At 68.4% G+C, this 55,860-nt stretch carries 51 protein-coding genes and 3 pseudogenes (2 of these 54 only partly in view); 23 read left to right on the top strand and 31 right to left on the bottom strand.

Annotated features, from left to right (window positions below; all coding sequences use genetic code 11):
- The 7 genes from sfnG to ABNQ38_RS34845 form a co-directional block, all read left to right on the top strand.
- Positions 1-1,001, top strand: the 3' portion of a protein-coding gene (gene sfnG / locus ABNQ38_RS34875; RefSeq protein ID WP_377811444.1) for a dimethylsulfone monooxygenase SfnG. It extends 109 nt beyond the left edge of the window; 1,001 of the gene's 1,110 nt are visible here — the last part of the coding sequence; its start codon lies beyond the left edge, outside the window; it ends in the stop codon at positions 999-1,001.
- A gap of 63 nt (positions 1,002-1,064) precedes the next feature.
- Positions 1,065-1,904 carry an ABC transporter ATP-binding protein gene (locus tag ABNQ38_RS34870; RefSeq protein ID WP_377811443.1) on the top strand — a complete coding sequence of 280 codons (840 nt, stop codon included), beginning with the start codon at positions 1,065-1,067 and terminating at the stop codon, positions 1,902-1,904.
- 3 nt (positions 1,905-1,907) lie between these two features.
- Positions 1,908-2,795, top strand: coding sequence for a branched-chain amino acid ABC transporter permease (locus ABNQ38_RS34865; protein ID WP_377811442.1), 888 nt, complete (start codon positions 1,908-1,910; stop codon positions 2,793-2,795).
- Between the two features lie 3 nt (positions 2,796-2,798).
- On the top strand, positions 2,799-3,866 hold the full coding sequence (locus ABNQ38_RS34860) for a branched-chain amino acid ABC transporter permease (protein ID WP_377811441.1): 1,068 nt from the start codon (positions 2,799-2,801) through the stop codon (positions 3,864-3,866).
- Positions 3,867-3,938: 72 nt separating this feature from the next.
- A complete protein-coding gene (locus ABNQ38_RS34855) occupies positions 3,939-5,285 on the top strand; it encodes an ABC transporter substrate-binding protein (protein WP_377811440.1) in 1,347 nt (448 codons plus the stop codon).
- 21 nt (positions 5,286-5,306) lie between these two features.
- On the top strand, positions 5,307-6,098 hold the full coding sequence (locus ABNQ38_RS34850) for an ABC transporter ATP-binding protein (protein WP_377811439.1): 792 nt from the start codon (positions 5,307-5,309) through the stop codon (positions 6,096-6,098).
- Between the two features lie 36 nt (positions 6,099-6,134).
- On the top strand, positions 6,135-7,397 hold the full coding sequence (locus ABNQ38_RS34845) for an SfnB family sulfur acquisition oxidoreductase (protein ID WP_377811438.1): 1,263 nt from the start codon (positions 6,135-6,137) through the stop codon (positions 7,395-7,397).
- Between the two features lie 65 nt (positions 7,398-7,462).
- Here the strand turns inward: ABNQ38_RS34845 and ABNQ38_RS34840 are convergent, their stop codons facing one another.
- The 5 genes from ABNQ38_RS34840 to ABNQ38_RS34820 form a co-directional block, all read right to left on the bottom strand.
- On the bottom strand, positions 7,463-8,869 hold the full coding sequence (locus ABNQ38_RS34840; RefSeq protein WP_377811437.1) for an MmgE/PrpD family protein: 1,407 nt from the start codon (positions 8,867-8,869) through the stop codon (positions 7,463-7,465).
- 42 nt (positions 8,870-8,911) lie between these two features.
- Positions 8,912-9,694 carry an amino acid ABC transporter ATP-binding protein gene (locus tag ABNQ38_RS34835; RefSeq protein WP_377811436.1) on the bottom strand — a complete coding sequence of 261 codons (783 nt, stop codon included), beginning with the start codon at positions 9,692-9,694 and terminating at the stop codon, positions 8,912-8,914.
- A complete protein-coding gene (locus tag ABNQ38_RS34830; protein ID WP_377811435.1) occupies positions 9,691-10,371 on the bottom strand; it encodes an amino acid ABC transporter permease in 681 nt (226 codons plus the stop codon). Before ABNQ38_RS34830 ends, ABNQ38_RS34835 begins: the two co-directional genes overlap by 4 nt.
- Before the next feature lie 2 nt (positions 10,372-10,373).
- A complete protein-coding gene (locus tag ABNQ38_RS34825; RefSeq protein ID WP_377811434.1) occupies positions 10,374-11,045 on the bottom strand; it encodes an amino acid ABC transporter permease in 672 nt (223 codons plus the stop codon).
- 70 nt (positions 11,046-11,115) lie between these two features.
- A complete protein-coding gene (locus ABNQ38_RS34820; RefSeq protein WP_377811433.1) occupies positions 11,116-11,991 on the bottom strand; it encodes a transporter substrate-binding domain-containing protein in 876 nt (291 codons plus the stop codon).
- Positions 11,992-12,240: 249 nt separating this feature from the next.
- Between ABNQ38_RS34820 and ABNQ38_RS34815 the strand changes: the two genes are divergently transcribed.
- On the top strand, positions 12,241-13,170 hold the full coding sequence (locus ABNQ38_RS34815) for a fatty acid desaturase (protein ID WP_377811432.1): 930 nt from the start codon (positions 12,241-12,243) through the stop codon (positions 13,168-13,170).
- 33 nt (positions 13,171-13,203) lie between these two features.
- On the opposite strand, the gene ABNQ38_RS34810 is transcribed toward ABNQ38_RS34815, so the two are convergent.
- Genes ABNQ38_RS34810 through ABNQ38_RS34780 form a run of 7 tightly spaced genes read right to left on the bottom strand, consistent with a single transcriptional unit; the run spans position 13,204 to position 20,460 of the window.
- Positions 13,204-14,208, bottom strand: a complete 1,005-nt coding sequence (locus tag ABNQ38_RS34810) for an ornithine cyclodeaminase family protein (protein ID WP_377811431.1) — start codon at positions 14,206-14,208, stop codon at positions 13,204-13,206.
- Between the two features lie 14 nt (positions 14,209-14,222).
- Entirely contained in the window at positions 14,223-15,176 is a 954-nt protein-coding gene (locus ABNQ38_RS34805; protein WP_377811430.1) for an ABC transporter ATP-binding protein, read from the bottom strand.
- Between the two features lie 10 nt (positions 15,177-15,186).
- Positions 15,187-16,173 (bottom strand): ABC transporter ATP-binding protein, encoded by a 987-nt coding sequence (locus ABNQ38_RS34800; protein WP_377811429.1) that lies wholly within the window; start codon positions 16,171-16,173, stop codon positions 15,187-15,189.
- Positions 16,170-17,006: an ABC transporter permease gene (locus tag ABNQ38_RS34795; protein WP_377811428.1), complete on the bottom strand. Its 837-nt coding sequence runs from the start codon at positions 17,004-17,006 to the stop codon at positions 16,170-16,172. The genes ABNQ38_RS34800 and ABNQ38_RS34795 overlap by 4 nt, the downstream gene beginning before the upstream one ends.
- Positions 17,006-17,965 carry an ABC transporter permease gene (locus ABNQ38_RS34790; RefSeq protein WP_377811427.1) on the bottom strand — a complete coding sequence of 320 codons (960 nt, stop codon included), beginning with the start codon at positions 17,963-17,965 and terminating at the stop codon, positions 17,006-17,008. The genes ABNQ38_RS34795 and ABNQ38_RS34790 overlap by 1 nt, the downstream gene beginning before the upstream one ends.
- A 14-nt stretch (positions 17,966-17,979) precedes the next feature.
- On the bottom strand, positions 17,980-19,557 hold the full coding sequence (locus tag ABNQ38_RS34785) for an ABC transporter substrate-binding protein (RefSeq protein ID WP_377811426.1): 1,578 nt from the start codon (positions 19,555-19,557) through the stop codon (positions 17,980-17,982).
- 60 nt (positions 19,558-19,617) lie between these two features.
- A complete protein-coding gene (locus ABNQ38_RS34780) occupies positions 19,618-20,460 on the bottom strand; it encodes a phosphate/phosphite/phosphonate ABC transporter substrate-binding protein (RefSeq protein WP_377811425.1) in 843 nt (280 codons plus the stop codon).
- Positions 20,461-20,568: 108 nt separating this feature from the next.
- Between ABNQ38_RS34780 and hutH the strand changes: the two genes are divergently transcribed.
- Positions 20,569-22,113, top strand: a complete 1,545-nt coding sequence (gene hutH / locus ABNQ38_RS34775) for a histidine ammonia-lyase (RefSeq protein ID WP_377811424.1) — start codon at positions 20,569-20,571, stop codon at positions 22,111-22,113.
- A gap of 209 nt (positions 22,114-22,322) precedes the next feature.
- On the opposite strand, the gene ABNQ38_RS34770 is transcribed toward hutH, so the two are convergent.
- The gene (locus tag ABNQ38_RS34770; RefSeq protein ID WP_377811423.1) at positions 22,323-22,763 is read right to left on the bottom strand and encodes a transposase; all 441 of its coding nucleotides are present in this window, start codon (positions 22,761-22,763) and stop codon (positions 22,323-22,325) included.
- Positions 22,764-23,361: 598 nt separating this feature from the next.
- Between ABNQ38_RS34770 and ABNQ38_RS34765 the strand changes: the two genes are divergently transcribed.
- Both ABNQ38_RS34765 and ABNQ38_RS34760 read left to right on the top strand, forming a co-directional pair.
- A complete protein-coding gene (locus tag ABNQ38_RS34765) occupies positions 23,362-24,588 on the top strand; it encodes an efflux RND transporter periplasmic adaptor subunit (protein ID WP_377811422.1) in 1,227 nt (408 codons plus the stop codon).
- A 12-nt stretch (positions 24,589-24,600) separates the two neighbouring features.
- Entirely contained in the window at positions 24,601-27,798 is a 3,198-nt protein-coding gene (locus ABNQ38_RS34760) for an efflux RND transporter permease subunit (RefSeq protein WP_377811421.1), read from the top strand.
- Positions 27,799-27,884: 86 nt separating this feature from the next.
- Here ABNQ38_RS34760 and ABNQ38_RS34755 read toward each other — a convergent pair whose 3' ends face one another.
- Positions 27,885-28,388, bottom strand: coding sequence for a hypothetical protein (locus tag ABNQ38_RS34755; RefSeq protein ID WP_377811420.1), 504 nt, complete (start codon positions 28,386-28,388; stop codon positions 27,885-27,887).
- Positions 28,389-28,443: 55 nt separating this feature from the next.
- On the opposite strand from ABNQ38_RS34755, the gene ABNQ38_RS34750 reads away from it, so the two are divergent.
- Positions 28,444-28,932: a tyrosine-type recombinase/integrase gene (locus ABNQ38_RS34750; protein ID WP_377811419.1), complete on the top strand. Its 489-nt coding sequence runs from the start codon at positions 28,444-28,446 to the stop codon at positions 28,930-28,932.
- A 195-nt stretch (positions 28,933-29,127) separates the two neighbouring features.
- On the opposite strand, the gene ABNQ38_RS34745 is transcribed toward ABNQ38_RS34750, so the two are convergent.
- Positions 29,128-29,358 carry a hypothetical protein gene (locus ABNQ38_RS34745; RefSeq protein WP_377811418.1) on the bottom strand — a complete coding sequence of 77 codons (231 nt, stop codon included), beginning with the start codon at positions 29,356-29,358 and terminating at the stop codon, positions 29,128-29,130.
- Between the two features lie 272 nt (positions 29,359-29,630).
- Here ABNQ38_RS34745 and ABNQ38_RS34740 point away from each other — a divergent pair.
- Positions 29,631-30,597, top strand: a pseudogene (locus ABNQ38_RS34740) (IS5 family transposase).
- 312 nt (positions 30,598-30,909) lie between these two features.
- Here the strand turns inward: ABNQ38_RS34740 and ABNQ38_RS34735 are convergent.
- A pseudogene (locus tag ABNQ38_RS34735) lies at positions 30,910-31,521 on the bottom strand (recombinase family protein).
- A gap of 333 nt (positions 31,522-31,854) precedes the next feature.
- Here ABNQ38_RS34735 and ABNQ38_RS34730 point away from each other — a divergent pair.
- Positions 31,855-32,253: a hypothetical protein gene (locus ABNQ38_RS34730; RefSeq protein ID WP_377811417.1), complete on the top strand. Its 399-nt coding sequence runs from the start codon at positions 31,855-31,857 to the stop codon at positions 32,251-32,253.
- Between the two features lie 32 nt (positions 32,254-32,285).
- Positions 32,286-32,787 (top strand): annotated as a pseudogene (locus ABNQ38_RS34725) (IS6 family transposase); the annotation flags it as partial.
- A gap of 107 nt (positions 32,788-32,894) precedes the next feature.
- Here ABNQ38_RS34725 and ABNQ38_RS34720 read toward each other — a convergent pair.
- The 4 genes from ABNQ38_RS34720 to ABNQ38_RS34705 all read right to left on the bottom strand — a co-directional run bounded on the left by ABNQ38_RS34720 (position 32,895) and on the right by ABNQ38_RS34705 (position 35,389).
- The gene (locus tag ABNQ38_RS34720; RefSeq protein ID WP_377811416.1) at positions 32,895-33,455 is read right to left on the bottom strand and encodes an ATP-binding cassette domain-containing protein; all 561 of its coding nucleotides are present in this window, start codon (positions 33,453-33,455) and stop codon (positions 32,895-32,897) included.
- 66 nt (positions 33,456-33,521) lie between these two features.
- Positions 33,522-33,854 (bottom strand): YciI family protein, encoded by a 333-nt coding sequence (locus tag ABNQ38_RS34715; protein ID WP_377811415.1) that lies wholly within the window; start codon positions 33,852-33,854, stop codon positions 33,522-33,524.
- Positions 33,855-33,880: 26 nt separating this feature from the next.
- Positions 33,881-34,513, bottom strand: a complete 633-nt coding sequence (locus ABNQ38_RS34710) for an FMN-dependent NADH-azoreductase (protein WP_377811414.1) — start codon at positions 34,511-34,513, stop codon at positions 33,881-33,883.
- Positions 34,514-34,555: 42 nt separating this feature from the next.
- Positions 34,556-35,389 carry an alpha/beta fold hydrolase gene (locus tag ABNQ38_RS34705; RefSeq protein WP_377811413.1) on the bottom strand — a complete coding sequence of 278 codons (834 nt, stop codon included), beginning with the start codon at positions 35,387-35,389 and terminating at the stop codon, positions 34,556-34,558.
- A gap of 134 nt (positions 35,390-35,523) precedes the next feature.
- Between ABNQ38_RS34705 and ABNQ38_RS34700 the strand changes: the two genes are divergently transcribed.
- On the top strand, positions 35,524-36,558 hold the full coding sequence (locus ABNQ38_RS34700; RefSeq protein ID WP_377811412.1) for a GlxA family transcriptional regulator: 1,035 nt from the start codon (positions 35,524-35,526) through the stop codon (positions 36,556-36,558).
- A gap of 103 nt (positions 36,559-36,661) precedes the next feature.
- On the opposite strand, the gene ABNQ38_RS34695 is transcribed toward ABNQ38_RS34700, so the two are convergent.
- Together ABNQ38_RS34695 and ABNQ38_RS34690 are read right to left on the bottom strand one after the other, a co-directional pair.
- Entirely contained in the window at positions 36,662-37,015 is a 354-nt protein-coding gene (locus ABNQ38_RS34695; RefSeq protein ID WP_377811411.1) for a response regulator, read from the bottom strand.
- A 280-nt stretch (positions 37,016-37,295) separates the two neighbouring features.
- Entirely contained in the window at positions 37,296-37,922 is a 627-nt protein-coding gene (locus ABNQ38_RS34690; RefSeq protein WP_377811410.1) for a response regulator, read from the bottom strand.
- A 323-nt stretch (positions 37,923-38,245) separates the two neighbouring features.
- Between ABNQ38_RS34690 and ABNQ38_RS34685 the strand changes: the two genes are divergently transcribed.
- The 5 genes from ABNQ38_RS34685 to ABNQ38_RS34665 all read left to right on the top strand — a co-directional run bounded on the left by ABNQ38_RS34685 (position 38,246) and on the right by ABNQ38_RS34665 (position 42,205).
- Positions 38,246-38,923 (top strand): DUF1826 domain-containing protein, encoded by a 678-nt coding sequence (locus ABNQ38_RS34685; RefSeq protein ID WP_377811409.1) that lies wholly within the window; start codon positions 38,246-38,248, stop codon positions 38,921-38,923.
- A gap of 137 nt (positions 38,924-39,060) precedes the next feature.
- Positions 39,061-39,831 carry a metal ABC transporter ATP-binding protein gene (locus ABNQ38_RS34680; protein ID WP_377811408.1) on the top strand — a complete coding sequence of 257 codons (771 nt, stop codon included), beginning with the start codon at positions 39,061-39,063 and terminating at the stop codon, positions 39,829-39,831.
- Entirely contained in the window at positions 39,828-40,712 is an 885-nt protein-coding gene (locus ABNQ38_RS34675) for a metal ABC transporter permease (RefSeq protein ID WP_377811407.1), read from the top strand. Before ABNQ38_RS34680 ends, ABNQ38_RS34675 begins: the two co-directional genes overlap by 4 nt.
- Positions 40,713-40,743: 31 nt before the next feature.
- Positions 40,744-41,679, top strand: a complete 936-nt coding sequence (locus ABNQ38_RS34670) for a metal ABC transporter solute-binding protein, Zn/Mn family (RefSeq protein ID WP_377811406.1) — start codon at positions 40,744-40,746, stop codon at positions 41,677-41,679.
- Positions 41,680-41,788: 109 nt separating this feature from the next.
- Complete coding sequence (locus ABNQ38_RS34665) at positions 41,789-42,205, top strand: hypothetical protein (RefSeq protein ID WP_377811457.1); 417 nt, start codon at positions 41,789-41,791, stop codon at positions 42,203-42,205.
- Positions 42,206-42,291: 86 nt separating this feature from the next.
- Here the strand turns inward: ABNQ38_RS34665 and ABNQ38_RS34660 are convergent, their stop codons facing one another.
- The 7 genes from ABNQ38_RS34660 to ABNQ38_RS34630 form a co-directional block, all read right to left on the bottom strand.
- On the bottom strand, positions 42,292-43,737 hold the full coding sequence (locus ABNQ38_RS34660) for an NAD-dependent succinate-semialdehyde dehydrogenase (protein ID WP_377811405.1): 1,446 nt from the start codon (positions 43,735-43,737) through the stop codon (positions 42,292-42,294).
- Positions 43,738-43,768: 31 nt separating this feature from the next.
- Complete coding sequence (locus ABNQ38_RS34655) at positions 43,769-45,859, bottom strand: 3-hydroxyacyl-CoA dehydrogenase NAD-binding domain-containing protein (protein WP_377811456.1); 2,091 nt, start codon at positions 45,857-45,859, stop codon at positions 43,769-43,771.
- 17 nt (positions 45,860-45,876) lie between these two features.
- Positions 45,877-47,118: an ABC transporter substrate-binding protein gene (locus tag ABNQ38_RS34650; protein ID WP_377811404.1), complete on the bottom strand. Its 1,242-nt coding sequence runs from the start codon at positions 47,116-47,118 to the stop codon at positions 45,877-45,879.
- A gap of 127 nt (positions 47,119-47,245) precedes the next feature.
- Positions 47,246-48,094, bottom strand: coding sequence for an alpha/beta fold hydrolase (locus ABNQ38_RS34645; RefSeq protein ID WP_109049251.1), 849 nt, complete (start codon positions 48,092-48,094; stop codon positions 47,246-47,248).
- A complete protein-coding gene (locus tag ABNQ38_RS34640; RefSeq protein ID WP_377811403.1) occupies positions 48,094-48,477 on the bottom strand; it encodes a hypothetical protein in 384 nt (127 codons plus the stop codon). Before ABNQ38_RS34640 ends, ABNQ38_RS34645 begins: the two co-directional genes overlap by 1 nt.
- Positions 48,474-50,639 carry an acetate--CoA ligase family protein gene (locus ABNQ38_RS34635; RefSeq protein ID WP_377811455.1) on the bottom strand — a complete coding sequence of 722 codons (2,166 nt, stop codon included), beginning with the start codon at positions 50,637-50,639 and terminating at the stop codon, positions 48,474-48,476. Before ABNQ38_RS34635 ends, ABNQ38_RS34640 begins: the two co-directional genes overlap by 4 nt.
- A gap of 5 nt (positions 50,640-50,644) precedes the next feature.
- On the bottom strand, positions 50,645-51,808 hold the full coding sequence (locus ABNQ38_RS34630; protein WP_377811402.1) for an acyl-CoA dehydrogenase family protein: 1,164 nt from the start codon (positions 51,806-51,808) through the stop codon (positions 50,645-50,647).
- A 109-nt stretch (positions 51,809-51,917) separates the two neighbouring features.
- Here ABNQ38_RS34630 and gcvA point away from each other — a divergent pair, with 109 nt between their 5' ends.
- Positions 51,918-52,805, top strand: a complete 888-nt coding sequence (gcvA, locus tag ABNQ38_RS34625) for a transcriptional regulator GcvA (RefSeq protein WP_377811401.1) — start codon at positions 51,918-51,920, stop codon at positions 52,803-52,805.
- A 191-nt stretch (positions 52,806-52,996) separates the two neighbouring features.
- Positions 52,997-54,202 carry a 3-oxoadipyl-CoA thiolase gene (gene pcaF / locus ABNQ38_RS34620; RefSeq protein ID WP_377811400.1) on the top strand — a complete coding sequence of 402 codons (1,206 nt, stop codon included), beginning with the start codon at positions 52,997-52,999 and terminating at the stop codon, positions 54,200-54,202.
- A 74-nt stretch (positions 54,203-54,276) separates the two neighbouring features.
- On the opposite strand, the gene ABNQ38_RS34615 is transcribed toward pcaF, so the two are convergent.
- Together ABNQ38_RS34615 and ABNQ38_RS34610 are read right to left on the bottom strand one after the other, a co-directional pair.
- A complete protein-coding gene (locus tag ABNQ38_RS34615) occupies positions 54,277-55,215 on the bottom strand; it encodes an electron transfer flavoprotein subunit alpha/FixB family protein (RefSeq protein WP_377811399.1) in 939 nt (312 codons plus the stop codon).
- Positions 55,216-55,231: 16 nt separating this feature from the next.
- On the bottom strand, positions 55,232-55,860 hold the 3' portion of the coding sequence (locus tag ABNQ38_RS34610) for an electron transfer flavoprotein subunit beta/FixA family protein (RefSeq protein ID WP_377811398.1). 121 nt of this gene lie beyond the right edge of the window; 629 of the gene's 750 nt are visible here — the last part of the coding sequence; the start codon falls outside the window, past its right edge; its stop codon occupies positions 55,232-55,234.

Here is a 55,860-nt window from a genome sequence, read left to right as displayed (position 1 = left end):
ACATCGACTACAACCGCAAGCTGGCGCAGATCGCCGAGCGGGCCGGATTCGAATACGCGCTGAGCCAGATCCGCTTCACCGCCGGCTACGGCGCCGACAACCAGCATGAATCGGTGTCCTTCACCCATGCCCTGCTGGCGGCGACCGAGAGACTGAACGTCATCGCCGCGGTGCTGCCCGGCCCCTGGCACCCGGCCGTGCTGGCCAAGCAGGTCGCCACCATCAGCCATCTGACCGGAGGCCGCATCGCCGTCAACATCGTCAGCGGCTGGTTCCGCGGCGAGTTCCAGGCCATCGGCGAACCGTGGCTGGACCATGACGAGCGCTACCGCCGGTCGGAGGAGTTCATCCGCGTCATCCGCGGCGTCTGGTCGGAGGACAATTTCTCCTTCAACGGCGCCCATTACCGCTTCGAGAACTACACGCTGAAGCCGAAGCCGCTGGCCCCGCTGCCGGAGGTCTTCCAGGGCGGCAGCTCGCGCGCCGCCCGCGACATGGCGGCCCGCGTGTCCGACTGGTATTTCACCAACGGCAACACGCCCGACGGCATCGAGGCGCAGATCGCCGACATCCGCGCCAAGGAGGCCGGCACCGGCCACCGCGCGAAGATCGGCGTCAACGCCTTCGCCATCGTCCGCGAGACCGAGGAGGAGGCCCGCGCCGTCCTGAACGAGATCCTGGAGAAGGCCGATCCCGACGCGGTGAAGGGCTTCCACCACGAGGTCCAGAATGCCGGCAACGCCTCGCCGGAGCGCGAGGGCAATTGGGCCAAATCCACCTTCGAGGATCTCGTCCAGTACAATGACGGCTTCAAGACCAACCTGATCGGCACGCCGCGTCAGGTGGCGGAGCGCATCGTCGAGCTGAAAGCCATCGGCGTCGATCTGGTCCTGCTCGGCTTCCTGCATTTCCAGGAGGAGGTCGAGTATTTCGGCCGCCACGTCATCCCGCTGGTCCGCGAACTGGAAGCGGCCAAGGAGCGGGAAGCGGTCGCCGCCTGATCCATCCCGCGGGGGAGATCCCCTCCCCCACCCCACCACCACGCTGTTCAGCGGAGCGCGCCCATGCCGGCCGTCCTTTCCGAACCCCTTGTCTCGCCCGCGGCGGGGAGCGTTCCGTCCGCCCTGGCGGTCGAGGCGGTGTCGCTGTCCTTCGGCGGCGTCACGGCGCTGAGCGACATCTCCATCGCCGTCGTGCCGGGGGAAATCCGGGCGGTCATCGGTCCGAACGGCGCCGGCAAAAGCTCGCTGCTCAACGTCGTCAGCGGCCTGTACCGGCCGGACCGCGGCCGGGTCTGGCTCGGCGGGCACAGCTTCGCGGCCGTGCCGACCGACCGGCTGGCCTCCCTCGGCGTGTCCCGCACCTTCCAGAATCTGGCGCTGTTCAAGGGGTTGTCGGTGCTGGACAACGTCGCCGCCGGCCTGTCGCACCGGCTGCGCGCCGGGGTGCTGGCCCAGGTAATCGGCCTGCCGGCCGCCCGGCGGGAACGGGCGGAGGCGTACGGCAAGGCGGAGGAGCTGCTGGCCTTCCTGCATCTGGAGGATTTTCGCGACCGGCCGGCCGGCAGCCTGCCCTACGGGATCCAGAAACGGGTCGAGCTTGCCCGCGCCCTGGTGGCGCGGCCCCGCCTGCTGCTGCTGGACGAGCCGATGGCCGGCATGACCTTGACCGAAAAGCGGGATCTCAGCGGTCACATCCGCGCCGCCCGCGACGATCTCGGCACCACCATCGTGCTGATCGAACATGACGTCGGCGTCGTGATGGGATTGTCCGACCGCATCGCCGTGCTGGATTACGGCCGGCTGATCGCCGACGGCACACCCGATCAGATCCGCAACGACCCGGTGGTGATCGACGCCTATCTCGGCGTCGCCCACGACGTTGAAGCCGGAGAGGGCATCTGAGCCATGGAGTGGCAATTCTTCACCGAGGTGCTGGTCGGCGGCCTGCTGTCGGGGGTGATGTACTCCCTGGTCGCCATCGGCTTCGTCCTGATCTACAAGACCAGCGGCGTGCTGAACTTCGCCCAGGGCGCGCTGCTGCTGTTCGCGGCGCTGACCTTCGTCAGCCTGACGGAGCGCGGCCTGCCCGTCTGGGCGGCGATCCTGCTGACGCTGGCGGCGATGACCGCCATCGGCGCGCTGATCGAGCGCACGGTGCTGCGCCCGCTGGTCAACCAGCCGCCGATCACCCTGTTCATGGCGACGCTCGGCGTGTCCTACGTCATCGAAGGGGCGGCACAACTGCTGTGGGGCACCCAGGTCCATGGGCTGGATCTGGGCATCGACGACCTGCCGCTGGAGATCGTCGGCGTGCTGATCAGCAGTTTCGACCTGTTTGCCGCGGCGGTGGCCGGGGCGATGGTGGCGGCGCTGACCCTGTTCTTCCGCTACACCCGCATCGGTCTCGGCTTCCGCGCCGTCGCCGACGACCAGCTCGCCGCGCTGGCGGTGGGGCTGAGCCTGGACCGCATCTGGACCGCGGTGTGGACCGCCGCCGGGGTGGTGGCGCTGGTCGCCGGCCTGCTATGGGGCGCACGTCTGGGCGTGCAGTTCTCGCTGTCGCTTGTGGTGCTGAAGGCGCTGCCGGTCCTCGTCCTGGGAGGGTTCGATTCCATCGCCGGAGCCATCGTCGGCGGCCTGATCGTCGGCGCGGTGGAGAAGCTGGCGGAAGTCTATGTCGGCCCCTTCGTCGGCGGTGGCATCGAGGGGTGGATCGCCTATGTCGCCGCCCTCGGCTTCCTGCTGATCCGCCCGTCCGGCCTGTTCGGCGCCAAGCCGGTGGAAAGGGTCTGAGCCATGACCGATCTCGCGCTTGAGAAGACCGCAGCAGCAGCCCCGCACCGTGCCTCCCCTCCCCTGCTGGGCATCGGTGCCCTGCTGATCGTCGCCTACGGCGTCCTGCCGCTGGTCGCCAGCGAGTATCTGTTCGACGCCATCCTGACGCCCTTCCTGGCGCTGGCGCTGGCCGGGCTGGGGCTGAACATCCTGACCGGCTATGCCGGGCAGGTGTCGCTGGGATCCTCCGCATTCATGGCGGTGGGCGCCTATGCCGCCTACAATCTGGCGCTCCGCCTGCCGGGGCTGCCCTTCCTAGTCGACGTCCTGCTGGCCGGCGTGGTCGCCGCCGCGGTCGGGCTGCTGTTCGGCCTGCCCAGCCTGCGGCTGCGCGGCTTCTACCTCGCCGTCTCGACGCTGGCCGCCCAGTTCTTCGTGCAGTGGGTGTTCAACAAGGTCGGCTGGTTTTCCAACCACAGCCCGTCCGGCATCGTCAGCGTGCCGCAGCTGTCGGTCGCCGGCCTGCCGCTCGACAGCTCCGCCGGCCGCTACCTGTTCGCGCTCGGCGTGGTGACGGCGGTGACGCTGGCGGTGTGGCGGCTGGTGGAAAGCCCGACCGGCCGCGCCCTGGTGGCCCTGCGCGACCACGAGACGGCGGCGCGGGTGATCGGCATCCCGGTTTTGCGGATCAAGCTGCTGGCCTTCGCCGTCTCCTCCTTCATCATCGGGGTCGCCGGGGTGCTGTGGGCCTTCGCCTATCTGCGCACGGTGGAGCCGGCCGGCTTCAACCTCGACCGCTCCTTTCAAATCCTGTTCATCGTCATCATCGGCGGGCTGGCCTCGCTGCGCGGGGCCTTCCTGGGGGCGGCGCTGATCGTCGTCTTCCCGCTGCTGCTATCCCGGCTGGGCGAGGCGCTGCTGGGCGGGCTGTTCGACAGCGGCGTGCTGGAGATGAGCCAGCGCATCGTGCTCGGCCTGCTGATCGTCACCTTCCTGATCGCCGAACCGGCGGGCCTGACCGCCCTGCTCGACCGGGCCTGGAGCCGGGCCTGGAACCGGACCGCCGGGCGCTGCCGCCGGACCGGCTGAGCGGCCCTTCCAAAAAATCCGGGGCATCCCGCCCCTTTTCAAAAACCAGCCATCCCAACGGAGACACACCAGATGTCGCGTCCGAACACCCGAAGCTTGTCCCTGAAGGCCGCCCTGCTCGGCGCGCTGCTGGGCACCGCCGCCCTGCTGCCCGGCGTGGCACAGGCCGACGAACAATACTTCCCGCTGCAAAGCTACCGCGTCGGCCCCTATGCCGCCGGCGGCACCGGCTTCTTCGGCGGTTTCATCGACTATCTGACGCTGGTCAACAACCGGGACGGCGGCGTCAACGGCGTCAAGCTGACCTGGGACGAGTGCGAGACCCAGTATGAGGTCGAACGCGGCGTCGAATGCTACAAGCGGCAGAAGAACCGGCCCGGCGTCGCCGCCTGGAACCCGCTGTCGGTCGGCATCGCCTATGCCATGATCGACGATGTCGGCCGCGACAGGGTTCCGCTGATCACCGTCAACCACGGCCGCACCGACAGCACCGACGGCCGCGTCTTCAAATACGTCTTCCCGCTGCTGCTGAACCCCTACAGCGAAAGCTCGGGCATCGTGAACTACATCGGCACGCGGGAAGGCGGGCTGGAGAAGCTGAAGGGCAAGAAGATCGTGGTGCTGTACCACGGCTCCCCCTACGGCAAGGAGACCATCCCGATCTACCAGCTGCTGGCCGAGAAATACGGCTTCTCGGTCGAACAGGTCGAGGTGCCGCATCCCGGCAACGAACAGCAGTCGCAATGGCTGTCTATCCGCCGAACCAAGCCCGATTACGTGGTGTTGCGCGGCTGGGGCGTGATGAACCCGGTGGCGCTGAAGACGGCGCAGAAGGTCGGCTTCCCGGCCGACCGCATCATCGGCAATGTCTGGTCCAACTCCGAGGAGGATGTGATCCCGGCCGGCGACGCCGCCAGGGGCTACACCGCCATCACCACCCAGGCGTCGGGTGTCGACTATCCGGTGCTCCAAGAGATCGCGAAGACGGTCTACGGCGCCGGCAAGGGCAACCTCGACGACAAGAAGCGGATCGGCAGCGTCTATCACAATCTCGGCATCGTCAACGGCATCCTGAACGTCGAGGCGGTGCGCATCGCCCAGGACAAGTTCGGCAAACGGCCCCTGACCGGCGACGAGGTGCGCTGGGGCTTCGAGCATCTGCGGCTCGATCCCGCACGGGTCGAGGCGCTGGGGGCCAAGGGCCTGTTCCATTCCATCAACGTCAGCGTCGCCAACCACGAGGGCGAGGGGCGCGTGACCTTCCAGCAGTGGGACGGCGCTAGGTGGAAGGTGGTATCCGACTGGATCGCCCCGGACTGGGCCCTGCTGCGCCCGATCATCGAGAAGTCGTCGCTGGCCTATGCCGCCGAGCACGGCATCCAGGTCCGCGACCCCGCCGCCGAGGACGCCAGCAACTGAGCCCGGAGGAGTCGCGTCGCCATGACAATTCACGAGGTGCTGCTATCGCTGCACGGGGTCGAGGCGACCTACAACCACGCCATCCGCGCGCTGTCCGGCGTCAGCCTGACCGTGCGGACGGGGGAGATCGTCGCCCTGCTCGGCGCCAACGGTGCCGGCAAGACCACCGCCCTGAAGGCGCTGTCCGGCCTGCTGCCGGCGGAACGCGGCCAGATCGCCGCCGGCAGCATCGTCTATGACGGCGAGGACGTCACCCGCCGCAGCCCGGCCGAGCTGGTGCGCGCCGGGCTGGTGCAGGTGCTGGAGGGCCGGCACTGCTTCCGCTCCCTGACCGTCGAGGACAACCTCATCGTCGGCGGTCAGGTGCGCGGCCTGGGTCGAACCGCCCTGCGCTCCGAGCTGGAGCGCATCTACGCCCTGTTCCCCCGGCTGCGCGACCGGCGCAGGACCCCCGCCGGCCTGACCTCCGGCGGGGAACAGCAGATGACGGCGATCGGCCGGGCGCTGATGGCGCGGCCCCGCCTGCTGGTTCTGGACGAGCCGTCGATGGGCCTCGCCCCGCTGGTGGTCGAGGGCATCTTCGCCGCGCTGAAGCGCCTGAACCGCGAGGAGGGGCTGTCGATCCTGGTGGCCGAACAGAACTCCACCGTCGCCCTGCGCCACGCCGACCGCGCCAGCGTGCTGGAGACCGGCCGCACCGTGCTGGACGGCCCCGCCACCGATCTGCGCGACCGCGACGACATCAAGGCCTTCTATCTGGGCTTCGGCGTCGGCAGCCCCGCCGCCGCCGCAACCACCCATACCGCCGCCTGAGCGGACCAACCCGAAACCGATAAAGGATACGAGACGATGAGCACTGCCGTTCTCGACACAGCCCCCAAAACCGCCGATCCCGCGCCGCAGGGCGTGCCGGGCCTGCCGCGCCCGGCCAAACCCGCCCACATCGTCAAGGACGATGCCGAAGCCATCGCCGTGGCGGAGGCGCTGGCCCGCGAGGTCGCCGGCAGCGCGTCGAAACGCGACCGCGAGCGCATCCTGCCTGTGGCCGAACTCGACGCCTTCTCGCAGAGCGGCCTGTGGTCGATCAACGTGCCGAAGGCCTTCGGTGGGCCGGACGTGTCCTATGCGACGCTGGCCAGGGTGGTGCAGATCGTGGCGGCGGCCGATCCGTCGCTGTCGCAGATCTCGCAGAATCATCTGGGCGTGGTCGCCGCCATCCGCACCGTCTCGGACGAGGCGCAGCAGCGCCTGCTGTTCGGCGAGGTGCTGAAGGGCATCCGCTTCGGCAACGCCTTTTCGGAGTTCGGCACAAAGCGCGCCGCCGACTTCGCCACACGCTTCACCGACGAGGGCGACCATGTGCTGGTGACCGGCCGGAAATTCTATTCGACCGGCGCCCTGCTGGCCCATCTGGTTCCCATCGTCGCGGTGGACGACCAGGGCCGCGCCTGGTACGCCATCGCCAACCGCAACGCCCCCGGCCTGACGGTGATCGACGACTGGTCGGGCTTCGGCCAGCGCACCACGGCCAGCGGCACGGTGATCCTCGACCGGGTGAAGGTGCCGAAGACCCATCTGGTGCCCGGCTACAAGGGCTACGAGACGCCGACCGCCGACGGCGCCATCTTCCAGATCATCCAGGTCGCGGTCGACAACGGCATCGCCGAGGCGGCGATCCGCGACACGCTGGAGTTCGTGCGCAGCCGCAGCCGCCCGTGGGTGGACAGCGGGCAGGACCGCGCCTCGGACGATCCCTACACCATCCAGGCGGTCGGCCGCCTGACCCTGCGGCTGCACGCCGCCGAAGCCTTGCAGGAGAAGGCCGGCCTCGCGGTGGACGCCGCCGTCGCCGCCCCCGGCGCCGAGACGGTCGCCAGGGCCCAGCTCGCGGTGGCGGAGGCCAAGATCCTCAGCACCGAAATCGCGCTGGAGGCAAGCAGCACCCTGTTCGAGCTGGCCGGCACCCGCTCCGTCCTGGCCGAGCACAATTTCGACCGGCATTGGCGCAACGCCCGCACCCACACGCTGCACGATCCGGTGCGCTGGAAATACGCCATCCTCGGCAACCATGCCCTGAACGGCGTCAACCCGCCGCTCCATGCCTGGAGTTGATGGCTGGGGTTGAGTTGACCGGACGGGATCGGCGCGGCGGCCGCCACCGGGGATCGTCCCGACGGTCAGGCCGCCGCCATATCCCCGAAGAGGCAGCGGGCGTCGCCGGCGGTTCCGATGGTCAGCACGGTGGCTTGCAGGCGGTCGACCGCCGGTTCGGCCAGCACCCGCGCCGCGTTGGCGCGGAACTTTGCGATCACGGCCGCATCGTCCATCGGACGTTCGCGGCAGCCGCGCGGATGGGACAGCCGCGGCCCCTCCAACCAGCGCCCGCGCGCCCGCACCCGCACCTGTCCGGCGGGCCGGCGCGTCTCCCCGCTCATCGCCCCGTCGATCCCGGGATCGACGGTCGCGGTCACACGGGCGGCCAAGGGGGCGGCCACAGCCGCGCGCTCATCGTCGGCGAGGGCTCCGGCGGCATGCCAGTCCACCGGCGGCAGCCCCAGCGCGAGGCAGGCGAGACAGTAAGGCAGGCTGAACTGGGCATCGACCATGGTGGCGGGGGCCGCATCCATGAAGTCGCGCGCCAGACCGGCGGAGGTCAGAACCTCGATCCGCTCGATCTCGCCGGCCGCCAGCCCGTGGCTGTCGCGCAGCGTCTCGAAGGATTCGAGCGCCGTGTGCATCCAGCGGCAGGCCGGATAGGGCTTGAAGCTGGCATTGCGCGCCCACCAGACCTCTCCCAGCCCGTCGCAGAGGATGTCGGGATCGAAGCGGTCGGACCCGATCATCCGCCAGAACCCGGTCGGCCCGTCGAGCACATCGGCGGCACCGACCAGCCCCGCCATCGCATAGCGGACGGCACGCAGGCCAGCCTCCGTGGCCGGGGCGTTGAAATCCTTGAAGGACACCAGCGGGCGGGCATCCCAATTGTAGCGCCGCAGGCTCGGCACCGGCGCCAGCGTGCCGGCGAAGCCGAAGGCATTGGCGAGAGCGGCACCATCAAGCCCGAGAAGGCGGCCGTAGACCGCCGCCGCCGCGAGCGACTGGTGCTGGCACACGCCATAGACCTGCCGGAACCGCTCCTGGCTCGGCTGGATCGACAGGATGATGCGGGCGTTGATCTCGTAGGCGGCGACGAGCGCCGCCAGCAGCGTGGCGCCGTCGGCACCGGACACGGCCACGCCGCTCAGCGCGGCGGCGACCAGCGTCGCCCCCGGATGCCCCATGCCCTTGCCGTCGACCTCGAAGCCGTCGTCGTGGTCGAGCGCGTTCATCGCCGTGGAATTGACGAAGGCCGCACCGGCCGGCGCGAGCGACACCCCCATGCCCGGCACCGGACAGGGACCGTCGGCACAGTCCGCCCGCACGGCGGCCAGCACGCGTCGGGTCAGATCGGTGTCCGCACCGGCGAGGCCGCAGCCGAGCGCATCGAGCAGATGCAGGTTGATCTTGGCGAGGACGTCGGCGGGGATGTCCGCCAATTCCAGCCCCGCCGCGAAATCGGCCAGACGCCGCGTCAGCGAGGTCATGGCGCGCGCATCGGCATGGAAACGGGTTGCATGGGCGAACCGTCAGAATCGGAATGCGGTGAAACGGTCGAGGAAACGCCGCGTGCGCTCCTCGCGCGGGGACTTCAGCACCTGCTCGGGCGGGCCGTCCTCCAGGATGCGGCCCTCGTGCAGGAGCAGGATGCGGGTGGCGAAGTGATAGGCGAAGCCAAGCTCATGCGTCACCAGCAGCATGGTCCGCCCGTCCTCCGACAGGTCGTTGATGACGCCGAGCACCTCCCCCACCAGCTCCGGGTCGAGCGACGAGGTCGGCTCGTCGAACAGCAGCACTTCGGGGTCCATCGCCAGGGCGCGGGCGATGGCGACGCGCTGCTGCTGGCCACCGGACAGACGGGCCGGATGGGCCTCCGCCTTCCCGCCGAGGCCGACCCGCTCCAGATGCCGCTGCGCCGTCCGCCGCGCCTCGGCCTTCGGCCGGCCGAGCACCGACAGCGGCCCCTCCATCACATTCTCCAGCGCGGTCATGTGGGGGAACAGGTTGAACTGCTGGAAGACCATGCCGACCCGCGCCCGCAGGCGGTTCAGCTCGGCCTCGCGGTAGCGGGTGCCGCCGTCGGCCGCCGGCCTGCCCACCGCTTCGCCGTCGAGGATCAGGCGGCCCCTGGTCGGCATCTCCAGAACGTTCAGGCAGCGCAGAAGCGTGCTCTTGCCCGACCCGCTGGAACCGAGGATCGCGATGCGCTCGCCCCGGCGCACCGAAAGGTCGATGCCCTTCAGCACCTCGGTGGAGCCGAAGCTCTTGTGCAGATCCTCGACCTGCAACACGACGTCGCCGGCCACGGTCATGCCCGTCCCGCCGCGAAGCGCCGTTCCAGCGCGTAGGATGCCAGCGTGAAGGGGTAGATCAGCAGGAAATAGATCATGGCCACGACGGTGAAGGTTTCCATGGGGATGTAGTTCTGGCTGCTGAACAGCCGGGCCGTGTACATCAGTTCGTGCACGGTGATGATCGAGGCGACCGAGGTGTTCTTGGCAAGTTCGACCGCGCGGTTGGTGAAGGCCGGCACCATGCGCCGCACCGCCAGGGGCAGGATGATCCGGCGCAGCAGCCGCAGCCGCCCCATGCCGAGCGCCCGCCCCGCCTCCCATTGTCCGGCCGCAACCGACTGAATGCCGCCGCGGTAGATCTCGGCGCAATAGGCCGATGCGTTCAGGCTCAGGGCCAGCGCCGCGGCGGCGAAGGCCGGCAGCTGGATGCCGCTCAGCACCGGCAGCGCATAGTAGAACCAGATCAGCTGCACCAGCACCGGGGTGTTGCGGAACAGCTCGACATAGCCGCGCGCCGGCCAGGCGATCCAGCGCCGCGGCGAGATGCGGGCGAGGCCGACGAGCAGGCCACCGGACAGGCCGGCGGCGAGCGCCACCGCCCACAGCGCCAGCGTCAGGCCGCAGGCTTCGAAAAGCAGGTCGATGTTGGCGAAGACCTCGCCGAACTGAAGCTCCGGCATCGTGATCGTCGGCATCGTCATCGCGCTCCCGCCCGGCGGCCGCGGGCCTCCAGCCACTCGGCCAGCTGGCTGGCGGAGAACAGGACGACGAAGAACAGTCCGGCGACTACCGTGTAGACCTCAAGAGGGCGATAGGTCTGGGTCACGATCACCATGGCGCTGTAGATCGTCTCGTGGAAGGCCAGCGCTGCCGCCAGCGTTGTGGTCTTCACCAGTTCGAAGCTGCGTTCGACGAAGGGCGCCGCCATCCGGCGGGCGGCCTGGGGCAGGATGATCCGCCGCATCAGCCGCGCCCGCCCCATGCCGAGCGCCCGCCCGGCCTCCCACTGTCCGGTCTCGACCGACAGGATGCCGCCGCGGAACACTTCGGCGAAGAAGGCGGCGGACTGCACGCCCAGCGCCGCCAGGGCGGCGGCGAAAGGCGGCAGCGTCAGCCCGAACGCCATCGGCAGGCCGTAGAAGAACCAGAAGAAATGCACCAGCGGCGGCGTGTTGCGGTAGAATTCGGTGAAGGCCAGCGCCGGCCAGGCCAGCGTCCGCCGGCCCGACAGGCGCATCGCCGCCAGCACGCCGCCGATCGCCACCCCCACCGCGATGCCGCAGACCGACAGCAGCAGCGTCTGGCCCAGACCGGCCAGCAGGATGTCGGCGTTGCGGGCGACGGCGAAGAAATCCCAGACATAGCCCATCAGGCGTTCCTGCGCTCCCGTTCCTGCGCTGCGAGACCGCCCCCGGACCGGCCGGGGGCGGATGACCGGGTCAGGTCCGGGACCATTGCTCGCGCACGAGCGCCGGAGCGTCCTTGGGATCGATCCCGCGGAAGGCGAGGAACTCCTCGTAGATCTTCTGGATCCGGCCCGACTCATAGAGCGACTGGATGGCGATGCCGACCCAGTCGCGCCACGATTTGTCCACGTCGCGGCGCACGCCGGCGCTGGTGGAGGCGGCACGGATCGGGTCGGGCAGCAGCACGGTGCCGCGCTTCACGCGGCTGCGCAGCATGACCAGCGCCGGATGGAACAGCGAGACCGCGTCGACGCGGCCGGAGACGAAAGCGGCCCCGACCTCGTCGATGTTGGGGAAACGCTCCAGCTTGGCATTGGTCAGGCGGACGGTCAGTTCGCGGTCCGGCGAGGTGCCGAGCACGACGCCGATGCGCACGTCGGGCTTGTCGAGGTCGCTCCAGCTCTTCGCCGCCAGACCGTCGCGGGCCAGGATGCCGAGCGCGTAATAGAACATCGGCTGGACCGGGAAATCGACGGCGAGCGCACGCTGGGGGGTCGCGTCCATGGCGAACAGCACGTCGAACTGCCCCGCCTGGAGCCCAGCGACCGCGGTTCCCCAGGTCGTCTCGACGGCGACCGGCTTGACGCCGAGCTCCTCGGCCAGGGCAACGCCGGCACCCCAGCCGATCCCCTTCCACTCGCCTGACCGCTGATCCTTGAAGAACCAGGGCTCGCCCGGCGGCGTTCCGATCCGCAGTTCGCCGCGGTTGCGAACCTGCTGGAGCGTATCGGCGGACTGCTGCGCCGCCGCCGGCGCGGGCGTGGCCGCGACCAGCGAGGCCCCGGCCCCCGCGCCGGTCAGCATGATCGCACCGAGCGCCCTGCGCCGCTGAATTCCAACTTCATCCATGGTCTGCAACTCCCTTTTCCCAAAGGGTTATCGATGGATCTGTTGTTTCGCAACATAAAAGCGTATGCAAAATGTGAATTTATGGATCGAACAATTTTTTAGTGTGTTTTTCCTGCCGTTTCGAGAGCGCCGGATCGCCACACAACGCCGATGGATGCGGCTCCATGGCTCAGTTCACGCTCCATTGCGTTATTTCCTATTAGTGAGATATAGTTTAAAAATGAACAACCAATTCATATGGTGAATTCTATGATCGACGTGGCCGTGCCTTCCTCCAGCCGATGGGCACGCTTGCGCGGCCTGCCGGAAGCGCCGACCTGGATTCTGGCGCTGGTCATTTACGGAGGTTGGGGGCTGCTGACATGGTTCGATCATGCCCTGCCCTGGTGGGTGGTATTGCCGCTCGGGTCCTGGCTGATCGCCTGGCACATGTCGTTGCAGCACGAGGTCATCCACGGCCACCCGACCCGCTCGGCGAGGGTCAATGCGGCGCTGGGATTCGCCCCGCTCAGCCTCTGGCTTCCCTATGAGCGCTACCGCCAGTCGCACACAACCCATCACCGTGAAGAGTGGCTGACCGATCCGGTCGAGGATCCCGAATCCCGCTATGTCACCACGGCGCAGTGGGCGGCGCGCGGTCCGCTGACGCGGGCCCTTCTGCGGGTCGACAACACGCTGGCCGGCCGTCTGACGATCGGACCGGCCCTCGCCATCGCCGGCTTCCTGCGCGGCGAGGCCGTCCTGCTGGCGCGCGGCGACCGCGAAGCCTGGACCATCTGGCTGACGCATGGCGCGGCGGCAGGAGCGGTCGCCGCCTGGGTGATTCTGGTCTGCGGAATTCCGCTGTGGGCCTATGCGCTGCTCTATGTCTATCCCGGTTTCGCCCTGGCCCTGGTCCGGTCCTTCGCTGAGCACCGCGCCGCCGGGGACAGCGACCACCGCACCGCCATCGTCGAGCGCGCGCCGCTGTTCGGGCTGCTGTTCCTCCACAACAACCTGCATGTCGTCCATCATCTGCGGCCGGATCTGCCCTGGTACGCCATCCCCGCCTATTACCGTGCGAACCGGAGCGCGCTGATCGCCCGCAACGGCGGTCTGGTCTACCGGGGGTACGGCGAGGTGGCCCGGCGCTATCTGTTCACCCCACACCACCAGCCGCCCCACCCCTTCACCCACTGACGCGGACAAGGGGTCGATTGCGCCAAGCGCCCCTCATGCGAAGCGGAGAGTCTGTCCGACGCCCAGCCGGGCAGCCTTCTCCAGCAGCGCATGGCCGAGCGCGATGTCGCTGAGGCTGAGGCCGCGATGCCAGAACAGGATGGTCTCGCCGTCGTTCTCGCGGCCCGGCCGCAGACCCGCGACGATCTGGCCGAGTTCGGCATGCAGGTTTTCCTCGCTCAGCCGGCCGCTGTCGACATGGGCGCGGAGCGCGCCGAAGGGCAGCCCCTTGCGGCACTGGCCCCAATCGTCCACCACCATCTTGTCCATGATGTCGGTCAGCGACAGCTCGACCGCGCTCATGGTGCCGTAGGGCACGACCAGCGCCCCCTTGGCGATCCAGCCGGTCTTCAGCAGCGGCGCAGGCTCCGGCAGGCGCGAGGCCTCGACCACGATGTCGGCGCCGCGCACGCAGCTCTCCCAGTCCTCCGTCGCCACCACCGGCTTGCCGAGATCGCGCGACAGCCGTTCGGCGAAGCCGTTGCGGCTCTCGGGACGGCGCGAATGGACGCGTATCTCGTCGAAATCGAACAGCCGGTCGAGCAGCCGGACATTCCAATAGGCGGTGCCGCGCGCGCCGATATGGCCGAGGATGCGGCTGTCCTTGCGCGCCAGATGCTTGGCGCCCAGCGCGGTGACGGCGCCGGTGCGCATCTCGGTGATGCCGGTGGCGTCGATGAAGGCCTTCGGCATCCCGGTTTCCGGATCGAACAGGTTCAGCACCGCCATCTCCGACGGCAGGCCGCGCCTGTAATTGTCGACGAAGTCGCCGACCACCTTGACCCCGGCGACGCCGAGCGGCTTGACCACGCCGCGCAGCACGTTGAAATGCCCCTTGGTGGAGCTTTCGGGGATCAGGTGGACGCGCGGCTCGATCACCGTCTGCCCGCTGCCCTGGGCGTGGAGCGCCTGCTCCACCGCCGCCAGGATCTCGTCTTCGGTCAGCGCCAGCCGTTCGACATCCGGGCCGTTCAGATAGGAAATATTGATGTCCGCCATCGCGGGGTCTCCGTTCATGCTGCCGCCGGGACGGCATGCAGGGGGTGGTGGCAGGCGACGCGGCGCCCGTCGCTCAGGCTGCGTTCCGCCGGCTCCTCGGCGCGGCAGCGCGCATCGGCCTGCGGGCAGCGCGGATGGAAGGCGCAGCCGGACGGGGGGTTGCGCGGACTGGGCACCTCGCCGGGCAGGGGCGGCGCGCGGCGCCGGGTGCCGGGATCGAAGCGGGGAACCGCCGCCAGCAGCGCCCGCGTGTAGGGGTGCGCGGGGGCGTTCAGCACATGCTCCGCCGGCCCGACCTCCACCGCACGGCCGAGATAGAGCACCAGCACCCGGTCGGACATGGCACGAACCACGTCGAGATTGTGCGACACCATCAGGATGGTCAGGCCGAAATCGCGCTGCAGGCCGACCAGCAGGTTGACGATGTCGCCCTGCACCGACAGGTCGAGGCCGGCGGTCGGCTCGTCGGCGACCAGCAGGCGCGGTCGCAGCACCAGCGCGCGGGCGATGCCGACCCGGCGCGCCTGCCCGCCGCTGATCTGGTGCGGATGCTTGTCCAGCACCGTCTCCGGCAGCCCGACCCGGCGCAGCAGATCGAGCACGCCCGGCCAGGCCGCCCGCTCCGCCACGCCATGGATGCGCAGCGGTTCGGCCAGCAGGCTGCGGACGGTCATGCGCGGCGACAAGGCGGCGGCCGGATCCTGGAAGATCATCTGGGCGTCGCGGCGGAACGCCTTGGTCTCGCGCCCGCGCAGGCCTTTGACCTCGCGCCCGTCGAAGCGCACCGTTCCCGCCGTCGTCGGCACCAGCCCCAGCGCGGTGCGGATCAGCGAGGATTTGCCGGAGCCGCTCTCTCCCACCACGCTCAGGGTTTCTCCGGGATGGAGGTCGAACGACACCGCGCGCACCGCCGGGACGGTGCCGTAATTCAACGACAGAGCATCGAGCGACAGCAGGGGATGGCTCACGGCAAGTTCCTCAGACCAGGGCGCAGGCGACGGATCGGCCGCCGCCGAGCACGCGCAACGGCGGCACAGCGGCACGGCAGGCCTCCGCCGCCTGCGGGCAGCGCGGGGCGAAGACGCAGCCTTGCGGCAGGCGCGTCGCGTCCGGCACCTCGCCGGGGATCGAGGCCAGCGTGGCGCGCCGGGTGACGCCGGGGCCGATCTCGCAGGCCAGCAGCGCACGGGTGTAGGGGTGGCGGGGATCGCCCAGCACGGTGGCGGCCGGTCCGCTCTCCACCAGCGTCCCGGCATAGAGCACCGCCACGTCGTCGCACAACTGCGACACCAGCCCCAGGCTGTGGGCGATCAACAGGATCGTGCCGCGATAGTCCTGCCGAAGCTCCTCGATCAGGGCGACGATCTGCCCTTCGATGGTGGGGTCCAGCGCGGTCGTCGGCTCGTCCGCGATCAGCAGGTCGGGTTCGGCCAGCAGGGCGGCGGCGATCATGATGCGCTGGCGCATGCCGCCGCTGAACTGGTGCGGGTAGTCGGACAGCCGCCGTTCGGCATCGGGGATGCCGACACGGGCCAGCATCGCCGCCGCCCGCGTCAGCAGGGCACGGCGCCTTTCCTTCGGGCGCCTGGCGCGCTGCAGATCGACCAGCTGGGTGCCGATGCGGAAGACCGGGTTCAGCGCCGCCATCGGGTCCTGGAAGATCATCCCGAAGCGGGTGCCGCGCAATGCCGCCAGTTCGCGGTCGGGCAAGGCCAGCAGGTCGCGCCCGTCGTAGCGGATCGTGCCCTCCAGCCGCGACAGGTTGCGCGGCAGCAGGCGCGGAATAGCCGAGGCCAGGGTCGATTTGCCCGAGCCGGATTCCCCGACCAGCCCGACCACCCGCCCGCGCCCGAGGTCCAGCGACACGTTGCGCAGCACGTCGGCCGGGCCGGCGCCGGTCGCGAAGGAAACCGACAGGTTGCGGATGGCGATCAGCGGCTCCGCTTCTTGCGGGGAAGCGGTCACGGTTCCGTCCTCGATTTAGGATCCAGGGCATCGCGCAGCGCTTCGCCGAACAGGGTGAAGCCCAGCGTCGCCAGCGTCAGCACCGCACCGGCGGCGATCACCGGCCAGGGCGATTGCGACAGGGTGATGTAGCCGTCATGCAGCAGCGTTCCCCAACTCGCCCGCGGCGGCGGCACCCCGACGCCGAGGAAGCTCAGGCCCGCCTCGATGGTGATGACGACGGGCACGTCCATGCTGGCCAGCACCACCAGCGGCCCCAGGATGTTGGGCACCAGATGATGGAGCGTGATGCGCAGAGGCGAGGCGCCCAGCACGCGCTCGGCCTCCAGGAAGGGGCTGTTGCGCAGGCTCAGCGTCTGAGCCCGCGCCACCCGGCCGAAATGCGGGACGAGCGTCACGGCGACGATCAGGATCACCTTGTCCAGCCCCGGCCCCATCAGCGCCACCACCGCCAGCGCGAAGACGAGGCTGGGAAAGGCGCTGACGATGTCGAAGACGGCGAGGATCGCCCGCTCCGCCGGCGGCGGCGCATAGGCGGCGGCGATGCCGAGCAGGGTGCCGGCGGCGAGCGCCACGGCGATGGTCGAGAGCGCCACCAGCAGCGCCACCCGCCCGCCGTCGGCGATCCGGCTCAGCAGATCCCGGCCGAGATGGTCGGTGCCCAGCCAATGCGCCGCCGACGGCCCACCGAAGCGGGCCAGGATGTTGAGCCTGTTGGGATCATGGGGAACCAGCGATGGCCCGGCCAGCCCGAGCAGCAGCACCGCCACGACCAACAGTAGCCCGGCGCGTCCGCCCGGGTCGCGCCAGATGCGGTCCAGAACAAGACGCATCAGCGGCTCTCCACCTTGCGGATGCGCGGGTCGAGCCACGCGTAGCTGAGATCGACAGCCAGATTGGTCAGGGTGAACAGCGCCACAACGACCAGCACGCAGGCCTGAACCACCGGGTAGTTGCGCGAGGAGATCGCGTCGTAGACCAGCGTGCCGATGCCCGGCCGGGCGAAGACGATCTCGGCGAAGATGGCGCCGCCGAGCAGCCGGCCGACGCCCAGGCCGAGGATCGCCACCGTCGGGATCGCCGCCGGCTTCAGGGCGTATTTGTAGACGATCACCCGGTCCAGCACGCCATAGGCGCGCAGCGTGCGGATGTGCGGCTCGCCCAGCACCTCCAGCAGCGAGGCGCGCAGCAGGCGGGCGATGTAGCCGATCCAGCCGAGCGCCAGCGACACCGCCGGCAGGGCCAGCCGCGCCAGCTGGTCGCCGATGTCCCCCGACCGGCTGACGCCCAGGACCGGGAACCAGTCGAGCCAGATGGAGAAGACCATCAGCAGCAGGATCGCCACCACGAAGTTCGGGATGGCGATGAAGCCGATGCTGACCGCCGCCGCCGCGCGGTCCAGTGCGCTGCCGGGGTGGGTCGCCGCATAGCAACCGAGCGGCACGCCGAACAGCACGGCGATGCCGATGGCCGACAGGGTCAGGGTGACGGTGTAGGGCAGCACCTCCGCCACCAGCGACGCCACCGGGCGGCCCGACACCACGTCGGTGCCGAGGTCGCCATGCAGGACGTTCCAGACGAACAGGGCGAAGCGCTCGTGCACCGGACGGTCGAGCCCCATCGCCTGGGCGAAGGCCTGCACCGCCTCCGGTGTGGCGCGGGGGCCGAGCAGCACCTGCGCAGGGTTGCCGGAGATGAACAGGGTCAGCACGAACAGCAGGGCGACCGCCCCCGCCAGCACCAGCAGGGTGGAGGCGAGACGCTGCCCGGCATGCCGCAAAAGGACCGGCATGGCTCCCGCCACGATCAGGCCGCGCCGAAACGGTTGAACAGCTGGTCGTCGCCGTTGGGCAGGATGCCCGGCACCAGCCAGTCCTTCAGCGCATAGACGTTGACCTCGTGGGTCAGCCAGATGAAGGCGGCGGACTCGTCGATCAGCTTCTGCGCCTCGATGTAGAGCCGGGCGCGCTCGGCCGCGTCGGTAATGGCGCCGGCCTTGGCGAACAGCGCGTCATAGTCCGGGTTGTTCCAGCGCTGCCAGTTCCAGCTGCCGATCTGCGCGGCGGTGAACCATTGCAGCTGGAAGGACGGGTCGGCCTTGCCGCCGAAGCGCTGGAGCGACAGCTCCAGGGTCTTGCCGGCCTCGCCGTTGCCGGCCGACCAGTAGCTGCCGCCCTCCTGCACGTCGAGGTCCAGCGTGATCCCGGCCTCGGCAAGCTGGGCCTGGATGATGATGCCGGCATTCTGGTAGGCCGGCTTGTTCAGCAGCGTCAGCCGGGTGCGCAGGCCGGAGACGCCGGCCTCGGCCAGGAGTTTCCTGGCGGCGGCGACATCGCGGGCTCGGCGCGGCGCGTCCTTCCAGTAGCCGAGCAGCCCCGGCGCCACCGGGGCGTAGGCCCGGCCGACCGCGCCGTTGTAGGCGCCTTCGATCACCTGATCGACATCGATGGCAAGCCGGATCGCCTGACGGACGCGCAGGTCGGTGAAGGGCGCCTTCTCGACATTGATGCCGATCCACACGAAGTTGATCGAATCCTGCTTGAGGATCTTCGTGCCGGGAATCTTCGCAACGTCGGCGACGTTGGCCGGCTCGATGGCGGTGAATTGCAGCTCGTCGGCGCGGAAGGCCAGCTCGGCGGTCTTGGGATCGCGCACCGGGCGCAGGACGATCTCCTCGAAGCCGGGCTTCGGCCCCTGGAAGTCCGGGTTGGCGCGCAGGACGACGCGCTCGTTGGGCCGCCATTCGGCCAGCCGGTAGGGGCCGGTGCCGATCACCTTCGTCGGCTGGTCGGCACGGTAGGCCCCGGCCTCGAACGCCTTGCGCGAGACGATCAGGCCGGAATTGTCGGGCAGCACCACCTGCCACAGCGCCGGGGCCGGGGTCTTCAATTTGATCCGGCCGGTGTATGTGCCGGTGACCTCGACCTCCTCCAGCGCCGCCAGATCCTTGCCGTGCAGCGGAAGCTTGCCGTCGGGTCCGGGCTTGATCGCCCGCTCGAACGAGAACTTCACGTCGTCGGCGGTCAGCTCGCCGAAACCGTCGTGGAATTGCAGGCCGGGCTTCAGCTCGAACTCGATGACGGTGTCCGACACCTGTTCGATGCGCTTGGCCGCCGACAGCTCCCACTCGAAGCTGCCGGGCTTGAAGGCGATCAGCCCCTGGAGGACGGAGCGCAGGATGTTGCCCTCCGGATAGCTCAGCCGGTTCAGCGGATCGAAGGGCGGCTGCACGTCGCGCGGCAAGGCCAGCGTGATGCTCTTGCGCTCCGCCCCTTTGCCCGCCCCTTTGCCCGATTGGGCGAGAACCGGCAGGGAGAAGCCGGTTCCGGCAACCCCGAACGCCGCCCCGGCGGCCAGAAGGCGGCGTCTCGTCACATCGGCCATGGTGATGTCCTCTTCATGATGTTCTTTGCGGTGATCGCGCGTTTCGAATGGATGAGGGGGTCAGCCCGGCGCGGGATAGCCGGCGGCCAGCGCCTCGGCGGCCCAGCGTTCGGTCACGGCGTAGTCCGCCGGAGCGGTGACGGCGAATCCGGCCAGCACCAGCGCGTCGCGGACCGTCGCCAGGGCGGGCGCCTCGCCGCTGGCCAGGAAGGCGGCGCGCAGGGCCTCCACCGCCTCGTCCCGGACCGACGGGCTGGCGACCAGCGGCGGCATCGGCACCGGATCGGTGCTGGCGACGATGCGGATGCGCGGCCCGAGTTCGGGATCGTGCCGCAGCATCAGGTCGAGCGTGTAGCCGTCGAGCGGCGCCACATCCGCACTGCCGTCCAGCACGGCGTCGAGCACCCGTTTCGGCGTCACGCAGGGGCCGACCGTGGCGGCGTAGAGGGTCGGGCGGTCCGCCTTGCGGAAGCGCAGCAGATGGTGGCGCGGGGCGTTGTAGCCGGAATGGGAATGATCGACCGTGTAGGCCAGCCGCCCGCCGAAACTGTCCTCCAGCCGGTGGATGGCGGACTCCGCCCGAACCACGAAGTCGGTCCGGTATTCCGCCCGCCCGCCATAGCGGACCGCTGCCGGCACCGGGGCGGCGACGATCCGGTGCCGGGACCCGGCGCGCACGAAGGGCCAGCCGCACATGAAGGCGGCGCCGAGATCGTCACGGCTCCACAGATCCTCCAGCCGGGCCGGGAAGCCATGGTCGAGCACCACGAGCGGCACGCCGGACCGCACGGACACCCAGTCGAACAGCATCCGCCATGCGGCGGCGGCCGCAGCGTTCGGCGCGTACATCCGCGCATTGGCAGCCAGCGCCCCACCCTTTCCGCTTTCCTCCGCGACCGCCATATTTCACCATCGACCTGTGTTTTTCACATTTTAGCCGATTAAATTGATAGACAAATAGCGCGGCGATCAATAGGAAAATGATTAGGAAACTACAGATGTGAACTGGAAATGCCGCAGGATCCTCTGGCGCTCGGCGCCGGCCCGTTGACGATCGAGGCGGTGGTCGCGGTGGCGCGGCAGCGGCGGACCGTCACACTCGCTCCCCTGGTGGCGCCGCGCATCGCCGCCGCCCGTGCAGTGGTCGAACGGCTGGCCGGGGCCGAGGTCCCGGTCTATGGCCTGACCACCGGGCTCGGGGCCGGTGTGGACACCCGGCTGACCGCCGACGATCTCGTCGCCTTCCAGCACCGGGCGGTTCCGGCCCGCGCCGTCGGAGTGGGGCCACGCCTGCCGACCGACATCCTGCGCGCGCTGATGCTGGTCCGCGCCGCCGGCTATGCCGCGGGCGGCAGCGGGGCATCGCCGTCGATGCTGCACGCGCTGGTCGCCGCGCTGAATGCCGGCTTCCATCCGCTGGTGCCGTCCAAGGGCTCCATCGGCGCCGACGACCTTGCCCCGCTCGCCCATCTCGGCCGCGCCCTGCTCGGCGATCCGGAGGCCGAGGCGGAGGTCGGCGGAGACATCCTGCCCGCCGACGCGGCACTGGCCCGCGCCGGGTTGGCGCCGCCGGTCCTCGGCCTCAAGGACGGCCACGCCGTCGTCGTCGCCAACGCCCTGTCGGTCGGCCGGGGCTGTCTGGTGCTGGAGGATGCCCGCGTGGCGCTGGACGCGCTGGATGCGGCCGCGGTGCTGAGCTGCGAAGGGTTCCGGGCACAGCTGGAGCCGCTCGACCCGCGCGTCCAGCAGGCACGGCCCGCCCCTGGACAGGCGGAGGCCGCGGCCCGGCTGCGGGCCCTGCTCGCCGGCAGCGCCCTGGAGACGCCAGGGGCCGCGAGGCGCCTTCAGGATCCGCTGAGCTTCCGCTGTCTGGCCCCGGTCCACGGCGCCGTCCGCGTGACGCTGGAGGCCGCGCGCGAACCGGTCGCCATCGAACTGAACGCCGCCGCCGACAACCCGCTGGTGGCGGCCGAAGCAGGAATTGGCGAGGATGCCGGGGGCGGGATGCTGCACAACGGCAATTTCGACATGACCGCCCTGGTCCTGCGTTTCGAGGCGCTGGGACAGGCGCTGGCCCAGGCGGCGACCATGGCGGCCCACCGCACGATGAAACTGATGTCGCCCACGGTTTCCGATCTGCCGCGCTTCCTCACCCCGCAGGGCCAGAGCCGCACCGGCTTCGCCACCGTCCAGAAGACGATTGCGGCGCTGGAGGCGGAAATCCGCCACCTCGCCCTGCCGGCCTCGCTCGGTGTCCTGCCGGTGGCCGACGGCATCGAGGACCATGCCTCGATGGCGCCCGCCGTCGTCGCCAAGACCGGCGAGATCGTCGAGCGGCTGCGCTGGCTGATCGCTATCGAATTGGCGGCGGCGGCCCAGGCGGTGGATTTGCGCGGCCCCCTCGTTCTCGGCACCGGCACCCGCGCGGTGCACGGCTTCGTCCGCAGCCTTGTGGCACCGCTGGATGACGACCGCTCGCAAGGACCGGACTTCGAACGGCTGGCCCAGGCGATTGCCGCCGGCAAGCTTCAGAAGGCCGTTGCGGCCATTGCCTGATTGCCGGACCATGCCCTCAGGGCGATGCCCCTTCGTCCATGCGGCCGGCAAGGCCAGACTCCGCGAAGGCGCCGGACGGCATCGCAAAGAAGTCGGCCAGACCGATTGGAAAGCTGTCGAGAATTTTCTCCAGGGAGGAGACGGACGGACTGATCTTGTCCTTTTCGATCGATGAAATCAGTCCATTGCTGAGTGTCTGTTCGTGGATTTCATGCGGGGATTGCCTGGGTGACGAGCCGCTTCAGGCGGCGTGAGAGGATCGAGATGAAGGCGATCTCGATGAAAGCGACGAGGTGCTCCTTCGTCCGCTCGACAATGGTGTTCAATCGTCGGTAGCGGCTCAGCCATCCAAACGAGCGCTCTACGACCCAGGCGATTTTGGTGGGAATAAACACGCCATCGCGCCCTCGGGCGATCGGCTGAATGGTGATGCCAAGCGCCTCCCCGGCTTTGGCTAGGCGCTGGCCGGGATAACCAAGGTCACCAATGGCTGGGCCCTGGAAACCGCGGCCGGCGATCTCCCGCAGGACCGGGACGATGCCCTTGGAGTCGTGTACGTTGGCTGGCGCTGCATCGATCGCCAGCGGAATGCCGTACTTCTCGACGGCAATATGGACCTTCACGCCGCGGATCTTCTTGCCGCTGTCCACGCCACTCGCGAAGCAGCTCGGGGGCCGAAGGGCAGGTGCGGCTGTCGATCACCACCGTGCTCGGCTCGGCCGTATCTCCATGCACCAACACTGGGGTAATCCGAACGCCGCATTAAACAAATACGTAAGATGGGATCGCGAAATTCCGATGGACGATGACAAATACTTAATCTTAAAGTTATGCGCGATGTCAGCGTTCATCATTTCAACCGCCATGCGCACATACTCATTAAACGGTTCATCTATGTTTGGCATGACCTGAACAAGTATTCGTTTCTGCATGTCTGGCGTGTTTCCCACCGCACACAAAATACGCTTTCAACATATAGGCGGACAGATCGTCTAGATTCGTTTCAGTAGTGCCGTTATGGAACAAATTGCAGTTCTTGCGTGCCTGATTCCTCGAGGGAGGGACGGCACCAGCAAACAGAGCACGTCCAACTGGAAAGGATTCATGATGATGAACGTCATCACCACCAAGGACGGGACAAAGATTGCAGACTGTGTTTGGGGCAAGGGCCGTCCAATTCTTTTCTCTCGCGGCCAATCACTGTCATTACGACCTCAGGATCAGCCTCCCGATGGACGGGGGAGCACCATGATTGCAGCAATGGCTGCCGATGCCGCCCTGGTCAGGCTGCTGGCGGCCAGGATCGGCAAACTGCTTCCAACCGTCCTTGCGATTGCCTGCCTGTGGTTGACCGGCGCAAATGCCGAGGGGCCAAGCCAAGCCCAGGCCCAGGCGGCCGGGGCTGGCGCACCGCCGGTGACGGTCAGCCGACCGCTGCGCAAGGACATCGTCGAGTGGGATGAATTCACCGGCCAGTTCCAGGCCGTGGATTCCGTGGCAATCCGCGCTCGAGTGAGTGGCTATCTCGACAGCGTCAACTTCCGGGACGGCCAGATGGTCAAGGCCGGCGACCTGCTGTTCGTCATCGATCCACGCCCCTTCGAGGCGACGCTCGCCTCGGTAAAGGCCGAGTTGCAGCAGGCCGAAGCCAAGCTGGACCTGTCGAACCGCCAGCTGGCCCGTGCGGCCGAACTGCGGCGCAGCGACAATGTCGCCGCTAGCGTCTACGACGAGCGGCAGCAGCAGGTCCGCGTCGATGCCGCCGGGGTCGAGGTCGCCAAGGCCGCCGTCCGCACCGCCGAACTGAACCTCAGCTTCACCCGCATCCTGGCGCCGCTTGCCGGCCGCATCAGCCGGCGCGAGGTCAGCGTCGGCAACCTGATCGCCGGCGGCGAGGCCGGGGCGGCGACGCCGCTGACCACCATCGTTTCCCTCGACCCGATCTACTTCGCCTTCGACATGAGCGAGGCCGACTTCCTGGCCTATGTCCGTGCCGCTCAGAAAGGGACCCTGCGCTCGCAGCGTGACGGCGGCATCGAGGTCGAAGCCCGCCTGTTCGACGAGCGCGACTGGACGCTGAAGGGCACGCTCGATTTCGTCGACAACCAAGTGAATGCCGGGTCCGGCACCATCCGGGCGCGTGCCGTCTTCCCCAACCCCAACGGCGTCCTGACCCCCGGTCAGTTCGGGCGGCTGCGCCTGCCGGGGTCCGACCGCTATACCGCGACCCTGATCCCGGACCAGGCGGTGGTCAGCGACCAAGCCAGCAAGATCGTGCTGACGGTATCCGACGACGGCACGGTGGTGCCCAAGCCGGTGCGGCTCGGCCCGATGGAAAACGGTCTGCGCATCGTTCGGTCCGGGCTCGCGGACACCGACCGGGTGATCATCAACGGGCTGGTCCGCGCCCGGCCCGGTGCCAAGGTGACGCCGCAGGAGGGATCGATCGAGCCGCCTAAACCTCCGGCCGGCTGAGGGGCGACCGTCATGAATATCTCGCACTTCTTCATCAACCGGCCGATCTTCGCGGCCGTCCTGTCCATCGTCATCACGCTGATCGGCGTCTTCGCCTACCTGACCCTGCCGGTCGCGCAGTATCCCGAGATCGCACCGCCGACCATCGTAGTGAACACGACATATCCCGGCGCCTCGGCGCAGGTCGTTGCCGACACCGTTTCCGCTCCGATGGAGCAGGAGATCAACGGCGTCGAGAACATGCTCTACATGACCTCGCAGGCGACCAGCGACGGCCGTCTGCAATTGACCATCACCTTCAAGCTCGGCACCGATCTCGACACCGCCCAGGTGCTCGTGCAGAACCGTCTTGCCGTCGCCGAGCCAAGGTTACCGGAAGAGGTGCGGCGCATCGGCGTGACCGTGCGCAAGAATTCCCCCGACATGCTGATGGTGATCCACCTGAATTCGCCGGGTGGGGAGCGCGACCAGCTCTATATGTCGAATTACGCGCTGCTGCAGATCAAGGACGTGCTGGCACGTCTGGACGGCGTCGGCGACGTGCAGGTGTTCGGTGCCCGCGATTATGCCATGCGCGTCTGGCTCGACCCCGACAAGGTGGCGGCCCGCGGGCTCACCGCCGGAGACGTCGTCCGCGCGATCCAGGCGCAGAACGTCCAGGTGTCGGGCGGTGTCATCAACCAGCCGCCGGTTCCGACCCCCGGCGCGTTCCAGCTCAATGTCGAAACATTGGGCCGCCTGACCGATGCGCGCGAATTCGGCAACATCATCGTGAAGACCGACGGCACCGCCGTCACCCGCCTGCGCGACGTGGCCCGCATCGAGCTTGGCGCCCAGGACTACAACCTGAACGCCTATCTCGATCGCCAGTCCGCGGTGCCGCTGGTGGTCTTTCAACGGCCCGGTTCCAACGCTTTGGAGACGGCCAACCGCATCCTGACGACGATGGAGGACCTCTCCAAGGGCTTCCCCGCCGGCATGCGCTACGATGTCGTCTACAACCCCACGGAGTTCATCGCCCAGTCGGTCGAGGAGGTCTACAAGACGATCTACGAAGCCGTCATTCTCGTCGTCGTCGTCGTCATCCTGTTCCTCCAGTCCTGGCGCGCCTCCATCGTTCCCATTCTGGCCATTCCGGTGTCTCTGGTCGGCACCTTCGCCGTGCTGGCGGCGCTGGGCTATTCGCTGAACACGCTGTCGCTGTTCGGTCTGGTGCTGGCGATCGGGATCGTGGTCGACGACGCCATCGTCGTGGTGGAGAATGTGGAGCGCTTCATCAGCCGCGGCATGAAGCCCAAGGATGCCGCGCACGAGACGATGAACGAGGTTGGCGGGGCACTGATCGCCATCGCCCTGGTCCTGACCGCGGTGTTCGTTCCCGCCGCCTTGGTCAGCGGCATTTCCGGCCAGTTCTTCCGGCAGTTCGCGGTGACCATCGCGAGCGCCACGGTGATCTCCTGCCTGGTGTCGTTGACGCTCAGCCCGGCGCTCTGTGCCCTGCTGTTCAAACCCCACCAGGAGCACCCGCCCAAGCCGTCGCTGCCGATGCGCCCGGTCGCCGCCTTCTTCCGCGGTTTCAACGCCGGGTTCGAGCGGCTGTCCAACGGCTATGCCGGACTGACGCGGCGGCTGGTGCGGCTGCCCTTCATCGTCCTGCCGGTCTATCTGCTGCTGCTTGGTCTGACCGGCTGGCAGTTCAACCGGGCGCCGACCGGCTTCATTCCCAACCAGGACCAGGGGTACCTGATCACCGTGGTGCAGCTGCCGCCGGGCTCTTCGCTCGCCCGGACCGACGAGGTGGTGCGCAAATCGGTGGACGTGCTGCTGAAGACACCCGGGGTCGTCCATGCAGTTCCCTTCGCCGGCTTCGATGGCGCTACCTTCACCAACGCGCCGAACGCCGGGGCGATCTTTGTGACCCTGGCCCCCTTCGAGGATCGCATCAGGGACGGCCATTCCGCCGACGCGGTCCTGGCCGATCTGAGGAAACGGCTTGCCTCCATCGAGGACGCCTTCATCATCACCATCCCGCCGCCGCCAGTCCGTGGCATCGGCAATGCCGGCGGCTTCAAGATGATGGTGGAGGACAAGCGGGGCCGCGGCCTGCCGGCACTCGATGCGGCGGTGACGGAGCTGTCCGCCGCGGCCAACAAGATCCCGGGGCTGGTCGGCGTGTTCACGCTGTTCAACACCAAGACCCCTAAGATCTACGCCGATATCGACCGCCAAAGGGCGGAGATGCTGGGGGTGACCGCCGATCAGGTGTTCGAGGCCTTGCAGATCTATGTCGGTTCGGCCTTCGTGAACGAGTTCAACCTGTTGGGCCGGACCTACCGGGTCACCGCACAAGCCGACGGCCGTTTCCGCCAGGACCCGCACGACCTCGCCAACCTGAAGACGCGCAACGAGCGCGGCGAGATGGTGCCGATCGGTGCGGTAGCTGCCCTGACCGACATCACCGGCCCTTACCGCGCCGCCCGCTACAACCTCTATCCGGCGGCGGAGCTGCAGGGCAATACGCTGCCCGGCTTCTCCACCGGCTATGCCCTGGCCGCCATGGAGAAGGCCGCCGCCGAGGTTCTGCCGGACGGTTTCGGTTTCGAGTGGACGGAATTGGCCTATCAGGAAAAGGCTGCAGGAAACAGCGGCTTGATGGTCTTCGGGCTGTCGGTGCTGTTCGTCTTTCTGGTGCTTGCCGCCCAGTATGAGAGCTGGACCATGCCGCTGTCGGTCATCCTGATCGTGCCGATGTGCCTGCTGGCAGCGGTGACCGGCCTGATGATCCGCGGCATGGCCGTCGACATCCTGGCCCAGGTCGGCTTCGTCGTCTTGGTCGGCCTTGCCGCCAAGAACGCCATCCTCATCGTCGAGTTCGCCCGCCAGAACGAACTCTTCGAGGGAAAAAATCGCTTCGAGGCGGCGGTGGAGGCGGCACGCACGCGACTTCGTCCGATCCTGATGACCTCGCTCGCCTTCATTCTCGGCGTCGTGCCGCTGATGATCGCGCAGGGAGCCGGATCGGAGATGCGACAGACCCTGGGCACGGCGGTGTTCATGGGAATGCTGGGCGTGACCATCTTCGGCCTAATCTTCACGCCGGTGTTCTACACGGTCGTCCGCCGTCTCTTCAGTGGACCGCTGGCGGTCAACCAGCATCCCGTCGCAGCGGAAGAAGCCGGTCTGCAAACGCGGCATCAGCCTGGAGAATGACGGCGTATCGAGGCGACGCGGGGCTTAGGGAGGCCCCGCGGCGCCGATGCCTTGGTGGCCGCCTTCCTCGCCAAATCTGGTGAAATTTACAACGGCGTCATGGTGGCTGCCATGCCGCGCACGAGACGATGAACAACATGTCCAATGCGGATCACAACATGCATTTGTCCGAAGAACCGGACTACAATCACCTTCTGCATTCGAATCTGGAGCGTGTCTTCAATGAACGTGATGCCGGGAAGCGCGCGAAAGCCATTGCGGAACTCTTCGTGGCTGAGCCGATCATGTACGAACCGACCAATATCGTAAGAGGGCGTGCGGCCATCTCGGAGGTCGCGGGCACTCTCCTGGAGTAGTTCGGGCCTGCGTTTCGTTTCCAACCGGAGGGCGACGCCGTGGGGCATCACGGCCTCGGGGTGCTGACATGGAAGGCCGGTCCGGCAAATGGTCCGGTTGCCGTCACGGGGAGCGATGTGGCTGAAGTGGTCGACGGAAAGATCGCCAAGCTCTGGGTGCTGCTCAATCCGGCGGAACGCTGAGGTCTCAGGTTGACCGCTCGGCCTGGCCACCACCGAACGGCGGCTGGCCACCCTGGCCGCCCTGCACCGCGCCCGCGGCCTGCCCAGCCCCTCCCTGCATCCCGGGGTGCGCGACCTGCTGCGCCAGGCCCGCTGCGCCTTGGCCGCCCGCGGCATCACCCCCCGGGCCAAGCGGGCCGCCACCCGCGACGAGGTGCTCGGGCCGATGCTCGATGCCCTGTCTGACGACGCCCGCGGTGTGCGCGACCGCGCCATTCTCGCCGTCGCCTTCGCCAGCGGCGGCCGTCGGCGTTCCGAACTGGTGGCGCTGCGCCTGGCCGACGTCACTGCGGCCGGACGCGACTTCACCCTGCGGATCCGGCGCTCGAAGACCGACCAGCAGGGCGCGGGCACCGACGTGCCGGTGAAGCGCGCCGCCGCCGACGCGCTGCGCCGCTGGCTGCGGCTGCTCGCCGACCAGGGCATCAGCGACGGGCGCGACGGCATCCCGCTCGACCTGCTGATGCAGCTCTCCGGCCATAAGAGCCACCGCATCGCCGCCCGCTACTTCCAGACCGGCGCCGTGCACCAAAACCCGGCCGCCGACCTGCTGTAGGTGAGTAGAGAGGCAACCAAACAGCAGCCTGCCAAAACATATAGACAAGAAAAAGGCCGTACCCAAGCAGGTACGGCCTTCAGATTTCGGTTCGGGGAGGACGAGAACCTGAGGTCACCATAGGAATCTCCACGTTAAGGACCTGTGAACAGCACCACAGATCTCCGCATCTACTCCCTTTTTGTAAAACCTTGATCAGAACAGCGGGAGCTGGATGCGCCCGCCATCGTCCGTGTGGGCTTTCGCGGCACGCACAGCAGCGTCCTGAGCGCCGCTCATCGTCCGGGCATTTCCGGAGCGGACCTGCTCACCAGCAACCGTGACGGTCCAGCTCCACAGATCCGGCCCGCGCCAGACCACCGCCAGATCGCAGCCGGACATCCGCATCACCGCGTGCCGTGTCGTCCAGGTGATTGTCGTTGGCATGCCAGCCCTCCACAAGCTCCGGCTTGCTGTACCACAAGACGATCAACGCCAGCGAGTGCCAATCCGGAGCATTTTGAAGAGAACGCGATAGGTGTTTTCCAAACAACTATAAGCATGAACTGAACTGGAACAGTGGCTTATTCGCTGGATTCGCGCGCGACAGTCCGGGAAGCCGACCGTTGGCGGCCGCCTCTGCAATCGTCTGGAAATATCCTTTTCCAACGGGTTTCGTGTAGAAGGGCGGCCCCGTTGCCCTGACTACCGCGCCCGATATGCCCTTCAAGCACAACGCTGCGCCGCCACCGCATTCCCAAGATGCGGTTCACGGCGACGAATTGGTCCTCGTATGAAGCGGGGCTGCGCCGGCGCGGCAGCCTGACCTTCTGGGTCGATGAGGACGCGATCGCCGGCTGGCGGGCCGCTCCACGAACGACACCGGGCGGTCAGGCGCGCTATTCAGACCTCGCGATTGAAACAGCTCTTCTGGTCCGCGTGGTGTTCCACCAGCCGCTGCGCCAGACCGAGGGACTGCTCGGTTCCTTGCTGGAGTTGCTTGGGCTCGATCTACCGGTGCCCGACCACACGACCCTGAGCCGACGGTCCGCGACACTGACGCCGATCCTGCGGGCCGCCCTGCCGGACGGGCCAGTGCACTTGGTCCTCGACAGCACGGGCCTGAAGGTCTTCGGGGCGGGCGAGTGGCTCGCCGACAAGCACGGCGCTCGTGGCCTGCGATCATGGCGCAAGTTGCACCTGTGCGTCGACGCGACCTCCTCGACCATCATTGGTGCGGTCCTGACGACCACCGAGGCCGGAGACGCCTCGCAGGTCGGTCCCTTGCCCGAGCAGACGACCGGCCCGATTACCACGGTGCTGGCGGACGGCGCCTATGACGGGGAGCCGATCTACCAGACCATCGCACAGCACGATCCTGGAACTGTGGTAATGGTCCCGCCGCGCGCTACCGCGGTGCCTAGCAACCAAACCGAGACCGCTCCGACGCAGCGCGACCGCCACATCCAGCGGATCGCCGAAACCGGCCGGATGGGCTGGCAGCGCGAAACCAAGTACGGCCGCCGCTCCAAAGGGGAAACGGCCATGGCGCGCTACAAGGGCATTCTTGGCGGGCACCCCCACGCCCGGACTCTGCCCGCTCAGCAGGCGGAAGCCATGATCGGCGTATCCGCCCTCAACCGCATGTTCGACGCAGGACGCCCCGTGCCGGTGCGCACCGCGTAAGCGGCGGCAGAATGGACGAAAAGACCGGCCGCCCATCGCCATGCACCAACACCTCTCGCACCAGTCCCTGCTCCTTGGCGCGGTCGAGTAGGTTCTTCATCGACGACCGGCTCCAGCGCAGCCCACCGCGCGGCGTGCGCTGTCCCATGCTCTGCAGCCGGCGAGAGATGCCGTCGAGCGTGATGCCGGGCTCCGAACGCGCTAGGCCGGCAACCATCAGCACGAGGTCGTCGCTGTCGATCCGTTTGGGCGCTGTATTGAGAACCTCTTGGCGAACGAGCCCTGCCGCCACCAGCCGGCGCACCGCCCGGATCAGGCTGTTAGGGGTCCAGTGCCCTGCCCTTTCAGCGCCCGCGCCACCTGTTCCCAGGCGGCGGTCGGCCTCAGCGCCTCCACCGTCGGCAGAAAGTCCTGGGCCTGGACGATCACGATCTTGTCCCGCGCCACCTCGCGGCCTCGGTGGGCTTTCTCCAGCGCCGCCGGGTCACGCCGGCGCAGATCGGGATTGCCGGGCTCCTTGCCTTTGGCGACTGCCGCCTTCAGCCCGGCGATCGAGCGTTCGCGGATCAGCGCCCGTTCCAGTTCGGCGGCGGCCCCCAAAACCTGGAGAGCGAATCATCCTTGGGGGCTGGTGGTGTCGATCGGGTCACCCAGCGACTTGAAGGCAATGCCCAGCTGCCCCAGCCCGTCGATCACCTCCAGCAGGTGGAACAGCGATCGCGCCAGCCGGTCGATGCGCGCCACCACCAGCGTGTCACCTTTCTTTAGGCTGGCAAACGCCTTGGCCAGCACCGGGCGGTCGCGGTCGCCGCCCGAGGCGTGCTCCTCGAAGATGACCGAGCAGTCGGCCTGCTTGAGAGCGAGGATCTGCAAGCCCGTGGACTGCTCCTCGGTGGAGACGCGGGCGTAGGCGAAGAGGGTCATCTGGGTGTCCTGCGGCTGCCGGGTTGTGGGAGCTGACTGGGCCTTTGTACAGAATATAAGTCGATTTCATCCACCCGGATGAGAGTGGACGCACAAAGGTGATCGATGGGCATCCGGCAACATCGCTTGTCGGATGTAATCCGCCGACGTGGGCTCGAGCGCCGCAGCGTCCAGGCCGCGCGCGACCGACGGCACGGGCAGACGCCGGCAAACCCAAGGATTTCCAGGACGTTCTTGCTCCCGGCCGCCGCCGTGCGCCCGCGGCTCTTTGTCCTTGTAGAGAGAATTCACCATTATGAAGCAAACTGTTATATTGCTTCCATGAGGCAGGCCGTGGCGGACATGAAAGGATTGACTACACGTGGGTTTTCCGCCCTCAAAAACGCCGACCCAGCCGTCCGCGCCGCCGCTCTCGAGCGCGCTGTGCTGGCAGTCGCCCGCCTCGACGCCACCCTCGACGGTCATCCGCTGCTCCCCGCCTGGCAGCATTGGGTACGCCTGGAGGCGGTGCGTGCCCACGCCGGCCTCGACGGCCACCGCGTCGACCCGCAGCGCCTCGCCGCCGTCCTCGAGGGGCTGCGCCTGCGTGCGCCGGATACGGCAGCCCAGCACGAACGCGGCGCCGACCTCGATGCGCTGAGTCACGCCCTGCGTCTCTACGGCCTGATGCTCGCCGTCGGCGATCCCCGCTCGGCGCGCGAGCTCGACGAGGTACCGTCAAGTTCGGGCTAGCAGGGGTGCCTGGGTGACGGTATAGGGCCGGCATGACGACGCGCCCCGACCCGATGTACGCCGGCTACCGCTTCCCTGCCGAGGTGATCAGCTACGCGGTGTACCTGTACTTCCGCTTTCCGCTGAGCCTTCGGATGGTCGAGGAGATGCTGGGGCTGCGTGGTGTCACGGTCAGCCATGAAACCGTGCGCCAATGGGGCCTGAAGTTCGGCCGGGAGATCGCCACCCGCATCCGGCAACGGCGCCTTGCGCGCAGCGACAAGTGGCATTTGGATGAAGTCGTGATCAGCATCGCTGGTAGCGAGGCACTACCTGTGGCGGGCGGTCGACCAAGACGGCTTTGTTCTCGACGTGCTCGTGCAAAGTCGGCGCGACACGCAGGCGGCCAAGCGTCTGCTGCGCAAGCTGTTGAAGAAGCAGGGCCGGGCGCCGCGGGTGCTGATCACCGATAATCTGAAGTCCTACGCAGCCGCCAAGAAGGCCCTGAAGCTGCGCTGCGAGCACCGCCAGCATAAGGGCCTCAACAACCGCGCCGCGATCACCTTACCGCCTCCGAATACCGCGCCGCCCGCGTCCAGGCCTTCGCTGACTGGGCCGAGGTCGCCGGTGCGCCGCTGGCCGACTGAGGCACCGGCATCTGCCTATCCATGGCCGAACGGGGCCAGCCACCATGTCGGTGCCAACGAGTTGACGGTGCCCGGGCTGGGGTTGCACAGGTCGGTGACGGTGACGGTGCCGTCCTCCAGCGGTTCCGCACCGATCAGGCAGCGCAGCAGCCTGCTCTTCCCTGCCCCGTTGACACCGCTGAGATGGAAACGCCGCCCCGCCGGCACCATCATCGCAAGCCGGTCGAACAAGGGCGTGCCGTCGCCGCGTGGAACCCGCAGCCCTTCGGCATGCAGGACCGGCGCCTCCGCCGCGCTCCTGCCCCTCTCGCCGGGAACGGGCTCGTCGGGAACGGCCGGTGCCACGCGTCCGGCCGGGGCCGGCATGTGCAGATGGACGGCGGGCAGGCCGGGCAGCCGGTCCGGCCGGTGTTCGCTGACCAGCAGGATGCGCCCCATGGCGAGCCGCCGGCGGATGACGGAACGCAGCATCTGCACCCCGGCATCGTCCAGCAGGGCGAAGGGCTCGTCGAGCAGCAGCACCGCCGGATCGGCTGCCAGGGCGGCGGCAATGGCGAGGCGGTGGCGCTCTCCCATCGACAGCGTCTCGATCCGACCGCCGACATGCTGTCACCCTTCGCCGTCGGACGGCAGGACGTCACGTCACGATAGTCCCTGGGGTGCGGCGGCGAAGGCTTTGGCGGCGGGCGCCCATTGCTCCGGAAAGCCTGCGGCGCGCAGCGCCGGATCGCAGGCCTGAATGTCGAAACTCGCGACCTTGTGGCGATCGAAGGGATCTTCCGCGATCATGCCCATGATCTCCGACACATCCTGGGCATGGGCGAGAACGAAGCCGCCATCTCCCTGCCGGAGCGGGCCGGCGGCGAGGATCGTCCCCGCCATGATGTAACGGACAAGCCACTCCTTGTGGGCGTCGAGATGCTCTTTGACGTCCTCAAGCGGGCGGATGTAGGAAACCGTGATTGAAAACAACATGATCCGAACTCCGTTCCCGTGTTTGGCTATGCGGTGGCCGGGTGCAGGCCGGCGATGACGCCGGCAATCGCCGCCTTGGCACGTTGGAGCCCTTCGGCACGCACCGTTTCGCCCTTCGAAGCGCCCTCGGCCCTGACGACATGGACGTCGGTGATGCCGAGGAACCCGAAATAGGCGCGCAGATAGCTTTCCTGGAAATCCATGCGGGCCAGCGGTCCGTCGGTGTAGAAGCCGCCGCGGGCCGAAACGACGATGACCTGCTTGCCGCCGGCCAGACCGACCGGACCCTTTTCCGTGTATTTGAAGGTCCGTCCCGCCTGGGCGATCCGGTCCATCCAGGCCTTCAACTGGCTGGGTACGGAGAAGTTGTACATCGGAGCGCCGATCACCAGCAGGTCGCTGGCCAGGAACTCCGCCACCAGCGTTTCGGACACACGGTGCTCTGCCAGGGTGGCGTCATCGAAGCCGTCGACGCCGGTCGGTCGGAATCCGGCGGCGATTGCACCGTCCAGATGGCGGAGTCCATCCGCCACTACGTCGCGGCGTGTGACCTCGGCCGCTGGGTGGCGGGTGCGGATTTCGTCGATCACCGCGGCCGACACGTCCCTGGTCAGGGACGCGCCGCCCAGAATGCTGGAATCGATGTGCAGGATCTTCATGTGAACCTCGTCTTTGACGGAACTCCGTCCGACCTGCGGGGGCTATCGCCCCGCTTCCCGGGCGGCCTGATCGATCAGCCGCGCCACCCGATCCGGGTGGGACAGCAGGGACATGTGGCTGGAGGCGATGGACACGGTCTTCGCGCCGATGCGCTGCGCGATGGCCTGCTGCACGGCGGGGGGCAGCGCCCGATCCTGGGTCGTCCGCAGATACCAGCTCGGTTTCCCGCGCCAAGCCGCGTTCTGAATCCTGTCCGCGAAGCCGGCCGCCGCGATGGGCTGCTGGATCGACGCCAGCGCGCGCGCTTTTTCCATCGGCAGGTCCGCCGCCATGACCTGATGGAAGCGCCCGGGATCGTCCAGCCAGATCAGCCCGTCGGCATCCGGCATGAAGCCGCCCATCGGTGCTCCCAGCCTTTGCAACAGATCGGCCACCGACTCGCCGCTGTCCGGGGCCAGGGCGGAGAGATAGACCAGAGCCTTGACGTTGGCGGCATTGCCCGCCTGGGTGATGACGCCGCCGCCCCAGGAGTGGCCGACCAGCAGAACGCCGCCGGCCTGCCGCCGCAGGACCTTTTCGGTGGCCGACACGTCGTCGGCCAGCGAGGTCAGCGGGTTCTGCACGGCGGTGACATGGTAGCCCATGACCTGCAACCGGGCGATGACCGGCAGCCAGCTCGACCCGTCCGCAAACGCGCCATGCACCAGCACGATGTTGCGCAGGGCGGGAGCGGTCGCTGCCATTGCGGTCTGGCTTCCAGCCAGCGCGAGCGTCAACCCGAGCGCCGCGGCGAGGCGCCGCAGCCAAGGCGGCGCCGCGCCGGTTCGTTCCGGTCCGGGGGAGGGAGAATGGCGGATGTCGCTGGAGGGCTTCATGATCGGGCCGGGCGATGCGGGAGATGGGAAAATCCTATCGCCGCCCTGCCGAGGTCATAAGATGGCAAACTGGACAGAGTTCGTGCAAAACTCGCCAAAACGGCAGGGAGCCGCCGAGAAGCGGGAAACAGCTCATGCGTATTGCGATCCTTGCCGTCGACGGCAGCCTGCTATCGGCAATCGCCGGCCTGTCCGATCTTTTCTGGATCACCAACCAGTCACTCCGCGCGCCGCCCGAAGGGGTTGCCGCCGGCCTGCCGGACCGGGCCGACCCCCTGTTCACAATCGCCATCGTCAGCGCGGACGGCAAGCCCCTGCGCGATCCGCAGGGCAGGCTGATCTCTGTCGACGGTGCCTTCCGGGATCTTGACCGGTGCGATGCGGCCCTTGCCACCGGCATGGCTCTCGGTGCGGACCGGCTGCCGCCTGCATCCGCCTCGATCACGCAGGGTGCCGCATGGATGAGGACATGCCACCGGCAGGGCGCGCTGGTCGGCGCGGCCTGCGCCGGCACCTTCGTGCTGGGCGAGGCGGGTCTGCTCGATGGCAGGCGCTGCACGACCACCTGGTGGCTGCACCATGCCTTCAAGCGGCGATTTCCCAAGGCACGCCCAGTCTGGGGCACGGCGTTGGAGGAGCAGGACGGCATCGTCACCACCGGCGGGCCGCTGTCCTGGGTCGATCTCGGACTGCATGTCATCAGGCGTCTGGCGGGCGCCGAGATTGCCAAGCTGGCTGCCGACATCTCGGTCGCCGACAGCCTGCCGTTGCCGCAGATGATCTATGCCCCGCGCGGCTTCATCAACACCACCGATCCGTTGCTTTTGCGCGCCGAGCAGATCATTCGCCATGCCAGCCCCGGATTGACGGCGGAGGGACTGGCGCAGGCCCTGGGCTTGAGCGGACGAACCCTGCACCGGAGACTGAAGGAGCTGACCGACGAGTCACCCAAGGAATTCATCACCCGGGTGAGGATCGAAACGGCCTGCGTCCTGCTCGAAACGCCGGGGGCCAGCGTCAAGCAGGTCGCCCTTGCCTGCGGTTATGGCGAGGAGAGCGTCTTCCGGAGGGCTTTCGTCCAGCTCACTGGGATGACGCCGGCCGATTACCGGCGCTGGTCGGCCGGCAGGACGGCGGACAACGCAGCTTCCCGCACGGCTTCCATCTGAAGGACGAAGGCTCCGGACAGGCTTGCGGTTCGTCATTGGATTTGCGGTTCCAAGATGAAGCACGAAGACCTGCCCGGTCGGCGATGACCATCGAAGCGGCGTGTCAGTTTGGGCAATGCTCAGTGAAAGCCCGGATGATCGCCGACTCGCCATAGGGCTTGGCGATCATCGGACGGTGGCGGTGTGCCGGGGGAAGCGCGTCCACACCGTAACTGGTGGTGAAGAGGAAGGGCGTGCCGGCCGCCGCCAGACGGTCCGCCACCGGATCGATCGACTCGCCACGCAGGTTGACGTCCAGAAATGCAATGTCGACGTGATGTCCCGCAATCGCCGTCAACGCCTTTCCGATTGAGCCGACCGGATCGAGGCAGGTTGCACCGCGGTCGGTGAGCAGATCCTCCAGATCCATCGCGGTCAGGATCTCATCCTCGACGATCAGGACCGTGAGGCCGGCCAAGGACCGTTCGGCCCGAGCCGCTTCCCGTCCTGCCATTTTGGCTGGAACTGCCATGTTCCCGCGAGCCGAGCGAAATAAAGTGTGACTCATGGTACGGATCGCCCGCTCTGTGCCCGGTTGCCCAGCTTATCGCCGGTCCTCCATAACAGACCCGGCGGCTATACCGGTCAATTCACGCATACAGAATATCCGCAAACAGGCCGGATGGATGCGATGCCTACGCCGAAAGGGCGGACTCCCGGCGGCAGACGGCCCGCTGCGCGCAGCCACGGATCCGGCATCAGGAAGCGGAGCCGGCTTCACCGGACAACAGCGCGGTAATGGTCGGCGCCATCGCGGTCACCTCGTAGGGTTTGCGCATGACCACCAGCCGCCCCGGCTCCGGCCGTGGAAGATGCTCGCTGAACCCGCTCACCACGATGATCGGCAGATCCGGACGCCGCTCCCGGATGGCTCGGATCAGGGCCGCGCCATCCATCACCGGCATGCGCATGTCGGTGATCAGGATGTCGGCCGGATCGTCGACGTCGGCCTCGACCGCTTCCACACCGTTGCAGGCGACCGTGACCCGGTATCCTTCGGACTCCAGGACGAAGGCCATGGCCAAGGCAACCAGAGTCTCGTCCTCGGCGATCAGGACATGGGGCATGGCGCTCATCAGGATCACTCCCCCGTCTGCGGACGATGGTCGCAGCAGAGCGTCGATTACCTCGGCATCGCTGTAGGGCTTGGTGATCACCGGACGATGACGATGCGCCTTGGGGCGGGCGTCTTCGCCATAGCCGGTGGTGAAGAGGAAAGGGATTCCGATGGCAGACAAGCGGTCGGCCACCGGATCGATCCGCGCCCCACGCAGGTTGATGTCGACCAGCGCAATGTCGAAGCGGCGCGTTGCAATCGTTTCCAACGCACTGCCGAGATTGGATAGCCGTCGCCACGGCCACCCTGTTGCAAAACAAAGTCCGCAATTATGGGGAATGAATACATATTTTATGCAAAATCATGATTTCCGGACCCGGCAGCTGTTCCGCGCCGATATCCCGCTGCTGCTGGAAGCGGCAGGACTGCCTGGCCGGCCGCGCGTCCGGCCGAACCCGTCTTCTCCATGACCTTCCGACCTCCGGCATTCCGCACGGTCAGGCTTTCAGGGCCGGGCGAAGCAAGAGCGCGCTTGCAATATATGTAATGATATAACATTACTGTTCCATCGTCGTTTTCCGCCGAGGCCGCATGCAAAGCCTGCCCAATTCTCCGGCCCCCGTCACCATGCGGCCGGCCGCCGGTCCGACGGGACATGGCCAGCCCGCCCGGTGCCGTACTGCCAACGCCTTATCGGTCATCCGGCGCTCCGACGTTAACTTGGCTGTCTGGCACCGCCGGTTGCCGGCCGGGATCTCCGGACAGTGCGCCCAGCTTGCGGAACAGGACTGGCCGTCCTTCCAACTCGCGACGACATCGGATGAGGTGACCGCCGATCTGGCCGCCGCCCTGCCGTCGCGCTGGAACGCGGGGCCGCTGTTCGACGACATCGTCCATCTGGTGACGGTGTATGCGGGCATCCTCGGATGCACTGCGATCCGGCTTCGCCTGGACAGCATGTCCGGTGACGGCTGCCGGTTTTTCCATGTCGATCATGTCGGCCTCCGCCTGCTCTGCACCTACCGGGGTGCCGGCACGCAGTGGCTGCCCGATGGGGCGGTCACCCGCCCGGCGCTGGGCCGTGGCGACAACGATGCCGTGCTGTCCGATCCGCGCCGCATCCGGATGCTCCATGCCGGCCATGTCGCCCTGCTGAAGGGAGAGGCATGGCCCGGCAACCGCGGGCGCGGTCTCGTCCATCGCTCGCCGCCGGCCGACCCGTCCGGTGCGCGTCGCCTGCTGCTCTGCCTGGACCATAATGATCACTGACCGCTCCCGCTCGCCGTTGGCCGCCTCCGCGCTGAGCCGGATCGCCGCGGCCGCTCTTCTGTGCGCCCTCCTGTGGCTGACGGTCGCCTGGGCACTGAATTGGGCGCTGGATTGGCCATTGGACTGGACGATCTGACATGGCATCCACCATCGCTGACGCACTGCCGAATCCGCTGATCCGCCTGACCGACCTCACTCTGGGATACCGGCGTCATCCGGCGGTCCACCACCTGTCCGGCGGCTTCCGCGAGGGTTCGCTCACCGCCGTGGTCGGCCCGAACGGTGCCGGCAAGAGCACCCTGCTCAAGGCAATCGTCGGCGCGTTGCGCCCCCTCGATGGCCGGGTGACGCTGCACGGACTGACCGCCGCCGACATTGCCTATCTGCCGCAGCAGGCCGAGATCGAACGCGATTTTCCCATCGATGTGCTCGACACCGTCCTGCTCGGACATTGGCGGCGCGTCGGTCTGTTCCGCTCCATCGGGCCTGCCCTGACGCGGCAGGCTGGGGAGGCGCTGGCCGCTGTCGGCCTGTCCGGCTTCGAGCGGCGCCCCATCGCCGCCCTGTCGGCCGGCCAGTTCCAGCGCGTGCTGTTCGCCCGCCTGCTGCTGCAGGACGCCCGCCTGATCCTGCTCGACGAGCCCTTCACCGCCATCGATGCCAGGACGACCGCCGATCTGCTCGAGGTCGTGCGGCGCTGGCATGGCGAACGGCGGACCGTGGTCGCCGTGCTGCACGACCTGGAGCAGGTCCGCAGCCATTTCCCCGACACGCTTCTGCTGGCGCGCGAGCCGGTCGCCTGGGGCCGAACCACCGACGCGCTGGCTCCCGCCAACCTCGTCCGCGCCCGTGCGATGGCGGAATCCTGGGACGACAAGGCCGCGCTTTGCCGGAGGTCGGCATCATGACCCTCTATGACTTCGCCGCCGCCCCCTTCCTGGAGTTCGGCTTCATGCGGCGGGCGCTCGCCGCCTGTCTGGCGCTGTCGCTCGGGTGCGGACCGGTGGGGGTTCTGCTGGTGCTGCGGCGGATGAGCCTGATGGGCGACGCCATGTCCCATGCCGTTCTGCCCGGCGCCGCCATCGGCTTTCTCGCCGCCGGCCTGTCCTTGTGGGCGATGAGCATCGGCGGCTTTCTCGCCGGGCTGGCGGTGGCGCTGCTCGCCGGGCTGGTGTCGCGGGTCACGGCGTTGCGCGAAGACGCCAGCTTCGCCGCCTTCTACCTGATCTCGCTGGCCGGCGGGGTGCTGATCGTCTCGCTGCGCGGCAGCAACGTCGACCTGATGCATGTGCTGTTCGGCACCATCCTGGCGGTGGACGATGCCGGTTTGCTGCTGGTCGCCGGCATCGCCACCGTCACGCTGCTGACGCTGGCCCTGCTCTACCGCCCGCTCGTCGTGGAATGCTTCGATCCCGGCTTCCTGCGCGCGGTCGGCGGCATAGGGGGACGGCTGGGCGCGCTGTGCCACCTCGTCTTCCTGGTGCTGGTGGTCCTCAACCTCGTCGGCGGCTTCCAGGCGCTGGGCACGCTGATGGCGGTGGGTCTGATGATGCTGCCGGCCGCCTCGGCGCGCTTCTGGGCCGAGGGCATCGCCACGCTGGCGCTGACTGCCATGGCGCTCGCCTTCGCGTCCGGCATCGGCGGGCTGCTGCTGTCCTTCCACCTCAATCTGCCGTCCGGGCCGTCCATCGTCCTGGTCGCCGGGGCCGGCTACCTGCTGTCGCTGGCGCTGGGGCCGGTCGGCAGCCTGCGGACGCGCTGGTTTCCCGGCCGGCATCTGGAGGCCTGATGTCCGTGCTTCTTTCCAAGGAGACTTCCCGATGAAACGTTCATTCGCCGCTTCCCTGGCGATGGCGATGGCGCTTTTCGCGCTTCCCGCCATGGCCGAACCGGTGAAGGTGGTCGCCACCTTCACCATTCTCGGCGACATGGTCCGCCAGATCGGCGGCGACGAGGTCGCGGTGACGACGCTGGTCGGCCCCGACGGCGACGCCCATGTCTATGAGCCGACACCCGCCGATGCGCGTGCACTCGGCACCGCCAAGCTTGTCGTCGTCAACGGCCTGGGCATGGAGGGCTGGATCGACAGGCTGGTCAAGGCGTCCGGCTACAAGGGCCCGGTCACCGTCACCAGCACAGGCGTCAAGCCCATCGCCGGCGAGGAGGAGCATGACGAGGCCGGCCATGAGGGCCAAGGCCACGATCACGGCCACGATCACGGCGCCCACGACCCGCACGCCTGGCAGTCGGTCGCCAACGCCAGGATCTATGCCGACAACATCCTCAAGGGCCTTGTCGCCGCCGCTCCCGACAAGGCCGCCGCCCTGCGCGCCAACCACGCCGCGTTCAAGGCGAAGCTCGACGCGGTGGAGTCGGAGATCAAGGCCGCGCTGAAGCCGATCCCGCGCAAGGGCCGCAAGATCGTCACCTCGCACGATGCCTTCGGCTATTACGGCAAGGCTTACGGCGTCACCTTCCTCGCCCCTGTCGGCATGTCCACCGAATCCGAGGCGGCGGCCGGCGACATCGCCAAGCTGATCCGCCAGATCAAGATGGAGAAGATCAAGGCGGTCTTCGTCGAGAACATTGCCGATCCGCGCCTGCTGGAGCAGATCACACGGGAGACCGGTGCGCGCATCGGCGGACGGGTCTATTCCGATGCGCTGTCGGCGGCGGACGGCCCGGCGGCGACCTACGTCGACATGATGCGCCACAATCTGGCCCAGTTCACGAGGGCGCTGGCGCCTGCCTCCTGACGGCATGGCGGGACGGGGCGGGCATTGCCCTCGTCCCGGCCCGCTTTATTGAGGCGCGGGACCGCTCCCGTTCGGGGGCAAGCGCGTAACGGGCGGCGCGGCGGGCGGCATCGGCGGCGGCGGCGATGACGCCGAGCTGCTTGTAATAGTCCCATTTGCCCTTGGAGTCCGCCGGGGTCTTCACCTCGAACAGGTACATGTCGCGCAACACCCGGCCATCCTCGCGAATGCGGCCGCTCAGGACTGCGCCGTCGTCGGGGGGCAGGACGACATCCTCGGCGAGGAGATCAAGGCGGTGATCGTTCCCCGTCCCGGCTTCGACCCGCGGGACCTGCCGGCTTTCCTGACCGGCCGCATCCCGGCCTTCATGATTCCGCGCTTCGTCGAGATGCGGACGGAAATCCCGAAGACCGCCACACAGAAGGTGCAGCGTCACCTGCTGCAGGATCATCCCGGCGACGTCGTGGACCTGGGAAGGCACAAGGCCGATACCCCTGCGACGCCCCCAATGTTGCCAACCGCCTGACACAACGGCGGATCCCAACGGCGTTTCACGACGGCGGATCGAGCCCGCAAACCTGTCGCACGGACGCGCCGATGTTTCCTGGCCGATCAGAGGGGGGCCTGGCTGACGAACTTCACCTGTTCGAAGGCCTGGAACCCCTCGGTGCCGCCTTCCAGTCCGATGCCGCTGTCCTTGATGCCGCCGAAGGGCGTTTCCGGGTGCGACACCACCCAATGGTTCACCACGACATTGCCGCATTCGATCTCCGCCGCGAGCCGGTCGGCGAGCGCAAGATCCCGTGTGAAGACGTAGGACGCCAGCCCGAGCGACAGGCGGTTCGCCAATGCCACCGCTTCGTCGGTATCGCGGAAGGAGGCAACCAGCGCCAGCGGCCCGAACGGCTCTTCGCTGGCCGCCCGGCAGGCGTCGGTGACACCGGTCAGCACCGTCGGACGATAGAAGAAGCCGGGCCGGTCGATGCGGGCACCGCCGGCCGCCACCGTCGCGCCATTCCGCCGGGCATCCTCCACCAGCGCCTCGACCGCCGCCAATCGGCGGGCGTTCTGCACCGGACCCATCTGCGTCGCGCTGTCGAAGGGATCGCCGACACGGATCGCCGATGCCGCTTCGGCGAAGGCGGCGGCGAAGCGGTCATGGATCGAGTGATGCACATAGAAGCGGGTCGGCGACGTGCAGATCTGCCCGGAACTGCGGAACTTGGCGGCGGCCGCACCGCGGGCCACCGCCTCGACGTCCACGTCGGGAAAGACCAGCACCGGGGCGTGGCCGCCCAGTTCGAAGACGCCGCGCTTCATTGTCCGCGTCGCCAGGGCGGCCAGATGCTTGCCGACGGGGATCGAGCCGGTGAAGGACACCATGCGGATGGCTTCCGCCTCCATCAGCCGCTCGGCCACCGCACCGGGATTGCCGAACAGCATGTTGGCAACACCGGCGGGCAGACCGGCTTCGGCCAGCGCACGGGCAATGAAGAGGGCGGACGCCGGCGTCCCTTCCGACGGCTTGATCACGATGGAGCAGCCCGCCCCCAGCGCGCCCGCGATCTTGCGCGCCGGCGTGATCGCCGGGGCGTTCCAGCCGCTGAAGGCCGCCACCGGCCCGACGGGCTCGCGCAGCGCCATCAGCCGGTGGCCCGGCGTGCGGGGCGGAATGATCCGACCATAGGACCGGCGGCATTCCTCCGCGGCCCAGTCGAACATGCCGGCCGCCGTCTCGACCTCGCGCACCGCCTCGACGACCGGCTTGCCCAGCTCAAGCGCGATCAGGGCGGCGAAGCTGCCGGCGTCCGCCCGCATCAGGTCGGCCGTGCGGCGCAACAGCGCCGACCGCTCGACCGCGCTGGTCCGCCGCCAGAGCCGGAAGCCATCGGCCGCCGCCGCGACCGCCGCATCCACGTCGCCGGCACCGGCGTGGGGCAGCAGTCCGAGCGTCGCGCCGGTCGCGGGGTCGATCACCGGTTCGCCGGTCCGGCCTCCGGCCTCGATCCAGCGCCCACCGATCCACAGGCGAAGGTCAGGATAGGCGGTGTTCGTCATCGTCGCCTCTATACAGCCAAGTTCGATGGACTCAGGCGGCGCGGAGCACGCCCGGATCGCAGAGCCGGAAACCCGGTCCGCTGAGGTCTCCCAGCCGCGCAAGCCCGGCTGCGAGCCATGCCGGATCCTGGCGGCCGGCCCAGAACAGCGGCCCGCCCTCCCAGGCCGGGAAGCCATAGCCGTTGACCAGCACGAGGTCGATGTCCGACGCGCGGGCGGCAACCCCCTCCGACAACAGACAGGCGGCTTCGTTGACCATGGTCAGCAGCACGCGGGTGACGATCTCCTCGTCGGAAACTGCAGCGCGGGCGATGCCCTTGGCGGCCGACGCCGCTTCGATCAGCGCGGTCACCTCCGGGTCCGGTTCGCCCCGCTTCGCGCCGGACGGATAGCGGTAATAGCCGGCGCCGGTCTTGCGGCCGAACCGTCCGGCCTCGCACAGCCGGTCGGGAATCTCGACGTAACGGGCCGCAGGATCACGGGTCGCGGCCTGCTGCCGGCGCATCCGCCAGGCAATGTCCAGCCCCGACAGGTCGGCCACCGCGAACGGACCCATGGCGAAGCCGAACCGCTCCAGCGCCGCGTCGACATCCGCCGGAAGCGACCCTTCCTCGATCAGGAACTCGCATTGGCGGCGGTAAGCGGCATAGATGCGATTGCCGATGAAGCCGAAGGCGTTCCCCGCCACCACCGGGAGCTTGCCGAGCCGCTTCGCCAGAGCGATGCCGGTCGCCAGAACGTCGGGCGCGGTCTTCGCCCCGCGGACCACTTCCAGCAGACGCATGACGTTGGCCGGGCTGAAGAAATGCAGACCCACCACATCCTGCGGACGAACGGTCGCCGCCGCGATGGCGTCGAGATCCAGATAGGAGGTGTTCGACGCCAGCACCGTCCCCGGCGCCAGCACGGCATCCAGCCGGCGGAAAAGGTCCTGCTTGACGGTGAGATCCTCGAACACCGCCTCGATCACCAGATCGGCGGTGGCGAGCGCCACCATGCTGGTGGTGGGATCGAGCGCCGCGAGCCGCTTCCCAGCCTCCCCGGCGCTCATCTTCCCGCCATCCACCCGGCGGGCATAGTGGTCGCGCAGCCGGGCCATCCCGCACTCCAGCGCTTGCGCGTCGCGTTCCAGCAGCGTCACCGGCAGACCGGAATCCAGCGCGGCGATGACGATGCCGGTCCCCATCGTGCCGGCGCCGATCACGCCGATCCGCTCCAGCCGCCGCGCCGCCACGCCCTCCAACTCGGGAAGGCGCGCCGAATCCCGCTCGGCGAAGAACAGATGGCGGCGGGCGAAGGCTTCCGTCTCCAGGCGCAGCCGTTGGAAAACCGCACGCTCCTCCGCCAGCGCTTCGTCCAGCGGCCGCTCGGCCGCGGCGCGGACGGCCCGGATCGCTTCCACCACCGGAGGACGCCCGCGGCCGGCGCGCAGGGCGGCGCTGGCCGCGGCCTCGATGCGCTCGGCCCGCTCGGCCGGGACGCCGCGGTCGGCCACCCGATTCTTGGCCCCGGCGAGACCCCGCGCATGGGCGATGGCCAATGCCCGCAAGGACTGCGCGCCATCCCCCTCCGCCACCGCCCCCTCCACCACCGCGTCGACCAGCCCGAGCGCCAGCGCGTCGGCGGCGGACACCCGCCGGCCTTCGCAGATCAGACCGATGGCGGTGGAGGCGCCGACCAGACGCGGCAGGCGCTGGGTGCCTCCGGCGCCGGGGATCATGCCCAGCGTCACCTCCGGCAAACCCACCCGCGTGCCGGATGCCGCGACGCGGGCATCGCAGCCCAGCGCCAGCTCGAACCCGCCGCCCAGCGCCGCCCCATGCAGGGCGGCGACCACAGGCTTTGCGCAGGCCTCGATGGCGGCGATGACGGCGGGAAGCTGCGGCTCCTCCAGCGGCTGGCCGAACTCGCGCAGGTCGGAGCCGGCGATGAAGGTCTTGCCGGCGCCGATCAGCACCGCCGCCTCCAGATCGGGATCGGCCGCGACCGTCGCGACGGCGTCGAGCAGCCCGCGCCGCACGGCGGTGGACCCGGCGTTGACCGGCGGGTTGTCGATGACGATCACCGCCACCCCGCCGTCGCGCTCCAGCCGGACCGTTCCGCCGGACCGGTCGCCGAGCATTTTGGCCGGCCTGCCGGTCACTTCGCCACCAGCGGGCAGCCGCCCTGGTCCATCGGACGGAAGGCCTTGTCGCCGGGCACCGTCTCCAGGACCTTGTAATAGTCCCAGGGGCCCTTGGACTCCGACGGCTTCTTCACCTGCATCAGGTACATGTCGCGGATCACCCGCCCGTCGGGACGGATGGAGCCGTTTTTGGTGTAGAAGTCGTCGATCGGAGTCTTGCGCATCTGTTCGGCCACCCTGGTGGCGTCGTCGCTGTCGATGGCCTGGATCGCCTTCAGATAATGGGTGACGGCGCCATAGACCGCCGCCTGCAAACCGCCGGGCGCCCGGCCGTTGAAACGCTCCATGAACCGCTTGCTCCAGGCCCGCGTCTCGTCGTTCATGTCCCAATAGAAGCTTTCGGCGAAGGTCAGGCCCTGTGCGCTCTCCAGCCCCAGGGCATGGATGTCGGGCAAATTGACCAGCAGCGCCGCCATCGTCTTGCCGCCGGCGGTGATGCCGAACTCGTTCGCCTGCTTGACGGCATTGATCATGTCGGCCCCGGCATTCGCCAGCCCGACCACGGTGGCCGTCGATGCCTGCGCCTGCAGCAGATAGGAGGAGAAGTCAGCGCTGTTGAGCGGCGCCCGCACCGCCCCGACCACCGTGCCGCCGTTGGCCTTGACCACACGGGTCGCCTCGCCTTCCAGAGCGTGGCCGAAGCTGTAGTCGGCGGTCAGGAAATACCAGTCCTTCAACCCGCGCTTGACCAGCGCGGTGGTGGCGACGGTCGGCAGGGCGTAGTTGTCGTAGGCCCAATGCACGCCGACGGGCGAGCAGGCCTTGCCGGTCAGGTCCGGCGTACCGGGGCCGGTCGCCAGGAACATGCGGTTCTTCTCGCGCGAGAGCCCCTGCACCGACAGGGCCACGGCGGACGACACCACCTCGGTGATCGCATCGACGCCCTCGACGTCATACCAGCGCCGGGCGATGCCCGAGCCTACGTCCGCCTTGTTCTGGTGGTCGGCCGAGACGATCTCGATCACGGCGCCATTGACCTTGCCGCCGAAATCCTCCGCCGCCATCTGGGCGGCCAGCACGGCTCCGGCGCCGACATTGTCGGAATAGGGACCGGACATGTCGGTCAGGACGCCGATCTTCACCGTCTTGCCGGAAATCTCGGCCGCCGCCCCGCCGGCCAGTCCGATGGTCAGTGCCGCGACGGCCGTGGCGGTCAGCGCCCGCAGACCGGGCACCCGAACAGTGATAGCGCGCATGATTGGTCCCTCCCCAGGGAACTGTGGGCCGCCGCCTTCGTTGCGGGCGGCGGCCGGTTGTTGTCGAAGCGCCGGCAATCGGCCGGCAATCGGCCGGCGATGTGGATGCCTGCCGTCGGAGCGGGGCTCAGCGGTGGGCGATCTCGCTCAGGACCGGCAGCAGATGGACGACGAAGCCTTCCGGGTCCTCGCTCATCGGGAAATGGCCCAGCCCCGGCATGATCGATACGGTGGCGCCGGGGATGCAGGCGGCGGTCTCCAGCGTGTCGGCCGGAGAGCAGGAATAGTCGTATTCGCCGGTCAGCAGATAGAGCGGGCAGCGGCTGGTGTCGATCTCGCTCAGCCGATGGCGGATGTCGCCATCCACCTTGTAGAAATAGAGGTCGCCCTTGAAGATGCCCGGACCGCCCTGCATGTAGTGCCACACCGTTTCCCAGCGGTGGGCATCGGGCGCGTTCGGCCCGACCAGCCCGGCGGCGATGGCGGCACAGACCTCCCCGCCATGCACGTCCGGATGATGCAGCCAGGTCGTGTCGTAATAGGGATGGACGTGGGCCGAGGATTGCAGCCCGATGATGGCGCGGAACTCCTCGGCATGCTCCATCGCCAGATGCAGCGCGATGCGCCCGCCGATGGAACAGCCCATCGCCACCGGCCGGTCCAGCTCCAGCGCCCGGCAGACGGTCAGGATGATGTCGGTGTAGTCGGCGCTGGTCAGCTGGTAGTCGCCGTCCTGCCAGCCGGCGGGCGGCGAGGATTTGCCGTGCCAGGGCAGGTCGAAGGCGATGACACGGAAATCGCGGGTGATGCGCGGGTCGTTCAGGATGCCGCGGAACTGGCGGCCGTCCGAACCGGCGGTGTGCAGGCAGACCAGCGGAATGCCCTGCCCCGCCTCTTCGAAATAGATCCGGTGTTCGCGGCCTTTGTAATCCAGCCGCATGTAACGCCCGGTGATGGATTCGATCGTCGCACGCATCAGGCGGTTTCCTTCGGGCTGCGCAGGCTGGCCATCACGTCCTTGATGTAGAGGAGGTTGGCCATGAAGGGTTGCAGGTTGCCGGACAGGGTCAGGTCGCCTCGCCGCAGCAGGGCGAACAGGTCGTGGAAGCCCGGCGGCGGCAGCGGCTGCCAGAAGCGCTCCAGCGCATCGACCGGACAGGACAGGCCGAAGGTCCAGGACGGCATGACGAACGGACCCTTGCGAACCTCGGCGATCCGCCCGCGGTCGATGGAGATCAGATAGGCGTCGGCGCCGATGTCCAGCCGCATCGCCGCGGTCAGGAAACGGCCGCGATGGACGAGCCGTTCATTGGCGTTCACAAGCTCCGGCAGTGAGAGCACATCCGGCCTGGACATCATCGGTTCCTCCCGGAACGTGTTTCGGTGTCGTCTTCTTGGGATTGGGCGGGCACATCCGCCGTTGCGAGTTGGACCAGCGCGTCGACCGCCACCGCCCCCTGCCCGTCGGCCATCACCATCAGCGGGTTGATCTCCGCCTCCAGCACGGTCACGTCGTCCAGCACGGCAAGGCGGGAGACGGCGACCAGCGCATCGGCGACGGCGCCGAGGTCGCCCGCGGTCCGGCCGCGATAACCGGCCAGGGCCTGGAGCGCCTTCACCTCGCCGATCATCTCCAGCGCGGTGGCCCGGTCCACCGGAGCCAGCCGCAGGGCACGGTCGCGGTAGATCTCGGTCAGCACGCCACCGGCGGCCAGCATCACCACCGGCCCGGCCTGGGGGTCGCGGCGCAGACCGACCAGCACCTCGCCCACGCCTCGGGTCATCGGCTGGACCAGGATCCTGCGCACGCCCACCCCCGGCCGCGCGGCCTCGACCCGGTCGCGGATCGCCGCCATGGCGGTCGACAGCGCGCCGGCATCGGCGATGTTCAGCGCCACGCCGCCGACATCGGTCTTGTGGGCGATGTCCGGGTGCAGGACCTTGGCGACCACCGGATAGGCGAAGGGAAGCTCCGGCACCGGTTCGCCGACCGTCAGCACCGCGACCGGCGCATGGGGAACGCCGACGCGGGCGAAGAGACGGTAGGCCTCGGCCTCGTCGACGGTCCGCCCGGCACCCGATCCGGCTCCCGGCGCAACCGATGGCAACAGGGTCGCCAATTCGGGGCGGGGAACCCGGCGGTTGAACGCGGCGGCGATCACGTCGCCGCAGGATTCCGGCGCGCGGAAACAGGGCACCCCGGCGGCGCTCAGGCGCAACAGCGCTTCCGGCGCCTCCGGCACGATGAAGGCGGCCAGCGGTTTGTCATGCTCCCGCGCGCTGTCGATCACCGGCGCCACCGCCAGATCGGGCTGGAAGCGGGCGGAGGAACCGACCGTCGCCAGCACCAGATCGAATTCCGGCGCGGTCTGCATCACCCCCAGCGCGGCCTTCATTACGTCGTAGCGGGTGCCGGCAAGCGTCAGATCGACCAGCCGCCCCTCCCCTGCCACGATCCCGACCTCGGCAAGGCGGCGTACGGTGTCCGGGCTGGGGGCGGCGACCCGCACGCCGCGGATGGCAAGCTGGTCGATGGCCATGGCCGCACCGCCGCCGGTGGTGGTGACGACGCCGACAGCAGGGTGCCGCACCGATTTCACCGGCATCCGGTTGAGCAGCGGCATGATCTCCAGCAGCCCGTCGAAGGATTCCACCCGCGCGATTCCGCAATCGCGCAGGAAGGTGTCGGCGACGTCATCCTCCCCGGCCAGCGCGCCGGTGTGGGAGACCGCCAGTTCCGCCGCCTCCGCCGAACGGCCCAGCTTGTAGGCCGCCACCGGCTTGCCGCGCTCCGCCGCCGCCAAGGCGAAGCGGCGGAGCGTGTCGGCGTTGCGCATCGATTCCAAAAACAGCAGATAGCCGCCGATCTTCGGATCGTCGAGCGTCGCCTCGCAGATCTCGCCGACCGACAAATCCACCTCGCCGCCAACCGACACCAGCCCTGCGAAACCGACGCCGCGCGCCTTGCCGCGCGACAGCATCGCACCGATCAGGCTTCCGCTGTGCGAGGCGACGAACACCCCGCCTTCCGGCAGGTCGGGTTCGGCGAAGGCGGCATTTGCGGTCAGCACCAGCCGCTCATGCACATTGACCACGCCGATGCTGGAGGGACCCAGCACGCGCACGCCATAGGACCGGCCGATCTCGGCCAGCCGCTTTTCCCGCTCGATGCCGGCGCCGCCCGCCTCGGAGAAACCGCCGGCCAGGATGGTCGCGACCGGGACGCCCAGCCGCCCGCACTCCTCCAGCGCGGCAATCGCCGCATCGGTGCCGGTCAGGATGAAGGCATGATCCGGCCGTGCCGGCAGGGCCGACAGCGATGCGAAGGCCGGCTCGCCCTGCACGGTGGCGCGGGTGGGGTTGACGCTGTAGACCTCGCCGCCATATCCGGCACGGCGCAGGAAGCGCAGCGGACGGGCGGCGGTCTTCGCGATGTCGTCCGACACCCCGACCAGCGCCACCGTGCGCGGCCGCAGCAGGGCCTCGGCCAGGGCGGAGCCGGTGCAGCCCTTAAGGGCGATGCCGCTCACGACCGGCTCTCCCGCGGTGGGCGCTGATCGAAGCGGCGCTCGAACAGCTCTTCGGCGATGCGGTTCTTCAAAATCTCGATGGAGCCGCCGGCGATCATCCAGCCGCGCGTCCGCTTCACGCAATATTCGACCAGCGCTTCCTGGCTGTAGCCGGTGCCGCCCATGATCTGCAGGGCCTCGTTGGCGACCTCGAAACCGGCAAGGTTGCAGGCCAGCTTGGCGATGGAGGTCTCATAGGCCGACGGCAGGCCGTTGTCGGCATTGGTGGCGGCGCGGTAGAGCAGCAGCTGCGCGCCCTCCAGCTTCAACGCCATGTCGGCGAATTTCCATTGCAGACCCTGGAATTCGCACAAGGGGCGGCCGAACTGGATCCGCGTCTCCGCATGCGCCTTGGCCAGGTTGAAGGCATGGCGGCCCAGCGCCAGCGCCCGCGATGCGTTGCCGATGCGCTCCACGTTGAAGCCGGCGATCTGCTTCTTGAAACCGCCCGGCCCCAGCAGGACATTCGCCTTGGGAATGCGGCAGTCCTCGAAATAGAGCTGGCACCATTCCTCTCCGCTCATGAAGGCGGAGGGCTGGCCGACGGCGAAGCCGGGGGTGCCGCGTTCGATCAGCACCGAACCGATGCCGCCGACGCCGGGGGCGAAGCGGACATAGATCAGGAACAGCGTCGCTTCCGGGCTGTGGGTGGAAAAGACCTTCGACCCATTGATGACATAATGGTCGCCATCCTCGCGGGCGCTGGTCTTCAGATCGGTGACGGCCGATCCGGCATCCGGTTCGCTCATGCCCAGCGCCAGCAGCTTGCGTCCGCCGAGCAGGTCGCCCAGCCAGCGCTCCTTCTGCTCGGGGCTGGCATATTCGGCGAAAGTGCGGATCGGCCCGAAATTGCCCGCCTGGACGACGTCGGCGCTCTTGGGGCAGACCAGTGCCAACTCCTGAATGGCGATCACCGCGTCCATCAGCGTGCCGCCGACGCCGCCATCCTCCTCGCGGATGGTGATGCCCAGCAGCCCCATCTCCGACAGTTTCGCGGCCACGTCCCAGGGAAAGGCCGGGGAATGGGCGCGCTTCAGCGCGTCGGCGGCCAGCTCGGCGCGGGCAAAGCGGCGCACGGAGTCGGCGAAGGCGCGCTGTTCCTGGTTGAGTTGAAAGTCCATGGCTCCGACGGGGCTATCGATTTGCGTTACGGACAATCAATCGCATTGACGGACAAGCGGCAAATTCCTAGTTGTTGGGCATATATAACCTTATGTAATGGACCGTGATTTGCGCCAGGTTCCCCCGCTCAATCCGCTCCACGTCTTCGAATGCGCGGCACGGCACGGCAGCTTCACCAAGGCGGCGGAGGAACTGAGCGTCACCCAGCCGGCGGTCAGCCGGCAGGTCGCCCTGCTGGAGGATTACCTGGGGGTCCGGCTGTTCCACCGCGAGACCCGCGGCCTGACCCTGACCAGCGAGGGCAAGCGCTACGCGGCGCAGATCGCACCGGCCTTCCGCTGCATCGCCGAGGCGACGTCCGAACTGGTGTCCGCTCGTGCCGCCGCTCCCCTGAAGTTACAGGTCTATGCGACCTTCATGGCGAAATGGCTGATGCGGCGCCTTCCGCAGTTGCAGACCAACCACCCCGATCTGCGGCTGCGCACCCGGACGGCGGTGGCGCCGGTCGACTTCGCCCGCGACAACGTCGACGCGGCGATCCAGCTCGGCACCGGCGACTGGCAGGGCATGGACTCGGTCTTTCTGTTTTCCGACGAAATCCTGCCGGTGTGCAGCCCCGCCCTGCTGGCCGGCGGCCCGCCGGTGAAGGCGCCGGCCGATCTGCTGCGCTACCCGCTGCTGCATTCCCACTACCGGCGGCGGGACTGGCCGGACTGGCTGGAGGCGGCCGGCGTGACGATGGCGGAGACGCAGGAGCCGCTGATGTTCCCCAGCTCGCTGCTGACCTATCAGGCCGCCCTGGACGGCCTGGGCATCGCCATGGGCCAACCCGCCATGCTGGAAACCGAGCTGCGCAGCGGCAGCCTGGTCTGTCCAATCGACCGGCCCCTGCGCCGCGACCTCGGCTATTATTTCGTGGTGCCGCCCAATCACCAGGACCGCGCCCGCATCGCGAAGGTGCGCAACTGGCTGCTGGAGCAAGTGGCGGCCGGCTGAAACGCGGCGCCGCATACATTACCTCAGGTTATGCCCCGGCAAGTTTATGTCAGTTGCCGCAGTCCGACGGACTTCCGATAGTCGGGGACACGGCCGGCCGCATCCATCGCTGCCGCGACCGGCCACCATCCTCCTGCCCAACACAGTGCCCGTCCTGCTCCAGCGGCGGCGGGTAGCGGAAGACCCACTCCATGACCGAAGCATTCCTGTGCGACGCCGTGCGCACGCCCATCGGGCGTTACGCCGGCGCGCTGGCGCCGGTGCGCGCCGACGATCTCGCCGCTATCCCCCTGCGGGCATTGCTCGACCGCAACCCATCCCTCGATCCGTCGGCAATCGACGACGTGATCCTGGGCTGCGCCAACCAGGCGGGAGAGGACAACCGCAACATCGCACGCATGGCGGTCCTGCTTGCCGGTCTGCCCGAGACGGTTCCCGGCACCACGGTGAATCGCCTGTGCGGATCGGGGCTCGACGCCATCGCACTCGCGGCGCGCGGCGTGCGCACGGGCGAACAATTCCTGCTCCTGGCCGGCGGGGCGGAGAGCATGTCGCGCGCGCCCTTCGTCATGGGCAAGGCCGACGGCGCCTTCTCCCGCGCGATGCGGCTGGAGGACACCACGATGGGCTGGCGCTTCGTCAACCCGCGCCTGACGGCGTCGCACGGCGTGGACACCATGCCGGAAACCGCCGAGACGGTGGCGGAGCGCTATGGCATCGCCCGCGAGGACCAGGACGCCTTCGCCCTGCGCTCGCAACAGCGGGCCGGCGCCGCCCAGGGCCGTGGACGCTTCGCCCGGGAGATCGTCGCCGTGCCGGTCGCCGGCCGCAAGGGGGCGATCGCCGAGGTGACGGCCGACGAGCATCCGCGGCCCGATACCACGCTCGACCAGCTTGCGGCGCTGAAGCCGGTGGTGCGGCCCGGCGGCACCGTGACCGCCGGCAACGCGTCTGGCATCAACGACGGCGCGGCGGCGCTGATCGTCGCCGGAGAGGCGGCGGCGAGGCGTCATGGCCTCACGCCGCGTGCCCGCATTGTCGGCGCGGCGGTGGCCGGCGTCGAGCCGCGCGCGATGGGCATCGGGCCGGTCCCGGCGGTTCGCCGCCTGCTCGACCGCACCGGCGTGCCGCTCGACCGCATCGACGTGATCGAGTTGAACGAAGCGTTCGCCGCACAGGGGCTTGCCTGTCTGCGGGAGCTTGGACCGGCGGATGACGATCCGCGGGTCAACCCCAACGGCGGCGCCATCGCGCTCGGCCATCCGCTGGGGATGTCGGGTGCGCGGCTGGCCACCACCGCGCTGATCGAACTGGAGCTGCGCGGCGGCCGATACGCCCTGTGCACCATGTGCATCGGCGTCGGCCAGGGCATCGCGCTGCTGCTGGAACGGGTGTAAGGGGCATTTCCCCCAAGCGAAAGGGCGGCCTTCCGATGGAGGCCGCCCTTATGCTTTGAACGGTTGCTGCGCGCTCACAGCGCCTGCTGCAGCTCCGGCACGGCCTTGAACAGGTCCGCGACGAGGCCGTAATCGGCGACCTGGAAGATGGGCGCTTCCTCATCCTTGTTGATCGCGACGATGACCTTGCTGTCCTTCATGCCGGCGAGGTGCTGGATAGCCCCCGAGATGCCGACGGCGATGTACAGCTCCGGCGCCACGATCTTGCCGGTTTGCCCGACCTGATAGTCGTTCGGCACGAACCCCGCGTCCACGGCGGCGCGCGACGCACCGACCGCGGCACCCAGCTTGTCGGCCAGCGCCTCCAGCAGCGGGAAATTCTCGCCCGACTGCATGCCGCGCCCGCCCGACACCACCACGCGGGCGGCGGTCAGTTCCGGACGCTCCGACTTGGTCAGCTCGGCCGAGACGAAGCTCGACAGCCCAGCGGCACCGGCGCCCGACACCGCCTCGACGGCGGCCGAACCGCCTTCGGATGCTGCGGTCTCGAAGGCGGTGGTGCGGACGGTGATCACCTTCACCGCATCGGCCGACTGCACGGTGGCAATCGCGTTGCCGGCGTAGATCGGCCGCTCGAAGGTGTCCGCCGACAGCACGGCGGTGATGTCGGAGATGGCGGCGACGTCCAGCAGCGCCGCGACGCGCGGCAGCAGGTTCTTGCCGACCGAGGTGGCGCCGGCCAGCACATGGCCGTAGCCGCCGCCCGTGACGGTGGACACCACCAGCGGGGCGACGTCTTCCGGCAGCTGATGCTCGTAGGCGGCATCGTCGGCCAGCAGCACCTTGGCGACGCCGGCCACCTTCGAGGCTGCCTCGGCAGCAGCCTGCGCGCCCTTGCCGGCGACCAGGATATGGACATCGCCGCCGATCTTGCCGGCAGCGGTGACGGCATTCAGCGTGGCGGGCTTCAGCGAGGCGCCGTCGTGGTCGGCGATGACGAGAATGTTGGCCATGGTCAGTTCATTCCCCTCAGATCACGCGGGCTTCGGTCTTGAGCTTGTCCACCAGGGTGGCGACGTCCGGCACCTTGATGCCGGCCTGACGCTTCGGCGGCTCGGCGACCTTCACCGTCTTCAGGCGCGGCGTGACGTCGACGCCCAGGCTGTCCGGCGTGATGGTCTCCAGCGGCTTCTTCTTCGCCTTCATGATGTTGGGCAGCGAGGCGTAGCGCGGCTCGTTCAGGCGCAGGTCGGCGGTCACCACCGCCGGCAGCTTCAGCTCCACCGTCTCCAGCCCGCCGTCGATCTCGCGGGTCACCGCGACCGTGCCGTCACCGGCGGCGATCTTCGAGGCGAAGGTGCCCTGGCCCCAGCCGAGCAGCGCCGCCAGCATCTGGCCGGTCTGGTTGCAGTCGTCATCGATGGCCTGCTTGCCGAGGATCACCATCCCCGGCGCTTCCTTCTCGACCAGCGCCTTGAGGACCTTGGCGACGGCCAGCGGTTCGGTCGTCACGTCGGTCTGCACCAGGATGGCGCGGTCGGCGCCCATGGCGAGTGCCGTGCGCAGCGTTTCCTGGGCCTGGGTCGGGCCGACGGACACCACCACGATCTCGGTCGCCTTGCCGGCTTCCTTCAGGCGCACGGCTTCTTCGACGGCGA

The organism is Azospirillum sp. A29 (assembly GCF_042604625.1).
In the GTDB taxonomy this organism is placed as follows: domain Bacteria; phylum Pseudomonadota; class Alphaproteobacteria; order Azospirillales; family Azospirillaceae; genus Azospirillum; species Azospirillum palustre.
This window is presented reverse-complemented; position numbering and strand designations above follow the sequence as displayed.

What these genes read in the sequence shown, in the direction of transcription:
- ABNQ38_RS34870 (WP_377811443.1), top strand. Translation starts at nt 1,065, where the DNA reads ATGCCGGCCGTCCTTTCCGAACCCCTTGTCTCGCCCGCGGCGGGGAGC.
- ABNQ38_RS34865 (WP_377811442.1), top strand. Translation starts at nt 1,908, where the DNA reads ATGGAGTGGCAATTCTTCACCGAGGTGCTGGTCGGCGGCCTGCTGTCG.
- ABNQ38_RS34860 (WP_377811441.1), top strand. Translation starts at nt 2,799, where the DNA reads ATGACCGATCTCGCGCTTGAGAAGACCGCAGCAGCAGCCCCGCACCGT.
- ABNQ38_RS34855 (WP_377811440.1), top strand. Translation starts at nt 3,939, where the DNA reads ATGTCGCGTCCGAACACCCGAAGCTTGTCCCTGAAGGCCGCCCTGCTC.
- ABNQ38_RS34850 (WP_377811439.1), top strand. Translation starts at nt 5,307, where the DNA reads ATGACAATTCACGAGGTGCTGCTATCGCTGCACGGGGTCGAGGCGACC.
- ABNQ38_RS34845 (WP_377811438.1), top strand. Translation starts at nt 6,135, where the DNA reads ATGAGCACTGCCGTTCTCGACACAGCCCCCAAAACCGCCGATCCCGCG.
- ABNQ38_RS34840 (WP_377811437.1), bottom strand. Translation starts at nt 8,869, where the DNA reads ATGACCTCGCTGACGCGGCGTCTGGCCGATTTCGCGGCGGGGCTGGAA.
- ABNQ38_RS34835 (WP_377811436.1), bottom strand. Translation starts at nt 9,694, where the DNA reads ATGACCGTGGCCGGCGACGTCGTGTTGCAGGTCGAGGATCTGCACAAG.
- ABNQ38_RS34830 (WP_377811435.1), bottom strand. Translation starts at nt 10,371, where the DNA reads ATGCCGACGATCACGATGCCGGAGCTTCAGTTCGGCGAGGTCTTCGCC.
- ABNQ38_RS34825 (WP_377811434.1), bottom strand. Translation starts at nt 11,045, where the DNA reads ATGGGCTATGTCTGGGATTTCTTCGCCGTCGCCCGCAACGCCGACATC.
- ABNQ38_RS34820 (WP_377811433.1), bottom strand. Translation starts at nt 11,991, where the DNA reads ATGGATGAAGTTGGAATTCAGCGGCGCAGGGCGCTCGGTGCGATCATG.
- ABNQ38_RS34815 (WP_377811432.1), top strand. Translation starts at nt 12,241, where the DNA reads ATGATCGACGTGGCCGTGCCTTCCTCCAGCCGATGGGCACGCTTGCGC.
- ABNQ38_RS34810 (WP_377811431.1), bottom strand. Translation starts at nt 14,208, where the DNA reads ATGGCGGACATCAATATTTCCTATCTGAACGGCCCGGATGTCGAACGG.
- ABNQ38_RS34795 (WP_377811428.1), bottom strand. Translation starts at nt 17,006, where the DNA reads ATGCGTCTTGTTCTGGACCGCATCTGGCGCGACCCGGGCGGACGCGCC.
- ABNQ38_RS34790 (WP_377811427.1), bottom strand. Translation starts at nt 17,965, where the DNA reads ATGCCGGTCCTTTTGCGGCATGCCGGGCAGCGTCTCGCCTCCACCCTG.
- ABNQ38_RS34785 (WP_377811426.1), bottom strand. Translation starts at nt 19,557, where the DNA reads ATGGCCGATGTGACGAGACGCCGCCTTCTGGCCGCCGGGGCGGCGTTC.
- ABNQ38_RS34780 (WP_377811425.1), bottom strand. Translation starts at nt 20,460, where the DNA reads ATGGCGGTCGCGGAGGAAAGCGGAAAGGGTGGGGCGCTGGCTGCCAAT.
- hutH (WP_377811424.1), top strand. Translation starts at nt 20,569, where the DNA reads ATGCCGCAGGATCCTCTGGCGCTCGGCGCCGGCCCGTTGACGATCGAG.
- ABNQ38_RS34765 (WP_377811422.1), top strand. Translation starts at nt 23,362, where the DNA reads ATGATTGCAGCAATGGCTGCCGATGCCGCCCTGGTCAGGCTGCTGGCG.
- ABNQ38_RS34760 (WP_377811421.1), top strand. Translation starts at nt 24,601, where the DNA reads ATGAATATCTCGCACTTCTTCATCAACCGGCCGATCTTCGCGGCCGTC.
- ABNQ38_RS34745 (WP_377811418.1), bottom strand. Translation starts at nt 29,358, where the DNA reads ATGCCAACGACAATCACCTGGACGACACGGCACGCGGTGATGCGGATG.
- ABNQ38_RS34720 (WP_377811416.1), bottom strand. Translation starts at nt 33,455, where the DNA reads ATGGGAGAGCGCCACCGCCTCGCCATTGCCGCCGCCCTGGCAGCCGAT.
- ABNQ38_RS34715 (WP_377811415.1), bottom strand. Translation starts at nt 33,854, where the DNA reads ATGTTGTTTTCAATCACGGTTTCCTACATCCGCCCGCTTGAGGACGTC.
- ABNQ38_RS34710 (WP_377811414.1), bottom strand. Translation starts at nt 34,513, where the DNA reads ATGAAGATCCTGCACATCGATTCCAGCATTCTGGGCGGCGCGTCCCTG.
- ABNQ38_RS34705 (WP_377811413.1), bottom strand. Translation starts at nt 35,389, where the DNA reads ATGAAGCCCTCCAGCGACATCCGCCATTCTCCCTCCCCCGGACCGGAA.
- ABNQ38_RS34700 (WP_377811412.1), top strand. Translation starts at nt 35,524, where the DNA reads ATGCGTATTGCGATCCTTGCCGTCGACGGCAGCCTGCTATCGGCAATC.
- ABNQ38_RS34685 (WP_377811409.1), top strand. Translation starts at nt 38,246, where the DNA reads ATGCAAAGCCTGCCCAATTCTCCGGCCCCCGTCACCATGCGGCCGGCC.
- ABNQ38_RS34680 (WP_377811408.1), top strand. Translation starts at nt 39,061, where the DNA reads ATGGCATCCACCATCGCTGACGCACTGCCGAATCCGCTGATCCGCCTG.
- ABNQ38_RS34675 (WP_377811407.1), top strand. Translation starts at nt 39,828, where the DNA reads ATGACCCTCTATGACTTCGCCGCCGCCCCCTTCCTGGAGTTCGGCTTC.
- ABNQ38_RS34670 (WP_377811406.1), top strand. Translation starts at nt 40,744, where the DNA reads ATGAAACGTTCATTCGCCGCTTCCCTGGCGATGGCGATGGCGCTTTTC.
- ABNQ38_RS34660 (WP_377811405.1), bottom strand. Translation starts at nt 43,737, where the DNA reads ATGACGAACACCGCCTATCCTGACCTTCGCCTGTGGATCGGTGGGCGC.
- ABNQ38_RS34655 (WP_377811456.1), bottom strand. Translation starts at nt 45,859, where the DNA reads ATGCTCGGCGACCGGTCCGGCGGAACGGTCCGGCTGGAGCGCGACGGC.
- ABNQ38_RS34650 (WP_377811404.1), bottom strand. Translation starts at nt 47,118, where the DNA reads ATGCGCGCTATCACTGTTCGGGTGCCCGGTCTGCGGGCGCTGACCGCC.
- ABNQ38_RS34645 (WP_109049251.1), bottom strand. Translation starts at nt 48,094, where the DNA reads ATGCGTGCGACGATCGAATCCATCACCGGGCGTTACATGCGGCTGGAT.
- ABNQ38_RS34640 (WP_377811403.1), bottom strand. Translation starts at nt 48,477, where the DNA reads ATGATGTCCAGGCCGGATGTGCTCTCACTGCCGGAGCTTGTGAACGCC.
- ABNQ38_RS34630 (WP_377811402.1), bottom strand. Translation starts at nt 51,808, where the DNA reads ATGGACTTTCAACTCAACCAGGAACAGCGCGCCTTCGCCGACTCCGTG.
- pcaF (WP_377811400.1), top strand. Translation starts at nt 52,997, where the DNA reads ATGACCGAAGCATTCCTGTGCGACGCCGTGCGCACGCCCATCGGGCGT.
- ABNQ38_RS34615 (WP_377811399.1), bottom strand. Translation starts at nt 55,215, where the DNA reads ATGGCCAACATTCTCGTCATCGCCGACCACGACGGCGCCTCGCTGAAG.